The sequence below is a fragment of the Oceanicola granulosus HTCC2516 genome (assembly GCF_000153305.1).
Lineage (GTDB): Bacteria > Pseudomonadota > Alphaproteobacteria > Rhodobacterales > Rhodobacteraceae > Oceanicola > Oceanicola granulosus.
Map to the genome: position 1 here is coordinate 1,277,375 of NZ_CH724107.1, position 54,605 is coordinate 1,331,979.

A 54,605-nucleotide genomic window follows, 5' to 3' on the forward strand; every position below is an offset into this window, starting at 1 on the left:
GACAGGCGGGGCGGGCCGGTAGGCTCTGGGCATCGCCGCGTGAGGGAATCATGAGCAAGGTCGTCAATCTTCGCCAGGCCCGGAAACTGCAGGATCGTGCCACCCGAAAGAAGCTCGCCGACGAGAACGCCCTGCGCCACGGGCGCAGCAAGGCGCAGCGGCTGCTCGAGGCGGCGGAGTCGCAGAAGATGAAGCTACGGCTCGACGCGCAGAAGTTCGACGAGGGCTGAGGTGGCCGACGGCCGCCCCGTCAAGCGCTCGCTCACGCTGCGCGGTCACCGGACGAGCGTGTCGCTCGAGGACGCGTTCTGGACCGCCTTCCGCGACATGGCGAAGGCGCGCGGGCAGACGCTGAACGGGCTGGCATCGGAGATCGACGAGGGGAGGGAGTCGGACATCGGGCTCGCCTCGGCGATCCGTGTCGCGGTGCTGCGCCACGCCCAGGGGCGTGGCGGCTGACTCACTTGGAGCTGTAGAGCGCGGCGCGGATGCGCGCGAGCGCCTCGGCCTCCTGCTCCTCGGTCTGCACCCGCACCGCGCGCACGGGCGTCGGCTCGGCGCGGCGGACCTGCGAGGGGTCGCGCGAGAGGTCGGACTTGAAGAGGTCGAGCAGCTCGTTAACCTCGACCTTCTCCTGCGGCGGGCTCGTCTCGCTCTCGCGGGACTGGCGCACGACCGTCATGATCGTCTCGAGCGTCTTGAGCAGGCCGGGCGTCGGCCGCGGCTTGCCTTCCATTTCTTCAACAAGAGCCATGGGCAGCACTCCTATTGCACGTCAATTGTTCGCGGCCCCCGCCGCTTGAGCCCTTTATCCGCCATATTCTCGGCCCGGGGAATGCCCCAATTCGGCCCCAATCCTCTGCGGGATGCGGCGGGGGAAGGATGTAAGTCATTGACAATGCTCTGTGAATGAATGGATCGAGGGCAGCCCCCGGCCGCCGTGCGGGCGCCCGATTGTTCTGCGGCGCAGCGGCGGGCGTCGCCGGCGCGGAACCAGTGCCCGGGGCGCGCCGGAACTGTTTCGGGCAATTGCGGCGGGGCGAGAGAATCATGGCTGCCTCGGGGCCAGACGCAGCCAGATGCCGTCGGCGGAGCGCACGGTGAGGTGGGCGACGGGCACCGGCGTGCGGTCTTCGACCGGGGTGACGCGGTAGGCGCGCAGGATCAGCGCGAGCAGCAGCACGCCTTCGATCATCGCGAACCCCGCCCCGGTGCAGACGCGCGGGCCGGCCGAGAACGGGATGTAGGCCTCGCGCGCGCAGGCGCGGCCGTTGTCGCTGGCCCAGCGGGCGGGGTCGAACTCGTCGGGCCGCTCCCAGAGGCGCGACTGGCGGTGCAGGTGCCAGGGGCTCAGCACGACCTGGGCGCCGGGCGAGACCGCGCGGTCGCGAAAGGTCTCGGGGCAGCGCGCCTCGCGCACCATCATAGGCACCGGCGGGTAGAGGCGCAGCGCCTCGCGGAAGACGTCGCGGGTGATGCGCAGGCGCGAGACGGACGCGAAGTCGTCGCTGGCCCCGGCGGCCTCGGCGGCGACCTTGTCCTGCCAGTCGGGGTAGAGGGCGAGCAGGTAGAGCGCCCAGGCCAGCGCGGAGGCCGAAGTTTCGTGGCCCGCGAGGAAGAAGATCGCGACCTGGTCGACCATCTCCGCGTCGCTGAAGGTCTCGCCCGTTTCCGGATCGCGCGTGGTCATGATCTTGGTGGCGAGGTCGTCGGGCGCGCGGCCGGCCCTGATCTCCGCGCCACGCTCCGTCGTCAGCCGGGCGATCAGTGCGCGGATACGGTGCGCGCTGGCCCGGGTCTCGCGGCGGAAGAAGCGCGGCAGCCAGCGGGCGGGGATGAAGGCGGCGAGGTTCAGGATCGGCTGGCTTCGCTGGTAGGTGCGGAACTCGGCAAACACCTCGCGGGCGAGCGCGTGCTCGATCGGGATCGAGAACAGCGTGCGGAAGATCACGTCGGCGGCGGCGTGGCTGGTCTCGGCCTCGATCTCGACCGGCCTGCCGTCGGCCAGCGGCCCGAGCCGGGCCACGGCCGCCTGCCCCGCCGCCCACATCGCCGGGTAGGTATCGCGCAGCCGCCCGCCCTCGAAGGCCGGATCGATGATGCGCCGCTGGCGCTTCCATTGCGCGCCGTTGGTGAGGAACACCGACTGGCCCAGCAGGGGCCGCAGCCCCGCGCCGATGCGGTCGGACTTCGGAAAATCGTCGGGCCGCTCCTGCAGCACGCGCTTCACCAGCGACGGGTCGTTGACGAGGTAGGAGCGGAAGAACGGCGTGCGGAACTCGGCCATCCACGCGCGATAGAGCTTCTCGGGCTGGGCCGAGAGGATGTCGCGGCGAAACAGCCGCAGATAGCGCCAGAGCGAGACCCGCTCGGGCCGGGAGGCCGGCTTGGGCGGGATCATGCGGCCTGGCTCGTGTACTTGGACGCCGGGCGGTCGATCAGGCTCTTCGAGGGCGCGCGCCCGGCGAAGCGGTCGGCCAGCGTGAGGGGGCCCGCGGTGATGCGGAAGTAGTCGTAGTCGCCCGGCCGGTCGAAGGCGCAGAGGTACTGGAAGTGCAGCCGGAAGAAGCGCCAGCGCAGTTCCTTCCAGCGCGCGGGGCTGAGGGTCTGGGTGAAGGCGGCGGAGATCACCAGCGGCCAGCGTTTGTCCGCGGGCGCGACGCCGCTGACGGCGACCGGATCGCACAGCGCGAAGGCGCAGCCGTCGCCGGGCGCGGTCACGTCGACCCATGTCAGCTCGTGGCGCGCGGAGAGGTGGGCGAGATCGGCCCGCAGCCGCTCGGCGCGCGGCAGGAAGGAGACCATGGGCACCACCTGCCCGAGCGACAGGAAGGCGAGCGCCGGACCGTTGGCGCCCACCCTGCCCTGCCGGATCAGGTCGGCGAGGATCGACACGCCCAGATGCGCGCCCGACGAGTGGCCGACGACGAGCACCTCGTCCACATCCTCGGCCAGCGCCGCGCCGATACGCTCGGCGAACTCGGCCATGCGCGCCTCGAGCTCGGGCGGATTGGCGCCCTTCCAGCGGGCCGAATAGGCGTAGTCGTGCATGAGGTAGTGGGCGAAGAACTTGCCGTCCTTCCTCTTGAACCAGCGCAGCACGGCGGCGGCGACGAGCGCGAGCACCGCGAGGCGCAGCGCGGCGACCGGCCAGCCGGCGAGCCCCGCGACCGCCGCCGCCCCGGCCAGCAGCGCCCCGGCGGCGAGGCCGAGGCCGATGGCGAGCGCCAGTTGCAGCAGCAGCATGCCGACGGGATAGAGTGCCGCAATCACCGGACCCTTCCTGAGCCACATCAGCCGCCGCAGCGCGCCGCTGGCGATGTAGGTCCAGGCGCAGCGGACGAGCTGGGCGTAGGTGGCGGGGATCGACGTCGCCATCGAGCCGCGCACGATGTCGGACCAGACCAGCACCTCGACGTCCGCCGCGACCTCGGCGCCGTCCATCCGGCCGGTGACGTGCCAGCCGTAGGGGCCGCCGCCGCGCTTGGGCGCGAGCGCGATCTCGTAGCCCGAGATCGCCGCCTGCGCCGCGCCCTCCTTGCGGTAGAGCTCGCGGTAGCGGCGGGGGTGGATCGGGTCGTAGCCCGGGATGTAGAACACCCGCCGCCTGCTGACCTTGTCCTGACTCATCGCGCACGCTCCTCTGGATTGTCTCAACCTAGAGGGCAAGTGCGGCCAGAATAAGAAGATTGTCCGGCATATGGCGCAGACGGAAAGGCTTGGTCTGCGCGGCGGGCTCTTCTAGGCTGACCCGAGGACAACAGGGGACAGGGCCATGGCGAAGCAGTTGATGATCTACGAGCGGGCGGTGCCGATCAGTTCCGAGCGCCACCGCGACTGGTCGGTCGAGACGGGCGGCAATTACGGCTTCGCGCGCGAGGTGAACTCGGTGCCGCTGCTGGCGGCGGAGTTCATCCCGGCGGCGACCGACCACGCGATCGTCTTCGCCGGCAGCGAGGAGGCGGTGTTTCCCTCGGTGATCCTCGGCATCCGCGACAACGAGAACAGCCATGTCGGACCCGACGGCAGCTGGACGGGCGGCTACATCCCCGCCTTCCTGCGGCGCTACCCGTTCGTGTTCTCGCGCTCCGACGACGGCGAGACATTCACGCTGTGCATGGACGAGGAGTACGAGGGCTTCAACCAGGACGGGCGCGGCGAGCGGCTGTTCGACAGCACCGGCCAGCGGACCCAGTACCTCGAGTCGATACTCAACTTCACGCGCGAGTATCAGACCCTGTTCGACCGCACCCAGCAATTCTGCGCCCGTCTCGTGGAGCACGACCTGCTGCGGCCCGGCCAGGCGAACTTCAACCTCGGCGATCTGGGCCAGGCGCAGCTCGGCGGCTTCTTCACGCTCGACCGCCAGAAGCTCAAGGAGCTGCCGCAGGAGGTGTTGTCGCAGATGCTCGCGACCGACGAGCTGGAGCTGTGCTACGTGCACCTGCAGTCGCTCAACAACCTCACCCCGATGGCGCAGCGCATCGCCGCGGCCGGCGGGGCGGCGGCGCCCGACGGCGACGGTGATGGTGGCGCGGGAGCGCGCGAGTCCGAGGAGGCCTAGCCGAGCCGGCCGAGGACCGGCACGGTCTCGAGGAGCCAGTAGGAAAAATCAGAGAACTGGCCGGTCACCATCATCAGGCCGACGGTCCAGAGCAGCAGCCCCGAGACCCGCTCGATGCGGCCCATGTGGCGCTTCATCCACGCCATCGCGCCCTTCATGCGCGGGAAGAACGCCGCGACGAGCAGGAACGGGATGCCGAGCCCGAGGGCGTAGAAGACGAGCAGCGCGGTGCCGCGCCCCATGTCGGCTTCGGAGGCGGCGAGGCCGAGGATCGCCCCGAGGATCGGCCCGAGGCACGGGGTCCAGCCGAAGGCGAAGGCGAGGCCGAGGACGAAGGCGCCGAAGGCCGAGCCGCCCCGCTCGCCTGCGTCGAGCCGGGCCTCGCGGTCCATGAAGCCGATGCGGAAGATGCCGAGGAAATGCGCGCCGAAGATCATGATGACGATCCCCGCGCCCCAGACGAACCAGTCCTGGAACTGCAGGAACATCCGCCCGAGCGCCGAGAAGGCGAAGCCGAGCAGCAGGAACACCGTCGACAGCCCCAGCACGAAGAACGCCGCCGCCACCGTCACCTTGCGCCGCGACGCGGCCTCGCCGTCGAGCTCGTTGACGCTGACCCCGCCCATGTAGGCCAGGTAGGGCGGCACGATCGGCAGCACGCAGGGCGACAGGAACGACAGCAGCCCCGCGACGAGCGCGATCAGCAAGGCCGGCAGCAGCGTGGCGTCGAGAAGAAGAGCGGCATCCATGCCAGGGTGTTAGCCCCTCCCGGGAGCGCCGTCACCCGAACAACGCTCACGTTGTGGTGGACGGACTGCAACATCCGCCCTACCAGAGCCGCCATGATGGATGACGTTGACGCCGAACTCGACGCCCGCGGCCTGCTCTGCCCGCTTCCCGTGCTGAAGGCCCGCAAGCGGCTCAAGCCGCTGGCCTCCGGAGCGGTGCTGCGGATGCTCGCCGACGACCCCGCCGCGATCATCGACGTGCCGCACTTCTGCGCCGAGGCGGGCCACACCCACCTGGGCTGCGAGGACGGGGGCGGCCACCAGGTTCACCTGATCCGCAAGGGCTGAGGCCGGCAACGCAAAAGGCCGCGCCCGGGGGCGCGGCCTTTCGTCGTCGGTGGTGAAGGGCGTCAGCCCCGGCCGATGGACCACCAGCCGCGCCGCTTCGGCTTCGGCTCGTCGTCGGCCTCGGCCGCGACGGGCTCCGGCTGCGGCTCGGGCTCGGCGGCAGGTTCCGGCGCGGGCTTGGGGGCCGGCTCGGGCGTGGGCTCGACGGCGACGGGTTCCGGCGTCGGGTCGGGCAGGCTCGCGGCCTCCTCGGCCTCGGGCGTCGGAGCAGGCTCGGACGCAGGCTCCTCGGCGGCGGGCGCCGGCGCTTCGGGCGCCGGCTCGGCCGGCAGGGGCGCCGCCTCGTCGGACGTCGGCGCGGCCACCTCGGGAGCGGCGGCCTCCGACTCGGCGGGCGCGGCCTTGCGGGCGCGCGCGCCGCCGCGGGTGCGGGTGCGCTTCTTCGGCTTGGCCTCCTCGGCCTCCCCCTCGCCCTCGGGCGCGGGCTCGGCGGGAGCCGTCTCGGCCTCCGGCTTGGCTTCGGCATTCTCGGCGGACGCGGCCTGGGCCTCGTCACCCTCGCCATTGCCCTCGCCGTTCCCGCCCTTGCGGCGGCGCCGGCGACGACGGCGCTTCTTGGGCTTCTCGTCGCCCGACTCGCCCGTATCCGGCGTCTCCTGGGCTTCCTGAGCCTCGTCCTCTTCCGCAGCCGTCTCCTCGACCACGGCCTCTTCCTCGTCCATCGACGCGGTCTCGGAGGACACGACGACAGGCGCCGCCTCGGCCACGACGCGGGTCGCGGTCTTGAACTTCTCGAGCGCGAAGTCGGGCGAGATCATCGTCACGTCGCCCTCGACACGCACGGACAGGCCGTAGCGCGCCTCGATACCGGCGATGTGCTCGCGCTTCTGGTTGATGAGGAAGTTGGCGATGCTCACCGGGGCACGCACCAGCACCTCCTTGGAGCGGCCGCGCACGCCCTCTTCCTCGATCTGGCGCAGGATCGAGAGCGCCACGTTGTCGTCGGAGCGCAGCAGGCCCGTGCCGTGGCAGTGCGAGCAGGGCTGGGTCGTCGCCTCGAGCATGCCGGGGCGCAGGCGCTGACGGCTCATCTCGAGCAGGCCGAAGCCCGAGATCCGGCCGACCTGGATGCGGGCGCGGTCGGTCTTGAGCTTCTCCTTCATCCGCTTCTCGACGGCGGCGTTGTTCTTGCGCTCGTCCATGTCGATGAAGTCGATGACGATGAGCCCGGCGAGATCCCGCAGACGCAGCTGGCGGGCGACCTCGTCGGCGGCCTCGAGGTTGGTCTTGAGCGCAGTCTGCTCGATCGAGCCTTCCTTGGTGGCGCGGCCCGAGTTGACGTCGATGGCGACGAGCGCCTCAGTCACGCCGATCACGATGTAGCCGCCCGAGGGGAGCTGCACGGTCGGGTTGAACATGGAGTTCAGGTAGCTCTCGACCTGGTGGCGCGCGAAGAGCGGCATCGAGTCCTGGTAGTTCTTCACGTTCTTCGCGTGGGACGGCATGATCATCTTCATGAAGTCCTTGGCCGTGCGGTAGCCGGCCTCGCCCTCGACGATGACCTCGTCGATCTCCTTGGAATAGAGATCGCGGATCGAGCGCTTGATGAGGTTGCCTTCCTCGTAGATCGGCGCGGGCGCGATCGACTTCAGCGTCAGCTCGCGGATCTGCTCCCAGAGGCGCTGGAGGTACTCGTAGTCGCGCTTGATCTCGGTCTTGGTGCGCTGGCTGCCGGCGGTGCGGATGATGAGGCCCGCGCCCTCGGGCACGTCCATCGCGCCGGCGATCTCCTTGAGCTTCTTGCGGTCGGCGGCGTTGGTGATCTTGCGGGAGATGCCGCCGCCGCGGGCGGTGTTGGGCATCAGCACGCAGTAGCGGCCGGCGAGGCTCAGGTAGGTGGTGAGCGCCGCGCCCTTGTTGCCGCGCTCTTCCTTGACGACCTGCACCAGCATGATCTGGCGGACCTTGACGACCTCCTGGATCTTGTAGCGGCGCGGACGCGGCTTGCGCACGGGGCGCACGTCGTCGGTGTCGTCCTCGTCGGCGACCGACTCGATGTCGGCGGACGGATCGGGCTCGTCGCCCGAGGCGTCCTCGTCGGCGGCGGGCGTCTCGACGGGCGTCTCGGGGACGGTCTCCATCGGGCTCAGGCCCTCGTCGCCCTCGCCCTCGCCCAGGTCGATGGTCTCCATGCCCTTGATCTCGGACGCGGATTCGTCAGACGCCGCATCGCCGCCCTCGACCTCGCCGGTCGCGACGGGATCGGCCGTCTCGGTATCGGCGGCCTTGGGCTTGGCGCGCGAGCGCGAGCGGCGCTTCTTGGGCGCGGGCTTTTCCTCGGCCTCGTCCTCGGCGCGCTGGCTCTCGGCGTAGGCCTTCTCCTCCGCCAGCAGCGCTTCGCGGTCGGCGACGGGGATCTGGTAGTAGTCGGGGTGGATTTCCGAGAAGGCGAGGAAGCCGTGGCGGTTGCCGCCGTAATCCACGAAGGCGGCCTGCAGCGACGGCTCCACGCGCGTCACCTTGGCCAGGTAGATGTTGCCCGCTAGCTGGCGCTTGGCCTGGGCTTCGAAGTCGAACTCCTCGACCTTGTTTCCGTCAACCACCACGACGCGGGTCTCTTCCGCGTGGGTGGCATCGATGAGCATTTTCTTTGCCATGTTATCCGTATGCATGTCAGCGCCGGGACCGCCCCGGGGGGCGGCGCGCAGGGTCTGCCATGTCTGATTGTGGCGACGGGCATGGCGCGGTCGGCGGGGCCCCTCGGGGCCGCCATTCTGCCGACTTGTCGCGCCTCGCGCCGCATCGCGTTTCTTCTCCGGCGCCGGCTTGGGGGGCGGCGCCTGTTCTGGCCCTGGCGACTCGTGACAAGGGCCGGGGCTGCACGGGTGGCCCGAAGGCCCGATCGGTCTGTCAGAGGCGGCAGGATCGGAGATCCGCAAATGCCTGAAACAGCGAAACTTATCGGCCGCTGACGCGCTACTCCGCGCGGACGGCCGTAAGTCTACATAGAGGAAGTGGCGCTGGCTTTACAATGGCGAATTGCTGGCGCAACGCGTCGCGGAGGCTGACCGACGGGACACGGTCGCCCCTGCCCCGACGGCAATGCCAGCGAGTTCCGCGCCTTGGCGCGCGAAGCTCGCCCGGCGCTTCAGCCCTGCAGGTAGTCGGACCGCTGCAGGTTGTACTTGGCCATCTTCTCGTTGAGCGTCCGGCGCGGCAGGCAAAGCTCCTCCATCACCGCCACGATCGAGCCCTTGTGGCGGCGCATGGTGTTGTCGATGAGCATCCGCTCGAAGGCCTCGACGAACTCCTTGAGCGGCTTGCCCTCGGTGGTCATCGCGGGCTCGCTCTCCTCGTTGTCGGCCATCAGCAGCGAGGCGATGGTGCCGGTGCCGCGGCGGTTCTGCAGCACCGCGCGCTCGGCGACGTTGATGAGTTGGCGCACGTTGCCGGGCCAAGGAGCCTGCAGGAGCTGCGCCGCCTCCTGCGCCGAGACCTGCGGCGCGTCGCAGCCGTATTCGTCGGCGAACTGCTCGGACAGGCGCGTGAACAGCGTCAGGATGTCCTCGCCGCGCTGGCGCAGCGGCGGCACCGTGACGCGCAGGGCGGCGAGGCGGTAGAACAGGTCGGCGCGCAGCACGCTCTCGCAGGTCTTGCCCTCGTCCTGCAGGTTGCAGATGGCGATGATCCGGGTCTCGGCCGGGGTGCCCTGCTCGTTGAGCGCGGTGAGCAGCCGGGCCTGCAGCGCCGGCGACAGCGCCTCGACGTCCTCGAGCACCAGGGTGCCGCCGCGGGCCTCCTCCATCGCCGGGATCGGATCGTCCTGCTCGACAGGGCCGAACAGCCGGCGCGACAGCGCCTCCTCGTCGTAGGCCGAGCAGGCGATCAGCACGAAGCGCTTGTTGGCGCGCGCCCCCACCGCGTGCAGCGCGTGCGCCACCAGCGTCTTGCCGGTGCCGGTCTCGCCCTCGATCAGCACGTGGCCGTCGGCCTGGCCGAGATCGAGGATATCCTCCTTGAGCCGCTCCATCACCGGCGAGGCGCCGATCAGCTTGGACATGATCGCCGAGCCGTCCGACAGCTCCTTGCGCAGCGCCCGGTTGTCGAGCGTCAGGCGCCGCGCCTGCGTCGCCTTCTTGGCGAGCTCGGTCATCCGCTCCGGGTTGAACGGCTTCTCGAGGAAGTCGTACGCGCCGATCCGCATCGCCTCCACGGCCATCGGCACGTCGCCGTGGCCGGTGATCATGATCACCGGAAGGGTGCTGTCCACGCCCTTGAGCTTCTTCAGGAACTGCATCCCGTCCATCCCCGGCATCTTGATGTCGGAGACGACGATGCCCGGGTAGTCGGGCGTGAGCCCCTTCAGCGCGTCCTCGGCGGAGGCGTAGGTTTCGGTATCGTAGCCCGACAGCGCCAGCCACTGGCTGATGGACTGCCTCATGTCCTTCTCGTCGTCCACGATGGCGATCTTCATAGCCTGGGCCATGCAATCCTCACTCTGCTGCGTCCAGTTCTTCCTGGTCCTTGTAGATAGGCAGCCGAACCTCGAAGACCGCCCCTCCGTCGACGGCGTTACGTGCAGTCAGGCGCCCGCCGAAGTCGGTCACGATGCCCGAGGAGATGGCGAGGCCCAGCCCGACGCCGTCGCCGGGCTGCTTGGTGGTGTAGAACGGCTCGAACAGCGCATCGAGGTCCTCGATGCCCGGCCCGTTGTCGCGCACCGTCAGCCGCACGGTCTCGCCCGCCGCGAGCAGGATGTCGATCTGCGGGTCCTCGGCCGATTTCGTCGCATCGAGCGCATTCCTGAGCAAATTGATGATGACCTGCTCCAGTCGGAGCCGGTCTCCGAGTATCAACACCGGATCGCTCGGAAGGGTCCGTGTGATATCCACAGTCCGCTGCTTGAGCTGCGGCTCCATCATCGACAGCGCCGACAACACCGCGGCGCGGGCGTCCACCGGCTCGAACTGCTCGGCGCCCTTCCTGGCGTAGCTCTTGAGCTGCTTGGTGATCGCGCCCATCCGCTCGATCAGGTCGTCGATGCGCTGGAACGAGGCCAGCGCCTCCTCGGTGCGGCGGCGATTGAGCAGCAGCCGGGCGCCGGCGAGGTAGGTCCTCATCGCCGCCAGCGGCTGGTTCAGCTCGTGGCTCACCGCCGCCGACATCTCGCCGAGCGCGGCGAGCTTGGAGCTCTGCGCCAGCGTCTGCTCGGCGACCTCGAGCGACTTCTCCATCTTCTCGCGCTCGGCGATGGCGCGCTGCAGGCGCTGGTTCAGCTGGCGCAGCTCGGCCGACTCGCGCTGGAAAAACACAATCCGCGACGCCGCCTTGCGGCTCAGCAGCCAGAAGATGCCGGCGAGCAGGATCGCGAAGGCCATGATCTCGAGCGCCAGCACCCCGTTCACCCGCTCGCGCACGCTGGCATAGGTGGTGAAGGTCACCATCTTCCAGCCGCGGAACGGCACCCGGGTCTCGACCCGCATCACCGCCTCGCCGCGCAGGTAGGCGTCGATCGGCAGGCTGGTCCAGTCCTGGGTGACGCGGATCGCCCGCTCGATGGCCGAGGGCGCCGATTGCAGCTCCAGCGCCTCGCTCTCCTGCAGCCCCCGCCAGCGCGGCTCGGTCGACAGGATGATCTCGCCCTCGCTGTCGGCCACGAACACCGCGTCGGCGATCCCCGCCCAGGACCGTTCGAGCCGCGACAGATCGACCGTGACGACGATCACGCCGATGGCGCTGCCGCCGTCCTCGATCTTGCGCGCGTAGGCGAACTGGTAGCCGCCCGTCGTCTGCTCGGAGACGGTGAACACCGTGCCGCTCGCGCGCAGGGCGTCTACGAAGTAGGGCGAGTGGCGGTGCCCCTCGCCCAGCCGGTTGCGGTCGGACGCCGCGACGACGCGGCCCATGCGGTCGAGCAGCAGCAGCGACGCGGCGTCGATCTCCTCGAGGAACGACATCAGGCGCTGGGTCGACTGGGTGTAGTCCGACGAGTTCAGCGCCCCGATCAGCGCCGGGTCGCGGGCGAGGAGCTGGGGCACGATGGAGGCCCGCTGCAGCTCGCTCATCAGGTTGCCCACGTAGAGCGTCGAGCGGACCTCGGCGCGGTTGCGCGTGTTGGCCGTGAAGCGCTGGGTGAGGAACTGGTTGGTGATGTAGACGACGACGATGGCGAGGACGACGAGCACCGCGAACGCGGTGCGCATGGGCCAGCGGAGACTGGCCCGCGTCACGGGTCTGGCCTTCTCGGACATGGCGGCAATCTACGGCCCGGCCGGAGCCGCGGCAAGGCGAGCGGGCTCAGGCGGCCACCAGCGCGCCGGCCAGCGAGCGGAAAAGCGCCTGCCCGTCGGTGCCGCCGTGGCCCTCGTCCACCGCCCGCTCCGGGTGCGGCATGAGCCCGAGCACGCGGCGGTTCTCCGACAGGATCCCGGCGATGCCGTTCTGCGAGCCGTTCGGGTTCTCGGCGTAGCGGAAGGCGATGCGATCTTCGCCGGCGAGCCGGTCGAGGATGTCGCGGTCGGCGAAGTAGTTGCCGTCGTGGTGCGCCACCGGGTAGCGGACCACCTGCCCCGCGCGGTAGCCCGAGGTGAAAGCGCTGTCGGCGGTTTCCACCGTCAGATCAAGGGTCTTGCAGACGAACTTCAACCGCGCATTGCGCATCAGCGCGCCGGGGAGAAGGCCGGTCTCGGCGAGCACCTGAAAGCCGTTGCACACGCCGATGACGAAGCCGCCCCGCCTCGCGTGGTCGACCACCGCGCGGCAGATTGGCGACTGAGCCGCGATGGCGCCGCAGCGCAGGTAGTCGCCGAACGAGAAGCCGCCGGGCACCGCCACGAGGTCGACGCCGTCGGGCAGCCCCCGGTCCTTGTGCCAGACCATCGCGACCTCCGCTCCGGCGGCTCGCAGCGCGACGGCCATGTCACGGTCGCAGTTCGACCCGGGAAAGACGATGACGGCAGCTTTCATGACGGCTCCTTGCGCCAGAAGATCCAGTTGAGCAGGGCCCAGACGAGCAGCGCCACGGCGAGCGCCGCCACCCCGAACCCGGCGAGCACGAGCGGCACGAACCACATCCCGACCCACGTGTCCATGCGCACGTTGCCGCGCTCGCCGGGGATGACCCGGATCGGGGCCGTGTCGCCCAGGTCGAGATTGAAGGAGGAATGGCCCGACCCGACGCTTCCGCGGGTGCTGTCGCCGTTCACCTCGTACGCGAAGACCGGCTCGTAGTTGATTGTGCCCCGGTCGAAAATCGTCTCTCCGTGCCACTCGTAGCTCTCGATCACCGTGCCCGTCACCCGCTCCGAGCGCAGCTGGTAGAGCAGTGCCTCGCCCGCGAACAGCAGCGCGGCGGCGAAGCAGAGCAACGGGAAGAAGACGACGACCCGGAGCCGCCCGCGCCCGCTCATGCCGCGCAGCCGGCGCGAGGTCAGCAGGCGGCGGCTGATCCGGTGCAGGTCCATGGCGCGCACGCTACCGCGCCGCCGGTTCGCCGGTCAATCGAGGGGTGCCGGGCTGAAGCCCGGCCTACAGGGGCCCGGCGCACCCTCACATCTCGATGCGGTAGCTCTCGATCACCGTGTTGGCGAGCAGCTTCTCGCACATCTCGCCGACCTGCGCCTCGGTGGTGCCCTCGGCGAGGTCGAGCTCGATGACCTTGCCCTGCCGGACGCTCTCGACCCCGTCGAAGCCGAGCGCGCCGAGCGCGTGGTGCACCGCCTCGCCCTGGGGGTCGAGCACCCCGTTCTTGAGCATCACGTAGACCCGGGCCTTCATCGGCGCCCCCTTCAGTTGATCAGCGTCGGTTTCGGCATGTGCGTCGCGTTCGAGGGCATCACCCCGAGCCGCCGCGCCACTTCGGTATAGGCGTCGGTGAGGCTGCCGAGGTCGCGGCGGAACACGTCCTTGTCGAGCTTCTGGCCCGTCTCCATGTCCCACAGGCGGCAGGAATCGGGGCTGATCTCGTCGGCGACGACGAGGCGCTGGTAGTCGTTGTCCCAGATCCGGCCGATCTCGATCTTGAAGTCGACGAGCTTGATGCCGACGCCGAACATCACGCCCGACATGAAGTCGTTGACCCGCAGCGCCAGCGCGACGATGTCGTCGAGGTCCTGCTGCGTCGCCCAGCCGAAGGCGATCACGTATTCCTCGGGCACCAGCGGATCGCCGAGCTTGTCGTCCTTGTAGGAGAACTCGATGATCGGGCGCGGCAGCGCGGTGCCTTCCTCGAGCCCGAGGCGCTTGGCCATCGAGCCGGCGGCGAAGTTGCGCACGATGACCTCGAGCGGGATGATCTCGACCTGCCGCACCAGCTGCTCGCGCATGTTGAGCCGGCGGATGAAGTGGGTCGGGATGCCGACGTTGCCGAGGCCGGTCATGAAGAACTCGCTCAGGCGGTTGTTCAGCACGCCCTTGCCCTCGATCACCGCCTGCTTCTCGGCGTTGTTGGCGGTGGCGTCGTCCTTGAAGTACTGCACGAGCGTGCCCGGCTCGGGGCCTTCATAGAGGATCTTCGCCTTGCCTTCGTAGATTTTCTTGCGGCGCGCCATGGGGGTCCTCGAATAGAACTGGGTCCGCAGCCTGCGCGGCGCGGACATGGTGGCTCCTCTTATGGCAACCCCCTTCAGACGGCAAGCGTCCGGCGTGCCGGAGCGGTTGCATGGAGGCCGCCGGCGCGCCATATCAATCTTGTCACCACGACCAGGGAGCAGGCCCATGACCACCTTCGATGATCGCGAGCACGCGTTCGAGGCGAAGTTCGCCCACGATGCGGAGATGCAGTTCAAGGCCGAGGCCCGGCGCAACCGTCTGCTCGGCCTCTGGGCCGCCGAGAAGCTCGGCAAGAGCGGCGGGGCGGCCAGCGCCTACGCCATGGAGGTCGTGAAGGCCGACTTCGAGGAGGCGGGCGACCACGACGTGTTCCGCAAGCTGTCGAACGACCTCGGAAGCAAGGCCGACGAGGCCGAGATCCGCGCCAAGATGGCGGAGCTGATGGTCGAGGCGAAGGCCCAGCTGCTGAAAGAGATCTGAGGTCGCCGCGGCATTAACCTCTTGATGCGATGAGGGGGCGGTCTTAAGCCGCCCTTCATCAATCGCTGCGACAAGCGGCCCTGCCCCGACGCGCGGGCGCAGCCCGGAGATCCCACTCACATGACAGACTTGCGCCCCGGCGCGCTGCACCTGGTCGGCCTGACGGTCGGGGCGCTGCTGATCTGGCTGCTCGTGCAGCGCCTCGAGGGGGTGGACCTCGCCGCCGTCGCCGACGCCGTGCGCGCCGTCAGCCCCGGCCGCCTCGCCCTCGCCGGCCTCGCCGCCGCGGCGAGCTTCGCCGCGCTCGGTGCCTACGACGCCACCGTCCACGGCGCGCTCGGCACCGGCGTCGGCACCGGCCGCGCGCGCCGCGCCGGCATCCGCGCCGTCGCCGTGGGGCAGGTCACGGGCATGGGCGCGATCGTGGGCGCGCTGGTGCGCTGGCGCAGCCTGCCAGAGCTGACGCTGGCGCAGGCGATCCACGTCTCGGCCCTCGTCAGCCTCAGCTTCATGGCCGCCCTGCTGCCGCTCGCCGCGCTGGCGGCCTGGCTGTTCCTCCCCGCGATGCCCGGCCAGTCGGCGCTGCCGCTGCTCGCGCTGGTGGCGCTGGCCGTCATCCTGCTCCTGCCCCGCCTGTCGGCCCGCCTGCCCCGCCTCGCCGCGCTGACCGGGCGGCTCGGCGGCCGGCCGATGCTGCGCCTTTGCCTCTGGGCGGCGCTCGACACCGGCCTCGCCGCGCTCGCGCTCTGGCTCTGCCTGCCGGCGGGGGCCGTGCCGTTCGGCCCGCTGCTCGCCGCCTACCTCGTCGGCCTCGGCGCCGGGCTGATGACGAACGCGCCCGGCGGCCTCGGCGCGTTCGAGCTGACCCTGCTCGCGCTGCTGCCCGTCGTCCCCGAGGGCGAGCTGCTGGCGGCGGTGCTGCTGTTCCGCCTCGTCTACTTCGCCATCCCCGCCCTCCTCGCGCTGCCCGGCCTGATCGCGCCGCGCCCGCCGGCGAGCGGCCTGCGCCGCGCCGACGGACGGCAGGCGGCCGCTCTGCTCGCCGACGCGCCCTGCCCCGAATGGGCGCTCGCGCGCCAGCAGGGCGAGCTGCGCCACGGCCCCGGCGGCGCCCTCTTCCTCTCCCGCGCGCCCCTCGTCCTCGCCACCATCGGCCGGACCCTCGGCACGGCACCGCTCGACGATCTCGCCGCCCTCGCCCGCGACGAGGCCCGCCTGCCCGCCCTCTACAAGTGCGATGCCCGCACCGCCGCCCGCGCCCGCGCGCAGGGTTGGGCGGTGCTGGGCATCGCGCGCGACGGCCGCATCGCGCCCCACGGCTGGACCACCGCCGGCGCGCGTCACCGCCAGCTGCGCCGCAAGCTGAACCAGGCCGCCGGCGCGGGCCTTGCCGTCCAGGCCGCCACCGCGCCGCTGCCGCTCGACGCGATGACCGGCGTCGCCGCCGCCTGGGCCGCCGCGCACGGCGGCGAGCGCGGCTTCTCCATGGGCACCTTCTCGCCCGCCAACCTGCGCCACCAGCGCACCTTCCTCGCCTGGCACGACGGCGCGCTCGCCGGCTTCGTCACCTTCCACGCCGCCCCCTGCGGCTGGGCGCTCGACCTGATGCGCCAGCGCCCCGACGCGCCGACCGGCACGATGCACGCCCTCCTCGCCGCCGCCCTCGACACCGCCCGCGCCGAAGGCGTGGGGCGCGTCTCGCTCGCCGCCGCGCCGGATGTCGCCGGCCGCTTCGCCGCCCTGTCGCGCTACCTTCCCACCGGCCTCGTCCAGTTCAAGGAGAGCTTCGCGCCGCGCTGGCAGCCGCTCTACCTCGCCGTGCCGCACCCCCTCGCGCTGCCGGTCGTGCTCGCCGCGCTGATCTGGCAGATCCGGCGCGGCCACAGCCGCCGCCCGGCCGCCGCTCCGGTGCAGGAGAATGATGAGGATTTTGCATTTGCACCCCCCGCCCCCGCGTGGCAGGGCGCATCCATCAGCAGATGCGAGCCCCCGACATGACCGACGCCCTCACCCGCCTCCTCGCCGACCGCGACTGGATCCTCGCCGACGGCGCCACCGGGACGACCCTGTTCAACATGGGGCTCCAGTCGGGCGACTCGCCCGAGTTCTGGAACGTCGACCACCCCGAGCGGATCAAGGCGCTCTACAGCGGCGCGGTCGAGGCCGGCTCCGACCTGTTCCTGACCAACTCCTTCGGCGGCAACGCCGCCCGCCTCAAGCTCCATGACGGCCAGGACCGCGTCGGCGAGCTCAACCGCCGCGCCGCCGAGATCGGCCGCGAGGTCGCCGACGCCGCCGGCCGGCCGGTGGTCGTCGCCGGCTCCGTCGGCCCCACGGGCGAGATCATGGCGCCGATGGGCGTGCTGACCCACGAGCTCGCCGTCGAGATGTTCCACGAGCAGGCCGAGGCCCTGAAGGCCGGCGGCGCCGATGTCCTCTGGGTCGAGACGATCTCCGCCGCCGAGGAATACAAGGCCGCCGCCGAGGCGTTCGCCCTCGCCGACATGCCCTGGTGCGGCACGATGAGCTTCGACACCGCCGGGCGCACGATGATGGGCTTCACCGCCGCGCAGATGGTCAAGATGGTCTCCCGGCTGCCGAACCCGCCGATCGCCTTCGGCGCCAATTGCGGCGTCGGCGCCTCCGACCTGCTGCGCACCGTGCTCGGCTTCTCCGCCGCCGGCCCCGAGAACCCGATCATCGCCAAGGGCAACGCCGGCATCCCGCGCTACGTCGACGGCCACATCCACTACAACGGCACGCCCGAGCTGATGGCCGAGTACGCGCTCATGGCCCGCGATTCCGGCGCCACCATCATCGGCGGCTGCTGCGGCACCACGCCCGACCACCTGCGCGCCATGCGCGCCGCCCTCGAGACCAAACCCAAGGGCGACGCGCCCACACTCGACACCATCGTCGCCACGCTCGGCGAGTTCTCCTCCGCCTCCGACGGCTCCGACGGCAACAGCCCCGCCCCGGCCGAGCGCCGCGGCCGCCGCCGCGCCCGCACGTCGCGCGACTGAGTCAGAACAGCGACAGCTGGTCGCCCGGCCGCGGCGGCACGTGGAACAGGTCGGTGCGCAGGGGCCGCAGGTCGTTCGACAGGCCGAACCGCCGGCGCGCCACCTCGTAGCGCGCCCGGATCAGGTCGGCCCACGGCCCCTGCCCCGTCATCCGCCGCCCGAAGGCCGGGTCGTAGTCGCGCCCGCCATGCAGCTCGCGCACCCGGTTCATGATCCGCGCCGCGCGGTCCGGATAGGCCTCGGCCACCCAGTCCCGGAACAGCCCCGCCACCTCGCGCGGCAGCCGCAGCACGATGGCGCTCGCCGCCACCGCCCCCGCCGCGGCGCCCGCCTCGAGGATCGCCTCGAGCTCGTGGTCGGTCAGCGCCGGCACCACCGGCGAGGCCATCACCCGCACCGGCACCCCGGCCTCCGCCAGCACCCGGATCGCCCGGAGCCGCCGCTTCGGCCCCGGCACCCGCGGCTCCATCGCCCGCGCCGTCGCGTCGTCGAGCGTGGTGACGGAGATGCCGACCCGCGCCAGCCCCTGCGCCGCCATGTCGGCGAGGATGTCCACGTCGCGCTCGATCAGCGCGCCCTTGGTGACGATCGAGACCGGGTGGCGGAAATCGCGCAGCACCTCGAGCACCGCCCGCATGATCCCCCGGTCCTTCTCGATCGGCTGGTAGGGGTCGGTGTTGGTCCCGATCGCCAGCACCGCCGGCCGGTAGCCCTTCGCCGACAGCTCGCGCACCAGCACCCGCGGCATCTCGGGCCGCGCCACGAGCCGCGTCTCGAAGTCGAGCCCCGGCGACAGGCCCAGGTAGGCGTGGCTCGGGCGGGCGAAGCAGTAGATGCAGCCGTGCTCGCAGCCCCGGTAGGGGTTGAGCGAGCGCTCGAAGGCCACGTCGGGCGAGGTGTTGCGGGTGATCGCCTTGCGCGGCCGCTCCACCGACACCTCGGTGCGCAACGGCGGCAGCGCCTCGTCGCGGCCCCAGGCGTCGTCGACGGCCTCGGTGGCGTAGCGCTCGAACCGGTTGGTCTCGTTGCTCGACGCGGCACGGCCACGGCGACGCTCGGCGGGTATGGGGGGCGGCGTGTCCATCGAGTCGGCAGACTAGAACAAAAGAAGAACGCACAAAAGAGGCTCATCATGCTGATGTCCACAATTCATTTGTATCCGAGTCGCAGGCGGGGCAGGTGATGTCGGAAATCGCCGCGCCACCGGCGTCCTGCCGTGCAACTGCGGCAGAAGGACCTTCGGAGAACTGCCATGGCTGACGAAGACGACGAGATCATCCTCTCCGAACTCAGCGACGAAGACCTCGTCGCCCAGATGTTCGACGACCTCTACGACGGCCTCAAGGAGGAGATCGAGGAGGGCGTCAACATCCTCCTCGAGCGCGGCTGGCCGCCCTACAAGATCCTGACGGAAGCGCTCGTCGGCGGCATGAAGATCGTCGGCGACGATTTCCGCGACGGGATCCTGTTCGTGCCCGAGGTGCTGCTCGCCGCCGGCGCGATGAAGGGCGGCATGGGCATCCTCAAGCCGCTCCTCGCCGAGACCGGCGCGCCCCGGATGGGCAAGATGGTGATCGGCACCGTCAAGGGCGACATCCACGACATCGGCAAGAACCTCGTCAGCATGATGATGGAAGGCGCCGGCTTCGAGGTGGTCGACCTCGGGATCAACAACCCCGTCGAGAAGTACCTCGAGGCGCTCGCCGCCGAGGAGGCCGACATCCTCGGGATGTCGGCGCTGCTGACGACGACGATGCCCTACATGAAGGTGGTGATCGACGCGATGAAGGAGCAGGGCATCCGCGACGACTACATCGTGCTCGTCGGCGGCGCGCCCCTCAACGAGGAGTTCGGCCGCGCCATCGGGGCCGACGCCTATTGCCGCGACGCCGCCGTCGCGGTCGAGACGGCCAAGCAGTTCGTGGCGCGCAAGCACAACCAGATGGCCGGCAGCGCCTGAGCCGGTGGAAACCCCGAGCGACCGCGACCTGACCCGCACCGGCCTCGCCCCCGCCGGGGGCGGCCGCGTGCTGGTCCTCGCCTGCGGCGCGCTGGCGCGCGAGATCCTCGCGCTGATCCGGCTCAACGGCTGGACCCACGTCGACCTGCAGTGCCTGCCCGCGATCCTGCACAACCACCCCGAGCGCATTGCCCCCGCCGCCGAGCGCGCGCTCGACGCGGCGGCGGGCTACGAGCGCGTCTTCCTCGCCTACGCCGATTGCGGCACCGGCGGCGCGCTGGCCGAACTCTGCCGCCGGCGCGGCATCGAGATGATCGCGGGCCCGCACTGCTACGCCTTCTTCGACGGCCTCGCCGCCTTCGAGGCGGCGGGCGAGGTCACCGCCTTCTACCTCACCGACTTCCTCGCGCGGCAGTTCGACACCTTCGTCTGGCGGCCCCTCGGCCTCGACCGCCACCCGGAGCTGCGCGAGCTGTACTTCGGCAACTACGAGAAGGTCGTCTACCTCGCCCAGACCGACGACGCGGCCCTGACCGAGCAGGCCCGCGCCAGCGCCGCCCGCCTCGGCCTCGCCTTCGAGCGCCGCTTCACCGGCTACGGCGACCTCGCCGCCGCGCTCGAGCGCGCCGCCGCCTGACGTCCCGCCGCCCCCCCTTCATCTGGCCGCAAACATGCCGGGGGTCCGGGGGCAGCGCCCCCGGCGGGCTCAGCCCGCCGCCGCCCGGGCCGCGAGCGCGCGGACGCGCTCCACCATCGCGCGCAGCCCGTTGCTGCGCTGCGCCGACAGGTGGTCGTTGAGCCCGAGCCGCGCGAAGGCCGCGCGCGCGTCGACGGCGCCGACCTCGCGCACCGGCAGCCCGTCGTAGAGCGCGCCGAGCACCGCGATCAGCCCGTTGACGATCATCGCGTCGCTCTCGCCGGCGAAGTGGAACACCGCCTCCGGCCCCTCGCCGTCGATGCGCGGCACCAGCCAGACCTGGCTCGCGCAGCCCTCGACCTTCGTGGCCGGCACCCGCAGCGCCGGGTCGAGCGGCGGCATCGCCTTGCCGAGCTCGATCACGTGGCGGTAGCGCTCTTCCCAGTCGTCCAGGAACTCGAACGTCTCCGCGATGTCCTCGAATGCCGGCTGCGCCATGGTCGCTCCCTTGCCTGAAGGTCACGCAGATAATCCCGCCGGCGCGCTCCGTCCAGTGCGTGCTTTCCCCGCCCGCGCGATTGGGCTACCCGTTGGGGGATCAAGACGAGGCCCCGCCACATGCGCCCCACCCTGCCGATCCTCTGCGCCGTCCTCGCCCTGTCGGGCTGCGCGCAGCTCGCCAATTCGCCGCTGAACCCGATGAACCTCATCGACCGGCTCGCCGCCCCGCGCCCGATCGACCCGGCCAACCGCCCGCCCTTGGTCACCGCCGCGCAGCGCACGACGGTGGTCGAGGGGCGGCCGCTGGTCGCCGCGGTGCGCGAGGTGGCGCTCGAGCCCACGGGCAGCGGCGCGATCCTGCGCGCCACCGGCGAGGCGGCGGCGCTCGGGGCCTACAATGTCCAGCTGACCCGCGAGGGCGTCGAGGGCTCCACCCTCGTCTACGCCTTCCGCGCCGAGCCCGCGCCGGGCTTCCAGCCCGAGGGCACCCCGGCGACGCGCCGGCTCACCGCCGCCGTCGCGCTCGATGCCGCCGACCTGCGCGGCGTCACCGCGCTGCGCGTCGTGGCGCAGGGCAACTCCCGCGCCGTCACCCGCTGAGGCCGACAGCGCCCGGCGGCGTCAGAGCCGCACGATCACCACGTCGCTGCCCTTGGCGGCAAGCGCGATGCGCCCCTCGCACAGGCTGAGCGCGTCGGTGCCGAACACCTCCTTGCGCCAGCCCCGCAGCGCCGCCACGTCGCGGCGGCCGGCGGCGATCTCGTCGAGGTCGGAGGCGGTGGCGATCAGCTTCTGCGCGACGTTCTCCTGCTCGGCCTTCGCCTTGAGCAGCACCCGCAGCAGGTCGGCGAGGGCCGGATTCACCACCATCTTCTCGCGGTTGCGGTCGGGCTTGGGGAGGTCGTCGGCGGGCGCGTTCAGCCCGCGCTGCACGGCGGCGAGGATGCCCTCGGCGATGTCGCCCTTGCGCGCCTCGCGCAGCAGCAGGCGCGAGCGGCCGAGATCCTGCGCCGAGGCCGGCTTGGTCGAGGCGATCTCGACCAGCGCGTCGTCCTTGAACACCCGGCTGCGCGGCACGTTGCGCTCCTGGGCGTAGCTTTCGCGGAAGCGCGCCAGCTCGCGCACGATGCCGAGGAAGCGCGCCGAGTTGGTGCGAGTCTTGACCCGCTGCCACGCCTCGTCGGGCTGCACCACGTAGGTGGCCGGGTCCTTCAGGATCGCCATCTCCTCGGCGAGCCACTTGATCCGGCCCGACTTGTCGAGCTCCGCCTTCAGCTCCTCGTAGATCACCCGCAGGTGGGTCACGTCGGCGAGGGCGTAGCGCTTCTGCGCCTCCGACAGCGGCCGGCGCGACCAGTCGGTGAAGCGCGAGGACTTGTCGAGATTCTCGCGGGCGATCTTGCGCACCAGCGTCTCGTAGCCGACCTGCTCGCCGAAGCCGCAGACCATCGCCGCCACCTGGGTGTCGAACAGCGGCTCGGGGATCACCTGGCCGCCGTGCCAGAAGATCTCGAGGTCCTGGCGCGCCGCGTGGAAGACCTTGACCACCCCGTGATCCTGGAACAGCGCGTAGAGCGGCGCGAGGTCGAGCCCGCCCTCGAGCGGGTCGACGAGCACCGCATCGGTCTTGCCGTCGCCCGGATAGGCGAGCTGGACCAGGCAGAGATGGGGATAGTAGGTGCGCTCGCGCAGGAACTCGGTATCGACGGTGACGTAGGGCGCTTTCGCGGCCTCGGCGCAGAAGGTGGCGAGGTCTTCGGTCGTCGTGATCGTGCGCATGTGGGTCCCGTGGTGGTGCGGCGCGGTGGCGACGGTCTTAGGGGAGCGGCACGGGAATGGAAAGGGCAGCCGCCCGCCGGCGGGCGCGCCGTCAGCCCTCGAGCAGCACCGGCTCGCGCTCGCCGGCCACGAACCGGCGCAGCGCCGCCGGGTAGAGCTGGTGCTCGAGCCCGTGCACCCGCGCGGCGAGGAGGTCGGGCGTGTCGCCGGGCAGCACGGCGCAGCGCGCCTGCCCCACCATCGGCCCTGCGTCGAGCTCGGGCGTCACCTCGTGGACCGTGCAGCCATGCACCACGTCGCCCGCGGCGAGGGCGCGGGCGTGGGTGTCGAGGCCGGGGTACTTCGGCAGCAGCGAAGGGTGGATGTTGAGCATCCGCCCGGCGCGCGCGGTGACGAAATCGGCCCCGAGGATGCGCATGAAGCCGGCGAGGCAGACGATCTCCGCCCCCGCCCGCGTCAGCTCGGCGTCGATGGCGGCGTCGAAGCCGGCGCGGTCGCCGCGGAAGTCGCGGTGATCCACCACCGCCGTCGCCACCCCGCGCGCCGCCGCCTTGGCGAGGCCGGCCGCGTCGGGGCGGTTGGACAGCACGAGCACCGGCCGCGCGAAGCCGTCGGCGGCCATCGCGTCGAGCAGCGCGAGCATGTTGCTCCCGGTGCCCGAGATCAGCACCGCGACGGCGGCGCTCACAGCAGCGCGCCCTCGTAGGCGACCCCCTGCCCCGCCGTGACGGTGCCGATCCGGTGGACCCGCTCGCCCTCGTCCTCGAGCAGCGCGGCCAGCGCGTCGGCCCGCTCGGCGGCGACGGCGACGACCATGCCGATCCCGGCGTTGAAGGTCTTGAGCAGCTCCGCCTCGTCGAGCCCGCCGCGCTCGGCGAGCCAGCGGAACACCGGCGGCAGGCGCCAGCTGCCCAGATCGACCGTCGCGCCGAGCCCCTCGGGCAGGATGCGCGGCAGGTTCTCGGTCAGCCCGCCGCCGGTGATGTGGGCGAGCCCGTGCACGCCGCCGGCGCGGATTGCCGCGAGCGCGGGGCGCACGTAGAGCCGCGTCGGCGCGAGCAGCGCCTGCCCGAGCGCGGCGTCGGCGAAGGGCGCGGCGTCGTCCCAGCCGAGCCCCTCGCGCTCCACCACCCGGCGGACCAGCGAGTAGCCGTTGGAGTGCACGCCGTCGGAGGCGAGGCCGAGCAGCACGTCGCCCTCCGCCACCCCGGCCGGCAGCGCCGCGCCGCGCTCCATCGCGCCGACGGCGAAGCCCGCGAGATCGAAGTCGCCGGCGGGATACATCCCCGGCATCTCCGCCGTCTCGCCGCCGATCAGCGCGCAGCCCGACGCCTTGCAGCCCGCGGCGATGCCCTCCACCACCGTCGCGGCGGCGTCGACCGAGAGCTTGCCGGTGGCGAAATAGTCGAGGAAGAACAGCGGCTCGGCCCCCTGGCAGACCAGGTCGTTGACGCACATCGCCACGAGGTCGATGCCGACGCCGCCGGTGATGCCGGTGTCGATGGCGATCCTGAGCTTGGTGCCGACGCCGTCGGTCGCGGCGACCAGGACCGGGTCGTCGTAGCCGGCGGCCCTGAGATCGAACAGCGCGCCGAAGCCGCCGAGCCCGGACATCGTCCCGGGCCGCGCCGTCGCGGCGGCGGCCGGCTTGATGCGCTCGACCAACGCGTTGCCGGCGTCGATGTCGACGCCCGCCTCGGCATAGCTCAGCCCGCTCTTGTCCGCCATCGCGCCCACTCCGCTCGTCGAGATTGACGGCGCGATACCCCATCACCCCAAGAGGCGCAACGCGCAGGACACAGCGCCGGGAAATGCGCGCGCGGGGGAGAAGAATCGGAACCGCTCCGGCCGGCGCCCGGTTATCCACATGACGAAAGGGACCCGCCGATGCTCTACCTCCTGCCGCTGATGATCCTCCCCGCGCTCCCGGTCGCCCCCGCCGCGACCGACCTGCCGCCCGCGGCTCCCGCCGCCGAAGCCGCGCTCGGCGGCCCCTACCCGGACGCGCCCTGGTCCGACACCGCCCTGCCGCCGCTCGGCCCCGACGAGCTGCGCGCGATGGTGGAGATGGACGGCGACCCGGACACCCTCACCGCCGAGGAGGCCGCGATGCTCGCCCTCCTCGGCCAGGTCCTCGCCAGCCCCGTCGCCGCCGACTGAGCCCGCGCCGGCTTGACCGCCGGCCCTCCTCTGCTAACGAAGGAGCCGGCTGGGCCTGTAGCTCAACGGTTAGAGCAGAGCGCTCATAACGCTTAGGTTGGGGGTTCGAATCCCTCCGGGCCTACCAGCCTGACCGGCTTCGCCGCGCCTGCGGCGCGTCGACCCGCCGGGGGGCCAGCCCCCCGGACCCCCCGGGATATTTCCAGGACAGAGACGGGGGCGGGCGCGCACGTTCATGCCGATTGCGTCCGTGCGGGCGCGCGCGTATGAGGGCCGCCGACGATTTGAGGGACGTGGGCGATGCCGATCCTGGTGATGAAATTCGGCGGCACGAGCGTGGCGACGCTCGACCGCATCCGCCGCGCCGCCAAGCGCGTGGGGCGCGAGGTGGCGAACGGCTACGACGTGATCGTCATCGTCTCCGCCATGTCGGGCAAGACCAACGAGCTGGTCGGGTGGGTCAGCGAGACCTCGCCGCTCTACGACGCGCGCGAGTACGACGCCGTGGTGTCGTCGGGCGAGAACGTGACCGCGGGGCTGATGGCGCTGACGCTGCAGGAGATGGACGTGCCCGCGCGCTCCTGGCAGGGTTGGCAGGTGCCGCTCAGGACGTCCTCGGCGCACGGCTCGGCGCGGATCGAGGAGATCCCCCCCGCCAACATCCTGCGCAAGTTCGACGAGGGGATGAAGGTCGCCGTGGTCGCGGGCTTCCAGGGCATCAGCCCCGAGGGCCGCATCACCACGCTGGGCCGGGGCGGCTCGGACACCACCGCCGTCGCCTTCGCCGCCGCCTTCGGGGCCGAGCGCTGCGACATCTACACCGACGTCGACGGGGTCTATACCACCGACCCGCGGATCTGCGACAAGGCGCGCAAGCTCGACCGGATCGCCTTCGAGGAAATGCTGGAGCTCGCCTCGCTGGGCGCCAAGGTGCTGCAGACCCGCTCCGTGGAGCTGGCGATGCGCTACGGGGTGCGGCTGCGGGTGCTGTCGAGCTTCGAGGACAATGACGCCGATGCGGGCACGCTGGTCTGTGCCGAGGAGGATATCGTGGAAAGCAACGTGGTCGCCGGGGTCGCCTACAGCCGCGACGAGGCCAAGATGACGCTCATTTCGGTCGCCGACCGCCCCGGCATCGCCGCGGCGATCTTCGGCCCCCTCGCGGAGGCCGGGGTGAACGTCGACATGATCGTGCAGAACATCTCCGAGGATGGCCGCACCGACATGACCTTCTCCTGCCCGGTCGACCAGGTGAAGCGCGCCGAGGCGGCGATGGAGGCCGCCAAGGAGAGCGGCGCGATCAACTACCACGACCTCGTCGCCGACACCGGCGTCTGCAAGGTCTCGGTGGTCGGGATCGGGATGCGCTCCCACGCCGGCGTCGCGGCGCAGATGTTCCAGGCGCTCAAGGACGAGAACATCAACATCAAGGTCATCACCACCTCCGAGATCAAGATCTCGGTGCTGATCGACCGCAAGTACATGGAACTTGCCGTGCAGGCGCTCCACGACACGTTCGGGCTCGAGAAGGCCGCCTGACCCGACGGCACGGAGCCCGGCGGCGGAAACCGCCGGCGGGGGCTCGGGGTTTCACCGGTGAACGGGGGCGCGCCGGCGCGTGCCCGACCAGCCCGAGAGGACCGATCATGCGCTCCATCCTGACCCTCCCCCTCGCCGCCCTGCTCGCGCTCGGCCTGCCCGGCACGGCGCCCGCGCAGGAGATCGACGTCGAGACCGAGACCAACGACGGCGTCTTCACCGGCGCGCAGAGCGCGTTCACCAGCTTTGGCGGCGTCGTGTCGTGGCTGCGCTCGCCCGATCTCGTGGCCGGCGACGTGGTCTTCGAGGACGTGGACGCCGACAGCGAGTTCACCATCCTGCGCCTGTCGGAGCTGCGCGATTTGCCGCCCGAGGCGGCGACCGAGCTCGACGAGGCGCTCGCGGAAGCCGAGCTGGACCTCGCCGAGTACCGCGATTGGATCGCCGAGCAGGATCTGCTCGTCGCCGCGCTGGAGGCCGAGGGCTTCACCCCCGACCAGGTGCTCGCCTGGGAGACGCATTTCGCCGGCGACGTGACCTTCGTGGTCGACGATCGCTCGTAAGAAGGGTCCGGTCCGCCCCTTCCGCACCAGCTCGCGCGGGACGCGAATCTCGTCTCCCCATCCGGCGCGCCATCTCCTATACAGGCCAGCGGGTCAGGCGGAGGGACGTGCCGATGGAGGATGGGTTCGAAACGGACAGCCGCAAGCTGCTCGGCCGTCTGCGCGACACGATGGCCGAGGACAGCGGCGGCCAGACGCGGCTCGACAAGATCGTCGAGCTGATCGCCCATTCCATGCAGACGGAAGTCTGCTCGATCTACCTGTTCCGAGATGCCGAAACACTTGAACTTTGCGCCACCGAAGGGCTCGAGCCCGGAGCCGTGCACCAGACCCGGATGCGCCTCGGCGAGGGTCTGGTGGGCCGCGTCGCGCGCAAGCGGCGCACCATCAACACCGCCAACGCGCCCGCCGAGCGGGGCTTTCGCTACATGCCGGAGACCGGCGAGGAGCGCTATTCCAGTTTCTGCGGCGTGCCGATCCAGCGGCTCGGGGAGTCGCTCGGCGTGCTCGTCGTGCAGTCGAAGGACGCGCGCGAATACACTGCCGACGAGATCTACGCGCTCGAGGTGGTCGCGATGGTGCTCGCCGAAATGACCGAGCTCGGCGCCTTCGTCGGCGAGGGCGCGGCCCTGTCGGCGCGCCACCAGCAGCCCGTGCTGATCCGCGGCACCGTCGGCCAGGAGGGCGTGGTCGAGGGCCGCGTGTTCCTGCACGAGCCGCGGGTGGTGGTGACCAACCCGATCGCCGACGATCCGGCGGCCGAGAAGGTCCGGCTCAACGACGCGATCGAGCGGCTGCGGGTGACGGTGGACGACCTGCTCGAGAATTCCGGCTCCGTCGAGGCCGAGCAGGTGCAGGTCTTCGAGGCCTACCGGATGTTCGCCAACTCGCGCTCGTGGCTGAGGCGCATGGAGGAGGACATCGACAACGGCCTCACCGCCGAGGCGGCCGTCGAGAAGGAGCAGTCGCTCGCCAGGAACCGCCTGAACGCCGCCGCCGATCCCTACCTGCGCGAGCGCCTGCACGACCTCGACGACCTCTCCAACCGGCTGCTGCGCATCCTCACCGGGCAGGGCCGAGAGACCGGGGCGGAGATGCCCGAGAACCCGGTGCTCGTCGCGCGCAACATTGGCCCCGGCGAGCTCCTGGAATACGGCAAGACGATCCGCGGCATCGTGCTCGAGGAAGGCAGCGTGGGCAGCCACGCCGCCGTGGTGGCGCGGGCCTGGGCGATCCCGCTGATGGTGCGCTGCGCGCGCATCACCCAGGAGGCGCTGAACGGCGACCCGATCCTCGTCGACGCCGAGCAGGGCGTCGTCCACCTGCGGCCCGACGAGGTGGTCCACAACGCCTTCCGCGACAAGCTGGCGATGAAGAACCGCGCGCAGGAGCGCTACGCCTCGATCCGCGACCTGCCCGCGGAGTCGCGCTGCGGCGCGGTCGTGTCGCTGCACATGAACGCCGGGCTGATGGCCGACCTGCCCTCGCTGCCGAGCTCGGGCGCCGAGGGCGTCGGGCTGTTCCGCACCGAGCTGCAGTTCCTGATCCGCAACAAGATGCCCCGCCGGGCCGAGCTCTCGGCGCTCTACGCCCGCGTAATGGACGCCGCCGGGGGCAAGCGCGTCGCCTTCCGCACCCTGGACATCGGCTCCGACAAGGTGCTGCCCTACATGAAGCCCAACGACGAGCCCAACCCGGCGCTCGGCTGGCGGGCAATCCGGGTCGGGCTCGACAAGCCGGGCATCCTGCGGATGCAGCTGCAGGCGCTGATCCGCGCCGCCAACGGCCGGCCGCTGACGGTGATGTTCCCGTTCATCGCCCAGCTCGAGGAGTTCCGCGCCGCCCGCGCCGAGTTCGACAAGGCGATGGAGCGCGAGCGCATCCTCGGCCATCCGCTACCCGCCACCGTCGAGGTGGGGGCGATGCTCGAGACGCCGTCGCTCGGCTACGCGCCCGACGTCTTCTACGACGAGGTCGATTTCCTCTCCATCGGTGGCAACGACCTCAAGCAGTTCTTCTTCGCCGCCGACCGCGAGAACGAGCTGGTCCGGCGGCGGTACGACACGCTCAACGTGTCGTTCCTGAGCTTCGTGCAGCAGGTGATCGAGCGCTGCATCGCCCACGGCACGCCGCTCAGCTTCTGCGGCGAGGATGCCGGGCGGCCGATCGAGGCGGTCTGCTTCGCGGCGATGGGCCTGCGGACGCTGTCGATGCGCCCCGCCTCCATCGGGCCGGTCAAGCACCTGCTGCGCCGGGTCAACCTCGCCGACGTGCGCGCGGTGATCGACGAGGCGCGCGCGCGGGGCGACCAGTCGGTGCGGCAGGCGGTGATGGACCACCTGCGCGACGGCGGCTTCGCGGCGGGCTAGCCGCGCGCGGCGACGCCCTCGGCGGCCTCCACGAGCTCGTCGACGAGCGTGGCGGCCATGGAGCGGAAGACCATGATCTCGAGGCCCTGCGCGGTGCGGGTGACGCTGGCCGTCATGTGGCCGACCAGCGTGCGGACCGTGTGGCCCTCCTCGAGCGCGCGCGGGCGCAGGTCGACGGGGACGAGCCGGGCGAGCACCGTCTCGGCGGCGGGGCCGCCGGCACGCAGCGCAGCGAGGCCGTCGCCCTGTTCGCTCACCGCCGCGCCCGGCAGGTCGGGCAGCCATTGCGCCAGCACCAGCGCCTGCCCCGGCCCCGTCCAGACCGCCCGCGCGCCGCCCGCCGCCTCGGTGGCGCGGTTGGGCGCGGGGAGCGGCAGGCCCAGCGCCGCCTCCAGCGCCTCCGACACCTCCTGCGCCCGCCCCCGGTAGGGCGCGACCGAGAAGGCCGGCCCGAGGTCGAGCGCGGTGAGGGTGACGCCGCCGATCTCGCGCGGCAGCAGGCCGTCGAACGGGCCGAGGGCGGTGAGCTTAACCACGGGCGCGGCCTCCGTCGGGATCGAAGAACACCGGGTCGCACACCTCGCAGAGCACGCTCAGCCCGCGCAGGTGGTCGACCATCTTCACCGTCTCCCCATGCCGCGCCCGCCCGTCGCGCAGGAAACCGAGCGCGAGGCCGGTGCCGAGGGTCGGGGAGAAGCAGGCGGAGGTGGTGTAGCCCTGCGCGTGGACCCGCTCGGGCGGCGCGTCGGGCGCGAACAGGAAGCCGCCGGCGGTGAGCTGCTTCACCGCCCCCGCCGGGCGCAGGCCCACGAGCTCCTCGCGATCCTCGCACAGCCCCGGCCGGCCGGCGGCGGCGCGGCCGACGAAGTCCTTGCCCGTCGCCATCATCCGCCCCAGCCCGAGATCGTGCGCAGTGGTGCGGCCGTGCAGCTCGGCGTGGGTCAGGAAGCCCTTCTCGATGCGCAGCACGTTGAGCGCCTCCATCCCGTAGGCGCCGCCCCCCTGCCCCTCGGCGAGCGTCACGAGCAGCCGGAACAGCGCCGCGCCGAAACGCGCGGGCACGGCGATCTCGTAGCCGAGCTCGCCCGAGAACGAGATCCGGAACAGCCGCCCGCGCACCCCGGCCACCTCGATCTCGGCCGCGCCCATTAACGGCAGCTCCACCGGATCGTCGAGCAGGTCGGCCAGCAGCGCCCCCGCGCGCGGCCCGGCGACGGCGAACTGCGCCCACTGCTCGGTCGCGCTGGCGATCCCCACGTCGAGATCCGGCCGCAGCACCTGCCGCGCGAAGTCGAGGTGGCGCATCACCTGTCCGGCGGCGGCGGTGGTGGTGGTGACGAGGTAATGCGCGGGGCCGAGACGCGCGCAGGTGCCGTCGTCCATGACGAACCCGTCCTCGCGCAGCATGATCCCGTAGCGCACGCGCCCCTCCGCCAGGGTCGACATCCGGTTCGCGTAGACGAAGTCGAGGAAGGCGGCGGCGTCGGGGCCCTGCACGTCGATCTTGCCGAGCGTCGAGACGTCGGTGACGCCGACCGCCTCGCGCACCATCCCCACCTCGCGGTCGCACGATTGCCGCCAGGTGGTCTCGCCCAGGCGCGGGAAGTAGGCGGGCCGGTACCAGAGCCCGGCCTCCAGCATCGGCGCGCCGCGCTCGAGGCTGGCGGCGTGGCTGGTGGTGAGGCGGCGCGGCGCGAAGCCCTCGCCCTGCCCGCCCGCGCCCATCGCGGCGATCGAGACGGGGCTGAAGGGCGGGCGGAAGGTCGTCGTCCCGGTTTCGGCGACGCCGCGACCGGTGGCCTCGGCGAGCACCGCGAGGGCGGCGACGTTGGAGATCTTGCCCTGGTCCGTCGCCATGCCCTGCGTCGTGTAGCGCTTCATGTGCTCGACGGAGCGGAAGTTCTCCCGGGCGGCGAGCTCGACGTCCTTCACCGTGACGTCGTTCTGCAGGTCGAGCCACTTGCGCCCGTCCCCGGGCACCTGCCAGAGCGCCTTGATCCGGTAGGGCGCGTCCTCGGCCTCGGGGGCGGCGATGTCGGGGGCGGCGATGTCGAGATCGGCGAGGGTGCGCCGCGCGGCCTGGATACCCTCGGCGAGGCAGCCGGCCGTCGAGAAGGTGCCGCGCGCCGCGCCCGCCACCCGCAGCCCCGGCACCGCGCCCTTCGCGGGCAGGAACGCCGCGCGCCCCGGCGCCCATTCGGGCCGCGCGCCGAGGTGCGAGGTCAGGTGCAGCGTCGGGTTCCAGCCGCCCGAGACGGCGAGGCAATCGGTGCGGATCGTCCGGCCGCCGCTCTTGTGGGCGATGGTGATCTCCTCGAGCCCGTGCCGCCCCGCCGTGCCGGTGACGCGGCCGCGCAGGAACGTCTCGTAGTCGGGCGAGACCGGTGCCTCGTCGCGGCTGTCGATCACCCCGACGACCTTCACCCCCGCGTCGAGCAGGTCGGTCGCGGTGCGGTGGGCGTCGTCGTTGTTGGCGAACAGCGTCACCGCCTGCCCCGGCGCCACGCCCCAGCGATTGAGGTAGGCACGCACCGCCGAGGCGGCCATGATCCCGGGGCGGTCGTTGTCGGGAAAGGCGACGTGGCGCTCGATGGCGCCGGCGCACAGGATCGCGCGGCGCGCCACGATGCGCCAGAAGCCCTCGCGCGGCAGCGCGCCGCCGGGCGGGCGGTGCAGCCCGACCCGCTCGAGCGCCCCGTACGTGCCCTGGTCGTAGGCGCCGGTGATCGTGGTGCGCGGCATCAGCCGGACGTTCTCCATCCCCGCCAGCTCGTCGAGCACCTCGCCGGCCCAGACATGGCCCGGCGCGCCGTCGATCTGGTGGGTCTCGGCCAGGGTGCGGCCGCCCATCCGCTGGTCCTCGTCGGCGAGGATCACGTCGGCCCCCGCCCGCGCGGCGGTGAGCGCGGCCATCAGCCCCGCCGGCCCCGCGCCGATGACGAGGACGTCGCAGAAGGCAAAGGCCTTCTCGTAGCGGTCCTCGTTGGCCGCGCCGCTCAGCGCGCCGAGGCCGGCGGCGCGGCGGATGATCGGCTCGTAGAGCTTCTCCCAGAAGCCGCGCGGCCACATGAAGGTCTTGTAGTAGAAGCCCGCCCCGAGGAACGGCGAGAGCGCGTCGTTGATCGCGAGCGCGTCGTGCTTGAGCGAGGGCCAAGCGTTCTGGCTGCGGGTGTCGAGGCCGTCGTACACCTCCTGCACCGTGGCGCGCACGTTGGGCACCTGCGCCGCGCCGCGCCCGACGGTGACCAGCGCGTTGGGCTCCTCCGAGCCGGCGGTGAAGACGCCGCGCGGCCGGTGGTACTTGAACGAGCGCGCCACCAGCCGGACGTCGTTGGCGAGCAGCGCCGAGGCCAGCGTGTCGCCCGCGCGGCCGCGGTAGGTGGTGCCGTCGAAGCGGAAGGCGATGTCGTCGCCGCCCTCGAGCAAGCCCTTGCCGGCGACTCTCATGCGCCGCCCTCCGCCGCCGGGGCGGCGCCGTGGACCGCGTGGCTCACCGTGTCGCGGGTGACGACGAGCCAGGTGCCGCAGGGGTCGTGGTACCAGAGGTCGCGGGTCTCGCCGGCGGGGTTGTCGCGGTTGTGCAGGTAGTCGTCCCAGGCCTCGCCCCAGTCGGGGCTGTCGGGCCGCGCGAGCGCCGCGCCCTGGTAGGTGAACTCGCGCCGGTCGCGGACGCCGCAATGGGGGCAAGGCAGTCGCATCGGCTCAGGCGCAGGAGGTGAGGGTGACGTCGGCGAAGAGGAACGAGTCGAGCCCGTAGACCCGCACCCGCAGATCGTTGCCCAGCGCGAAGAACGCCTCGGCGGCGGGCTCCTCGCAAACCCGCGCCCGGGCGACCTCGCGGGCCAGCGCGGTCACTGCCGGGCGGTCGGCGGGGGCGAGGTCGGGCTCGGTGTAGGGCACCCGCAGGTCGGCGACGACGGTGGGCCCGGCCGCGGCCGCGCCGAGCAGCTCGACCTCGCCGTAATCCCCCGCACGGGCGTCGATCAGCGCCGCGGTCTCGGCCGCCACCTCGCAGCCGAGCGCGCTGAGGCAGCCGCCGGGCGCCACCGGGCCCGCCGGCGCCCCGAGCAGCAGCTCGGGCGCCCGGTCGCGCAGGTCGGGCGCGCCGCATCCCGAGAGCGCGAGGGCCAGCGCCGCCGCCAGCGCCCTAGTGCAGGTTGTGTTGAGCACCCGTGCCCTCCTCGTCCATCAGTCCCCGCCCGGTGCGGAACCGGTCGAGCCGGAACGCCGCCGCGCTCTCGTGCGGGCGGTCCTGCGCCACCAGGTGCGCCAGCGCGAAGCCCGACGCGGGCACCGCCTTGAAGCCGCCGTAGCACCAGCCGCAATCGAGGTAGAGGCCCTCGATCCCGGTCTTGTCGATGATCGGCGAGCCGTCCGGCGTCATGTCCATGATCCCGCCCCAGGAGCGCAGCACCTTCGCCTTGCCGATCGCCGGCATCAGCGTCATCGCCGCCTCCATCACATGCTCGACCATGGGCAGGTTGCCGCGCGCGGCGTAGGAGGCGTAGAAATCGAGGTCGCCGCCGAAGACCAGCCCGCCCTTGTCGGACTGGCTGATGTAGAAGTGGCCCATGCCGAAGCTCACCACGTGGTCGATCACCGGCTTCAGCCCCTCCGTCACGAAAGCCTGCAGCACGTGGCTCTCCACCGGCAGCCTGAGCCCCGCCATCGCGGCAACCTGGCTCGAGCGGCCGGCGGCGACGATGGCGACCTTCTTGGCCCGGATCGCGCCGCGCGTGGTCTGCACCCCGGTGACCCGGCCCCCTTCGACGTCGATCCCCGTCACCTCGCAATTCTGCACCAGGTCGACGCCGCGCCGGTCGGCGGCGCGGGCATAGCCCCAGGCCACCGCGTCGTGCCGCGCGGTGCCGCCGCGGGGGTGGTAGAGGCCACCGTGTATCGGGAAGCGAGCGTTGTCGAAGGCGAGGTACGGCAGGTGCCGCCGCACGCCCTCGCGGTCGAGCAGGATCGCGTCGTCGCCCTGGTTGATCATCGCGTTGCCGCGCCGGACGAAGGCGTCGCGCTGGCCGTCGGAGTGGAACAGGTTGATGAGCCCGCGCTGGGAATGCATCACGTTGTAGTTCAGCTCGCGCTCGAGCCCTTCCCACAGCTTCAGCGAGTGCGAGTAGAACTCGGAATTGCCGGGCAGGAAGTAATTGGCGCGCACGATGGTGGTGTTGCGCCCCACATTGCCGCCGCCGAGGTAGCCCTTCTCCAGCACCGCGACGTTGGTGAGCCCGTGCTCGCGGGCGAGGTAATAGGCGGTGGCGAGGCCGTGACCGCCGCCGCCGATGATGACGATATCGTAGGCCGGTTTCGGATCGGGATCGCGCCAGACCGGGGCCCACCCGGTGTTGCCGGTGAGCGCCTCTCGAATGATCCGCCAGCCGGAATAGGCCATTGCCCCACCCTCTTCTCGCGCCGCCAGACTAGCGATGCGGCAAGGCGGGGCAATGGCTTTCGCTCAGACCGGCGTCTTGCCGTCGCCGGGCGCCTTGGCGGCGTCGGGCGTGGGGTCGGCGCCGGGCTTCGGGGCCGGGTCGAGCGAGGCGCGGGTGGCGTGGGCGATGCCGGCGCTCTCGCCGGCGGCGGCCTTGTCGACCGCCTCGGTCTGCTCGCGCAGGCCCTCGGCGATGCGCTCGGCGAACGGGTCGCGGCCCGCGCCGGCCGGCGCGGCGCCTCTCGCCTCGTCCTCGCGGCGCGCCTGCTGCTGGCGCGCGACTTCCTTGATGGCCCGGCCCGCGCCGTAGCGGGATTGCTGCTCGTCGTTCATGGGGTCTCTCCTGGGATGGGACGTGACGTCCGAGCTGCCAATCCCGCCACCCCGGCGGGGGTTCCCGCCGGTCAGACGAGGCCGAGCCGCATCGCCACCATCAGCGCGAGGATCAGCAGCACCGCCGGCACGAACACCGCCGCATCGCGCCGTGCCAGCGCGGGCGCCTCGCGGGAGAAGGCGTCGGGGTCGGCGGCGAGGCGGCCGAGCCTGGCGCGGATCGGGCCGCCGTTGCCCTCCGCAACGAAGACGAGCAGCAGCGCCGCGAGCACCGCGAGCCCGTAGCCCGACCAGAGCGCGCCGAAGCTGTCGATCCGCGGCTCCGCCCAGAGCCGCAGCAGCCCGCTCAGCAGCACCAGCCCGCCCGCGGCGCCCATCAGCGGCGCGGCGCGGCGGGCGAGCTGGCCGTAGAGCGGCGCGGCGGCCGGGCCGCGCGCGATGAGCGTGGGCACGACCGCCAGCGCGTAGAAGATGCCTCCGCCGGCCCAGACGACGTGGACATAATGCAGAACGGCCAGCCCGATCATCGCGGACTCCCTCAAGCCCCGCGCTCATCGTGGCGACGCCGCCCGGCCCGCGTCAATCCCGCCCGTCAGAGCCCCTTGGCGCGGTAGCTCGCGGCGACCCGCTCGATTGAGACGAGGTAGGCGGCGGTGCGCAGGTCGTGGACGTCGTTGCGCCCGTGCCAGGTCTCCGACATGGCCTGGTAGGCGGTGCGCATCGTGTCGTCGAGGCCGGAGCGGACCAGCTCGAGCTCGCCGGCGCCCTTGAGGTAGCGGTCCTTGAAGTTCGGCGACAGCTCCCAGCCGAGGTCGCGGTCGGCCGACAGCCGCTCGAGCTCGCGCACGATCAGCTCGTGGCGCGCTTCCTCCTGGCGGCGCTGCATCCGGCCGAAGCGGATGTGGGAGAGGTTCTTGACCCACTCGAAGTACGACACCGTCACACCGCCGGCGTTGGCGAACATGTCGGGGATGATGACGCAGCCCTTCTCGCGCAGGATCTCGTCGCCCCCGGCGGTGATCGGGCCGTTCGCGGCCTCGATGATCAGCGGCGCCTGGATGCGGGCGGCGTTGTCCTTGTGGATCACCCCCTCGAGCGCGGCGGGGATCAGGATGTCGCACGTCGCCTCGAGCACCGCGTCGCCCTCGGGCGTGTAGGTGGCGCGGGGGTAGCCGGTGACGCCGCCGTGCTCGCCGATCCAGGCGTGCACGTCGTCCACGTCGAGCCCGTCGGGCGCGGTCAGGGCGCCGTCGCGCTCGATGATGCCGACGATGCGGCAGCCGTCCTCCTCCTGCAGGAACTTCGCGGCGTGGTAGCCCACGTTGCCGAGGCCCTGCACGATGACCCGCTTGCCCTCGAGCGTGCCGCTCAGGCCGGCGGCGTTGATGTCGTCGGGGTGCCGGAAGAACTCGCGCAGGGCGAACTGCACGCCGCGCCCCGTCGCCTCGACGCGCCCGGCGATGCCGCCGGAATTGAGCGGCTTGCCGGTGACGCAGGCGTTGGCGTTGATGTCGGTGGTGTTCATCCGCCGGTACTGGTCGGCGATCCAGGCCATCTCGCGCTCGCCGGTGCCCATGTCGGGGGCGGGCACGTTCTGGGCGGGGTGGATCAGGTCGCGCTTGGCGAGCTCGTAGGCGAAGCGGCGGGTGATGCGTTCGAGTTCGTCTTCCTCCCATTCGCGCGGGTCGATCCTGAGGCCGCCCTTGGAGCCGCCGAAGGGTGTTTCGACGAGGGCGCACTTGTAGGTCATCAGCGCGGCGAGGGCCTCGACCTCGTCCTGGTTGACGCTCATCGCGTAGCGGATGCCGCCCTTGACCGGCTCCATGTGCTCGGAATGGACGGAGCGGTAGCCGGTGAAGGTGTGGATGCCGCCGCGCAGCCGCACGCCGAAGCGGACGGTGTAAGTGGCGTTGCAGACGCGGATTTTCTCCTCGAGCCCCGGCGGGAGGTCCATCAGCGCCACGGCGCGGTTGAACATGATGTCGACGCTCTGGCGGAACGACGGCTCTCCGTGGGGTCGGTGCGGCTGCGACATGTGGACGATCCTCCTAGACCACGGGCGCGGGTGCGCCCTCATCGCGGGGAGATAAACATGATTCGGTGAAGGATGCCTCACCGAGGTGCATGACGCCGCGCAAGCGCGATGCACCGCCCGTGCACGGCGCGTGCACCGCGCATGCACCCATTTCCGCCCAATTGGCACCGCATTCGTAGGCCATAGAAGCCGGCAAGGATATTGAACGAGGACGTCATTATGCCTGCATTGATGCGACGGATCACGACGCGCGCCGCGGCGCTGAGGCGCGACGAGCGCGGCGGAATGATCATCTTCGGCCTGTTCGTCTTCCTGCTGCTGCTCCTCGCCGGGGGCATGGCCGTCGACTTCATGCGCACGGAGACGGCACGCGGCCGGCTGCAGGCGACGCTCGACGGCGCGGTGCTCGCCGCCGCCGACCTCGACCAGGACAAGGACCCGGTCGAGGTGGTGCGCGACTACGTGGCGAAGGCCGGCCTCGATCCGTTCCTGATCGACGTCGACGTCACCGAGATCGCCGGGCAACGCATCGTCACGGCGAGCGCCAAGAGCGACGTGACGATGCACTTCATGAAGATGGTCGGGATCGACTTCCTCCCCGCCCCCGCCCGCTCGACCGCCTCGGAAGCCGTCTCCAACCTCGACGTGTCGCTCGTGCTCGACATGTCCGGCTCGATGGAGGGCGACAAGCTCGACCAGCTCCAGGCGGCCGCGAAGAATTTCGTCGGCATCGTCTACGACACCATGGGCGCCGAGAAGATCCTGCTCAACGTCGTGCCCTACGCGACGCAGGTCGCGGCGCCGGCCGGACTGCTCGACATGCTGGGCGCTTTCCTGCGCGAGCACAGCTACTCGAACTGCGTCAGCTTCTCCGCCGCCGATTTCACCGAGACCTCGATCCTCGAGGCGGCGGCCCTTCCGCAGGGCGGACACTTCGACCCCTTCTACACGTGGGGACCGCTGCGCTACGACGACGTCACCTTCGTCTGCAATCCCGACCCGTCCACGGAGGTGCTGACGCTGGCCTCGACGCAACGGGAGATCGAGGACTACATCGACGGGCTCGTGGCGGAGGGCAACACCTCCATCGACGTCGGCATGAAGTGGGGCGCGGCGCTGATCGACCCGGATCTCGGCAGCACCCTCAACGAGTTCGCCAACGGCCCGAGCGCGGCCGGCATCAACCCCGTCGCGCTCTGGGGCGACCGCTCGACCGACAAGGTCATCGTGCTGATGACCGACGGCAAGAACACCACCGAGTACCGCCTGCCCGCGACACTTGGCACCTGGTCGGACGTCTACATCGACGACGCCCGCGACGAGTTCTGGGTGCGCCAGACCGACGACCGCGACGCCGACGACGACAACCGCTATTCCAACGACACGTGGTTCTGGGTCGACGGGCGGGTCGCTGGCCGGAACAACTTCTGGCGGCGCGACAACCGCTTTCCACACGGCGGCGGCAGGATCGAAGACAACGTGCGCCGGCTGACCTACGAGGAGCTCTTCAGCCGGGTCTCGGTCTACTACAACGCCTATTACCACCACTACCTGCAGAACTTCGATCGCACCGAACTCGATACCTGGTACTGGGACTTCCTCGACATGTCGCTCAGCACCAGCGCCAAGAACGCCCGCCTCGAGGCGATCTGCACCGCCGCCAAGAACCAGGGCGTGCAGGTCTTCACCGTCGGCTTCGAGGTGGAGGACGACGAGGCGATCATCATGGAGGACTGCGCCTCGTCGCGGGCCCACTTCTTCCGGGTCTCGGGCGGGGGTGACCTGACGACGGCGTTCGAGTCCATCGCGCGCCAGATCACCGAGCTGAGGCTGACGGAATGACCCGCCAGGCGCGATCCGCCCTGCGCCGGCTGTGGCGCGACGAGGACGGCAACCCGACGGTGGAGTTCGTCCTCGTCTTCCCGCTGTTCCTGACGCTGATGATCTCGGCCTTCGAGTCGGGCATCCTGATGACGCGGCACATGATGCTCGAGCGCGGGCTCGACATCTCGGTGCGCGCGATTCGCCTCGGCACCACCGAGCCGGTGACGGCGCCGCGGCTGCGGGACTGGGTCTGCGGCAATGCCGCGATCATCCCCGACTGCCAGAACCAGCTGAAGGTCGAGATGATCCGCATGGACCCGCAGGACTGGAGCACGCCGCCCGCGGGGGCCGACTGCGTCGACCGCAACGATCCCGCCGCGCCGAACCGGACCTTCCAGACCGGGGGCAACCACCAGCTGATGGTGCTGCGTGTCTGCGCGCTGTTCGATCCGGTGTTTCCGAACTTCGGCCTCGGCAAGCAGATCACCGAGGGCGACAAGACGTTCTACGCGCTGGTCTCCACCTCCGTCTTCGTGATGGAGCCGAGCTGAGGGCGCGCGTGGTCCGCGCGCGCCCTGCCCGGGCCGCGCTAGTGGCGCGGCGTCTCGAGCGGCAGGCCCGTCGGCTGGCGGTGCCGGCCGGGCTCGGGGGCGGCGGTGTCCTCGGGCAGATGCTCGGGCAGCACGAGGTTGAGCACGATGGCGAGGAACGCCGCCGGCAGCAGCCCCGACACCATCAGCACCGACGCCCAGTCGGGCAGGTACTGCACCGCCTGCGGCTCGAGCTGGAGGCCGAGGCCGACCGACAGCGACACCGCGAAGATCACCATGTTGCGCCGGTTCCAGTCGACGTCGGACAGCATCGACACGCCCGCCGCGACGACCATGCCGAACATCACGATCACCCCGCCGCCGAGCACCTCGATGGGCACCGTGCGGATTACGCCGCCGACCTTCGGGATCAGCCCGCAGACGATCAGGAAGATCGCGCCGCAGGTCACGACGTGGCGGCTCATCACCCCGGTCATCGCGATCAGCCCGACATTCTGGCTGAAGGAGGTGTTGGGGAAGCTGCCGAACACGCCCGCGACGGCGGTGCCGAGGCCGTCGGCGTAGGTCGCGCCGGTGATCTCGCGGTCGGTCGCCTCGCGTCCGGCGCCGCCCTTGGTGACGCCGGAGACGTCGCCCACCGTCTCGACCGCCGAGACCACGGCCATCAGGCAGAAGCCGACGATGGCGGCGACGGAGAACTCGAAGCCGTAGCGGAACGGGTCGGGCAGCGCGAAGGCGGCGGCGCTGTTCCAGGAGCCGGTGATCGAGGCGACCGGCAGGATGCCGACGAGGATGGCGTAGACGTAGCCGGCCACCAGCCCGATCAGCACCGCCGACACGGCGAGCATCCCGCGGGTGAAGAACTTCAGCGCCAGCGTCACCACGATGACCAGGACCGCCGCCGACCAGTTGAGCGCGGAGCCGTATTCCTCGGTGCCGATCGCCGGCACGCCGCCGGCGGCGTACTGGATGCCGACGCGCACCAGCGCCAGGCCGATCATCGTCACCACGAGCCCCGTGACCAGCGGCGGCAGCGCGAAGCGGATGCGGCCGATGAAGGTGCCGAGCAGCGCGTGGAACAGGCCGCCGATCACCACCCCGCCGAACAGCGCGGCGAGCCCGTCGACGCCCTTGCCCGCGACGAGCGGGATCATGATCGGCAGGAACGCGAAGGAGGTGCCCTGCACGATGGGCAGCCCCGCGCCGACGGGGCCGAGGGTGATGGTCTGCAGCAGCGTCGCGATGCCGGCGAAGAGCATCGCCATCTGGATCAGGTAGAGCAGCTCGGGGAAGTCGGGGCTGTTCGAGCCGAAGCCGAACCCGGCCGCGCCGGCGACGATGATCGCGGGCGTGACGTTGCTGACGAACATGGCCAGCACGTGCTGGATGCCGAGCGGGATCGCCTTGTGCAGGGGCGGTGTGTAGTCCGGGTCGCGTAGCTGTTCGGGCGTGCCGATCGATGTGTCTGCCAAGGTGCTGTCCTCTCCTGCTGACGGTCGATGCGGCTGCCCGCACCCGTTAGGGCTCGACGATGCTCCAGGGGGTGTCGAACCAGACTTCCTCGAGATTGGCCGATTTCGCCTCGCCCGCGGGGGCGATGCGGTCGACGACGGCGAACAGGCCCGGCGCGGCGAGCGGGGTCAGGACCCCGTGCCAGGTGCCGCGGGCGAAGTTGATCCCCTGCCCCGGCGCGGCGCGGAACGCGATGGGCGTGCCGGGGCGGCCGGCCTCGTCGGAGGCGACGATCACGAGCCAGGGGTTCTGGTGCATCGGCAGGAAGGCCTGGGAGCCGAGCGGGTGGCGCTCGACCATCGCGAGCTCGTAGGGCAGCGCGCGGGGGGTGGCGTCGAAGAGGCTGATGCCGAGGCGGCCGCCCTGCTGGTCGAGCCGGGCGCGGTCGTGGTGGCGGCCGCAGAGGTCCTGGTTGATCAGCAGGTCGGGCGGGCCGGAGACCTCGAGCACCTCGCCGAAGGGGGCGAAGGCGGCGGCGTCGAGGGGGCGGAGGGGGATGTCCCGGGTCACGGCAGCTGGTCCTTCAGCCGCAGCAGCGCGATGCGCTCGACCTGCCGGCAGGCCTCGGCGAACTCGGTGGCGCGGTCGTTGGCGATGCGGCGCTCGAAGGCGGCGAGGATGCCGGCCTTGTCGTGGTCGCGCACCGCGATGATGAAGGGGAAGCCGTGCTTGGCGACGTAGGCGTCGTTGAGCTCGGTGAAGCGGGCGCGCTCGGCGTCGGTGAGCGCGTCGAGCCCGGCGGAGGCCTGCTCGCTGGTGCTCTCGGCGGTGAGCTTCCTCGCCGCCGCGAGCTTGCCCGCGAGGTCGGGGTGGGCCTTGAGGACGCCGAGCCGCTCGGCCTCGGTGGCGCTGCGGAACATGCGCGCGAGCGCGTTGTGCAGGCCGACGGCGGTGTCGTGGGCGGGGCCGAGCTCGAGGCCGTAGGCCTGCTCGGCGATCCAGGGCGAGTGCTCGAAGATCGAGCCGTAGCGGGCAACGAAGGTGTCGTGGTTCATCTCGCTGGGCCGTTCGCGCCGCACCGGCGGGTGGGTCGCGGCCCAGTGCTCGGCGATCTCGAGGCGGGTGGCGAACCAGACGCCCTCGTGGGCCTGCGCGTGCTCGATGAAACGGCGCAGCGCCTCGATGCGGCCGGGCCGCCCGACGAGGCGGCAATGGAGCCCCACCGACATCATCTTCGCCGCCCCCGCCGCGCCCTCGGCGTAGAGGGTGTCGAAGCTGGCGCGCAGGTAGTCGAAGAACTGCCCGGGCGCGTTGAAGCCCTGCGGCGTGGCGAAGCGCATGTCGTTGGCGTCGAGCGTGTAGGGCACGATCAGCTGGTCGCGCGCGCCGAAGCGCGCCCAGTAGGGCAGATCGTCGGCGTAGCTGTCGGCGACGTAGTCGAAGACCCCGGTCTCGGCGGCGAGGCGCAGCGTGTTCTCCGACGAGCGGCCCGTGTACCAGCCGCGCGGCGGCGCGCCGACGACCTCGGTGTGCAGCCGGATCGCCTCGGCGATGGCGGCGCGCTCGTCGGCCTCGGCCATGTCCTTGTGCTCGATCCACTTCAGCCCATGGCTCGCGATCTCCCAGCCCGCCGCCTGCATCGCGGCGACCTGCTCGGGCGCGCGGGCCAGCGCGCTGGCGACGCCGTAGACCGTCACCGGCAGGTCTTCGAGCAGCCGGTGCAGCCGCCAGAAGCCGGCCCGCGCGCCGTACTCGTAGATCGATTCCATGTTGGCGTGGCGCTGGCCCGGCCACGCGGCGGCGCCGACGATCTCGGAGAGGAACGCCTCGGAGGCGGCGTCGCCGTGCAGGACGTTGTTCTCGCCGCCCTCCTCGTAGTTGAGCACGAGCTGCACCGCGATGCGCGCGCCGCCCGGCCAGCGGGGGTCGGGCGGGGTCGCGCCGTAGCCGATCATGTCGCGCGGGTAGCGGGTGGTCATCGCTGTCTCCTCGTTGACAGGTTTGATAGGGGACGAAGCGCCGCGGCATTATCAAGAAAAACCGATATCAGCGTCGTGATTTACTTCCTGTTGCCTAAGCCGTAAACATGTCACCCTGTATACAGGCAGCGGAAGAGTGGGTGCGAACATGGCTGGCTACCTGACGACACACGTTCTCGACACCGCCCGGGGCCGCCCCGCGGCCGGCCTCAGGATCGAGCTCTACCGGATCGAGGGCGACGGCCGCACCAAGCTGGCGGAGGCGACCACCAACGACGACGGCCGCACCGATGGCCCGATCCTGCCCGAGGCCGACTTCGCCACCGGCAGCTACGAGCTGGTGTTCCATGCCGGCTCCTATCTCGACGTCAGCGGCGTGCCCGGCGAGAGCCCGCGCTTCCTCTCCGAGATCCCGATCCGCTTCGGCATGTCGGAGGAGACGCATTACCACGTGCCGCTGCTGCTCTCGCCCTTCGGCTACGCCACCTACCGCGGCAGCTAGGCGGGCTCGAGCGCCTTCAGCTCGGCGCTGATGCGGGCGATCATGAAGTCCATGAACAGCCGCGTCTTCGGGTCCTGGTGGCGGCGGTGGGTGAACAGGCAGGCGAGCTGCACCGGCACCGGCGGCGTCGCCTCGGCGACCTGCACCAGCCGGCCCGCCGCGAGGTGCGCGCCGACCTCGAAGGCCGGTTTCATCACCACCCCCTGCCCCGCCAGCGCCCAGTCCGTCAGCACGTCGCCGTCGTCGCTCTCGAGCCGCCCGCGCACCGCGAAGCGGCGCGGGCCGTCGGGGGTGACGAGCTCCCACTGGAACTCGGCGGCGCCGGGGAAGCGCAGGTTGAGGCAGTCGTGCCCCTCGGCGACCAGTGCCTCGCCGTCGGCCGGGTGGCCGCGCGCGGCGATGTAGCCCGGCGCGGCGCAAAGCACGCGCGGGCATTCGGCGATCATGCGGATGCGCATGTCGCTGTCGGCGGGGCGGCCGAGGAAGAAGGCGATGTCGAGCCCCTCGGCGGTGAGGTCGATCTTGCGGTCGCTGAGCCGCAGCCGCACGGTGATGAGCGGGTACTTCTCGGCGAAGGCCGGGATGTGCGGCGCGATCAGCCGCCGCCCGAGCCCAAGCGGCGCGGCGACGTAGAGCGTGCCGCGCGGGTTCTCCGTCGCCTCGATGACCGCGGCCTCGGCGGCGTCGACCGAGGCGAGGATGCGGCAGGCGCCCTCGTAGAACATGTGGCCGTGCTCGGTCGGCGTCAGGCTGCGGGTGGTGCGCTGGAACAGCCGCACCCTGAGATGCCCCTCGAGCTGCGAGATCCGCGCCGACGCCACCGCCGGCGACACCCGCTGGTCGCGCGCCGCCGCGGACATGCCGCCGAGCTCGAAGACGCGCACGAAGGTTCTGACGTTGTCGAGGTAGGACATTGTTCGGTCTTTTTTGACAGAGCTGGGCTTCGTGTCAGGCTATCGTGAAAATTCTGCCGCAGGTAGAGTGACCGCAAAAATGTCGAGGAGCCGGTTGCATGTATGACGTCGCCATCCTGTGGGACTGGTTCGCCTTCGCGGTGCGCTGGCTGCATGTCGTCACCGCCATCGCGTGGATCGGCTCGTCGTTCTACTTCGTCGCCCTCGACCTCGGCCTCAACCGCAACATCCCCGGCCCCGCCGACGGCGAGGAGTGGCAGGTGCATGGCGGCGGCTTCTACCACATCCAGAAGTACCTCGTGGCCCCCGACGCGATGCCCGAGCACCTGACCTGGTTCAAGTGGGAGAGCTACGCTACGTGGCTGTCGGGCGCGGCGCTGCTGGCGGTGGTCTACTGGGTGGGCGCGGAGCTGTTCCTGATCGACCCGGAGAAGGCCGACCTCGCCGTCTGGCAGGCGATCGCGATCTCCGCCGCCTCGCTCGCGGTCGGCTGGCTCGCCTACGACGCGCTCTGCAAGTCGCCGCTGGGCGAGCGGCCGACGGCGCTGATGCTGGTGCTGTTCGCGATCCTCGTGGCGATGAGCTGGGGCTACGACCAGGTGTTCACGGGCCGCGCCGCGCTGCTCCATCTCGGCGCCTTCACGGCGACGATCATGACGGCGAACGTGTTCCTGATCATCATGCCCAACCAGCGCGTCGTCGTCGCCGACCTGAAGGCGGGACGGAAGCCCGATCCGAAGTACGGCAAGATCGCCAAGCTGCGCTCGACCCACAACAACTACCTGACGCTGCCCGTCGTGTTCCTGATGCTGTCCAACCACTACCCGCTCGCCTTCGCGACCGAGTACAGCTGGATCATCGCGGCGCTGGTGTTCCTGATCGGGGTGCTGGTGCGGCACTACTTCAACACCATGCACGCGCGCGGCAAGGCGCCGACCTGGACCTGGGCCGCCGCCGCCGCGCTGTTCGTGGTGCTGGCGTGGCTGTCGACGGCGAACGGCTGGGACGGCGATTACGGCGCGCTCGAGTCGCGGCCGCTGACGCCGGCGGAGGCGCGCTACGCCGAGGCGGCCGGGTTCGAGGAGGTCGAGCGGATCGTGATCGGGCGCTGCTCCATGTGCCACGCGCGCGAGCCGGTCTGGGACGGCATCCGCTGGGCGCCGGGCGGGGTGCATCTGGAGACGGCGGGCGATATCGCGCGCGCGGCCCGGGAGGTCTACCTGCAGGCCGGGGTCAGCCACGCGATGCCGCCGGCCAACGTGACCGGCATCGCCGAGGCCGAGCGGCGCGCCATCGTGGACTGGTACCGCGGCGCGGGGATCGAGGTGGCGGCGCGGCACCCGTAGGCCGGGCTTCGGCCCGGCTCTCGGGCCGGTGGGGTGGCCCTGACCGGAGGGGTGGTCCTCGCCGGAGGCGGGGGCCGGGCTGAAGCCCGGCCTACGGGGGCGTGACGGGCTCTACCGGGTGGGGTTGCGGTAGATCATGCGGCGGACGGAGCCGGTCTTGGAGCGCATGAGGATCGTCTCAGCGGTGACGTGGGCGGGCTCGCGCTTGATGCCGGGCAGCAGCGAGCCGTCGGTGACGCCGGTGGCGGCGAAGATGACATCGCCGGTGACCATGTCGTCGCGGGTGTAGACGCGGTCGAGGTTGGTGATGCCGGCCTTGGTGGCGCGGCCGCGCTCGTCGTCGTTGCGAAACAGCAGCTTGCCGTAGATCTGCCCGCCCATGCACTTGAGCGCCGCCGCCGCGAGCACGCCCTCGGGGGCGCCGCCCGAGCCCATGTACATGTCGACCCCGGTCAGTTCGGGCTCGGCGCAGTGCATGACCCCGGCGACGTCGCCGTCGGTGATCAGCCGGATCGCCGCGCCGGTGCTGCGGATCTCCTCGATCAGGTCCTGGTGGCGGGGCCGTTCGAGGACGCAGACGGTGATCGCCTCGGTGGAGCAGCCCTTGGCCGAGGCGAGCGCCGAGACGCGCTCGCGCGGGGTCATGTCCATGGTCACGACGCCGCTGCGGTAGCCGGGGCCGACGGCGAGCTTGTCCATGTAGACGTCGGGCGCGTGCAGCATCGTGCCGCGCGGCCCCATCGCGATCACGGCGAGGGCGTTGGGCATGTCCTTGGCCGTCAGCGTCGTGCCCTCGAGCGGGTCGAGGGCGATGTCCACGTCGGGCCCGGAGCCCGAGCCGACCTCCTCGCCGATGTACAGCATCGGGGCCTCGTCGCGCTCGCCCTCGCCGATGACGACGACGCCCTTGATGTCGAGCGAGTTCAACTGGGTGCGCATCGCGTCGACGGCGGCCTGGTCGGCGGCCTTCTCGTCCCCCCGCCCGATCAGGTTCGCACAGGCGATCGCCGCCGCCTCGGAGACGCGGGCGAGGCCCAGCGAGAGCATGCGGTCGTGGAACTCGGGCGTGTTGGCGGCCATCGGGGGTCCTTTCGCTGTGAGGATGTTCCGCTACCTAGGCGGGTGCGCGCGACGGACACAAGGGTGGGGGCGCTAACGGCGGGGTGTTTTCTCCAGCGCGCGCGGCCTTGGGCGCGGCGGGTTGCGAAGGCGCGTGGGGGCACGGGTGCTTAGCTCGAGCCGTTGCGCCCGGCGGTACGCCGGGCAGCGCCGTCCCGCCCCCTCGGGGCGGCGCTTCTGGCGATGAGGGCTCGGAGCTCGGAACGGCGGGGCTTTTGGGAGCGGCGCGCTCAGCTCTGGCCCGCCCCGCGGGACGGCGCTGCCCTTCGCGCTGGGGTGCTTCGACAGAGCCGTCGGGCTTGGCGGCAGGCCGGGCATGGGTGGTTCGCTCGAGCCGTTGCGCCCGGCGGCAGGCCGGGCAGCGCCGTCCCGCCCCCACGGGGCGGCGCTTCTGGCGATGAGGTTCGGAGCGCGGAACGGCGGGGCTTTGAGGTGCGGCACGCCGGGCAGCGCCGTCCCGCCCGCCACGGGGCGGCGCTGCCCTTCGCGCTGGGGTGCTTCGCCTGAGCCGTCGGGCTTGGCGGCAGGCCGGGCATGGGTGGTTCGCCCGAGCCGTTGCGCCCGGCGGCACGCCGGGCAGCGCCGTCCCGCCCCCACGGGGCGGCGCTTCTGGCGATGAGGTTCGGAGCGCGGAACGGCGGGGCTTTGAGGAGCGGCGCGCTCAGCCCGGGCCCGCCCCGCGGGACGGCGCTGCCCTTCGCGCGGGGAGCGCGCCGGTCGGGCCGGTGGGCGGGAGGCTCAGACCTCCTCGATCCGCAGCACCACCGGGTCGCCCTGGACGACGCCTGTCTCGGCCATGCCGGCGACGGCTTCGTCGAGGGCCGAGCGGGTGGTGCGGTGGGTGACGATGAGCACGGGGGCGGTGGTCGCCGCGTGGTCGTACTGGCGCATCCGGTCGATGGAGATGCCGTTGTCGCCGAGCACCGTGGCGACCTTGGCGAGGGCGCCCGGCTTGTCGAGCAGCGACAGGCGCACGTAGTAGGGCGCGGGCACGGCGGCGCGGGCGGGGCGGGCCTTGCGCAGGTCGGCGGCGGGCTGGCCGAAGGTGGAGACGCGGAAGCCGCGGGCGATGTCGATCACGTCGCCGAGCACCGCGCTCGCCGTCGGCCCGGCCCCGGCGCCGGCACCGCGCAGCACGATCTGGCCGACCGCGTCGCCCTCGATGACGACCATGTTGGTGCCGCCCTCGAGTTGGCCGAGCGGCGAGGCGGCGGGGACGAGGCAGGGCTGCATCCGCTGCTCGAGCCCGCGCCCCGACATCTGCGCCACGCCGAGCAGCTTGATCCGGTAGCCCATGTCGGCGGCCTGGCGGATGTCCTCGAGCGTGACCGCCTGGATGCCCTCCAGCTCGACGTTGTCGAAATCGACCCGGGTGCCGTAGGCGATGGCGGCGAGCAGCGACAGCTTGTGGCCGGCGTCGATGCCGCCGACGTCGAGATTGGGGTCGGCCTCGAGGTAGCCGAGCTTGGCGGCCTCGTCGAAGAGCGCGTTGTAGCCCTGCTCCGTCGCCTGCATCCGCGTCAGGATGTAGTTGCAGGTGCCGTTCATCACGCCCATCACCCGCTCGATGCGGTTGGCCGCGAGACCCTCGGTGAGCGCCTTGATGACGGGGATGCCGCCGGCCACCGCGGCCTCGAAGCGGATCACCCGGCCCGCCGCCTCGGCGGCCTCGGCGAGGGCGTGGCCGTTGTGGGCGAGCATGGCCTTGTTGGCGGTGACGACGTCCTTGCCGGCGGCGATGGCGGCCTCGGTGGCGGCCTTGGCGGGGCCGTCGGCGCCGCCCATCAGCTCGACGAACAGGTCGATGTCGTCGCGCGCGGCGAGCACGACGGGGTCGTCTTCCCAGTCGAAGCCGTCGATGGCGACGCCGCGGTCGGTGTCGCGGTTGCGCGCGGAGACGGCGGTGACGGTGACGGGGCGGCCGGCGCGGGCGGCGATGAGGTCGGCCTGGTCGCGCAGGATCTTCAGCACGCCGACGCCGACGGTGCCGAGACCGGCGATGCCGAGACGGAGCGGGTCGGTGGTCATGGCGGGGTCTCCTGTCGGGGTGCGGCTGGGCGGCTGGGGGCTCGGCGGCGCGGACGCGCCGGGGTGGCCCTTAGCGGGATTGTCCGCTCAGTTCAACGGCGCGTCCCGCGCGGCCGGATCGGCGGCGGGCAGGTCGGGGCCGAGGGACTGGCCGGCGACGGCGTCGAGCGCGCTGGTGTCGACGCCGGCCGCGAGGCGGGCCCGGGCGTCGGGGTCGACGACGGGGGGGCGCAGGGCGGCGGCGCGGGCGCGCAGCTCGGCGGCGCGGGTGTCGGCGGCGGCGCGGGCCGGGGCGGAGAGGTCGGGCGCGGCGCCCAGCGCGTCGGCGGCGGCGAGCAGCGGCGGCAGCGGCACGAGGTCGGGATAGGGCGCGGCCGCGGCGGCGGGCGTGACGCGGCCGTCGAGCTCGGGGAACTCGGCGCAGGCGGCGAGCGCGAGGGCGGCGGCCGGCAACAGCAGGGCGAGGCGGAACAGCGGGGTCATGTCGGGCGCGACCATAGCCCGGCGGGCGCGCGGCGGGAAGCTGCATGGATCTCGCCCCGCCGCCGCGCTACAGCCGCCTTTATGAGCACCGATCCCGTCATCGCCCGCCTCGAAGCCTCCCCCGCCCGCCGCCTGTTCGCGATCGGGGTGCTGTACGGGCTCGGCGGCCTGCTGGCGCTGCTGGCGCTGCTGCGCCCGCCCGGGCCGGGCTACGTCGTGATGCTGCTGGCGCTCGCGGCGCTGGTGCTGTGGGTGGGCGAGCGGCTGCGGCAGGGCAGCCGCACCGTGGTCGAGCTGACCGGGGACGGGCTGCGCGAGCGCGGCGGCGCGGTGATCGCGCCGCTCGGCGAGATCGTCCGGGTCGAGCGCGGGGCCTTCGCGTTCAAGCCGTCGAACGGCTTCCTCGTCACCCTGCGCACCCCGGCGGCGCGGGCGTGGGTGCCGGGGATGTGGTGGCGGATGGGCCGGCGGGTCGGGCTCGGCGGGGTGACGCCCGGGGGTCAGGCCAAGGCGATGGCCGATCAACTCGCGCTGCTGCTCGCGGCCCGGGAGCGCGACGGCTGAGCCGCTCTCAGCATTTGGCCTCGTTGACGTCGCCGCTGCCGGTGCGGTCGTAGCAGACCTGCGGCGCGTAGCGCGGGCGGATCACGGTCCAGCCGTCGAACTCGAACGAGCCGAGCCCGACGTTGAACAGCGGCTCGTAGGGCAGCCACGTCTCGACCAGGATCATCTTCTCGCCCGGCGACATCATCGGCATCCGCGCCGCCGCCTCGGAGCGGCGGTTGACGTCGCGATTGCGCAGCCTCGCGACGGTGCCGCGGCGGGTGTCGGACCAGCTCACGAAGTAGCGCCTGCGGTCGCCGTCCCAGTAGACCTGCGACACCCGCAGCTCTGCCTCGCCGCGCGCGTCGGTCATCAGGTCGTGCACGTTGAGCAGCGAGGTGAGGTACTGCGGCGAGATCATCTCGGTCTCGCGGCTGATCATGTCGGCGATGGCGAAGGTGGCCTTGTCGTTGAGGGCCTGCGCGCGGAAGGCGTCGAACCAGACGAAGCTGGCCATGTAGCACCAGGCCAGGATCGGGAAGATCACCACCGTCTCGACCGCGAGCGAACCGCGCTCGTCGCGCGGGAACGAACGGGCGCGGCGCGCGAGGCGGCTCATGGCCCGGAGGGGGATCTGAACTGGCGTCACGGCTTCGGCCTCGTCTCGCAAGGATGCTTCGGGTCCTGTGCTAGCAGGGATTTGCGGCATCAATGGGACCCGTCCGGGACGGGGACGGGACGCGAGACCGGCGATCAGGCGCGCCGTGGCAGGGCCGCGTGGCGGTTGACGTCCTTGTAGAGCAGGTAGCGGAACCGGCCCGGCCCGCCCGCGTAGCAGGCCTGCGGGCAGAAGGCGCGCAGCCACATGTAGTCGCCCGCCTCGACCTCGACCCAGTCGCCGTTGAGCCGGTAGACGGCCTTGCCCTCGAGCACGTAGAGCCCGTGCTCCATCACGTGGGTCTCGAGGAACGGGATCACCCCGCCGGGCTGGAAGGTGACGATGGTGACGTGCATGTCGTGGCGCAGGTCGGCCGGGTCGACGAAGCGGGTGGTGGCCCAGACGCCGTTGGTGCCGGGCATTTCGGTGGGGGCGATGTCGGCCTCGTTCAGGAACAGCGGCTCGGGCGCGTCGAGCCCGTCGACCGGCTCGTAGGCCTTGCGGATCCAGTGAAACCGCGCCACCTCCGCGCCCGCGTTCTCGAGCCGCCAGCCGCTGCCGGCGGGGAGGTAGGCGTAGCCGCCCTCGCCCAGCGCGTGCGCGGTGCCGTCGAGGTGGACGGTGACGCGGCCCCCGACCACGAACAGCACGCCCTCGGCGCCCGGGTCCGTCTCGGGCCGGTCGGAGCCGCCGCCGGGCTGCACTTCCATGATGTACTGCGAGAAGGTCTCGGCGAAGCCCGAGAGCGGCCGCGACAGCACCCAGAGCCGGGTGCCGCGCCAGAACGGCAGCGCGCTGGTGACGATGTCGCGCATCGTCCCCTTGGGGATCACCGCGTAGGCCTCGGTGAAGATCGCCCGGTCGGTCAGCAGGTCGGTCTGCGGCGGGTGGCCGCCGGTGGGGGCGTAGTAGCGCTCGGACATCGGGCGGCTCCGGTCATGGGTCGGGCAGAGAATGTGTCAGGGCGGCATTGCCCTGACATCCCGAAAAGCCGGATAGGTTCTTTCGGTGTTATTTGACAGCCGCCCGGTGCCGCCTCAGTAGGGCATCGGGTGCGCCTTGTGGGCGGCCTCGATCTCCTCGACCACCTCGGGCGCGAGGGTGAGGCCGTCGCCCGCGAGGATGTGCTCGAGCTGGGCCAGCGAGGTGGCGCCGAAGATCGCGGAGAGCGGGAACGGCCGGGTGCGCTGCCAGGCGAGCGCCATGTGGACCGGTTCGAGCCCGTGGCGCGCGGCAATGGCGAGGTAGGCGTCGATGGCGGCGAAGGCGCGGTCGGTCTTGCGCCCGCCGAGATCGCCGTTGCCCTCCATGCGGCTGCCGGCCGGGACCTGGCCGTTCTGGTACTTGCCGGTGAGCAGCCCCGCCCCGAGCGGCGAATAGGGCAGCAGCGTCACGTCCTCGTGGACGCTCATCTCGGCCATGTCGGTGTCCCACAGCCGGTTGAGCAGGGAGTACTCGTTCTGCACCGCCGCGACGCGCGGCAGGCCGTTCTCCTCGGCGAGCCGGATCCAGCGCATGGTGCCCCAGCAGGTCTCGTTGGAGAGGCCGAAGGCGCGCACCTTGCCGGCCTTGATGACGTCGTCCATCGCCGCGAGCACGTCGAGCATGTGCGCCTCGACCTCGGCGCTGTCCTGCCCCGACGGATCGTAGCCCCAGTTCTTGCGGAACGCGTAGGTGCCGCGCTCGGGCCAGTGCAGCTGGTAGAGGTCGATCCGGTCGGTCCGCAGGCGGCGCAGCGAGGCCTCGACCGTCTCGCGGATGGTGGCGCCGTCGTAGCCCTTGCCGCCGCGCACGAAGCCGCCGTTGGAGCCGCTGACCTTGGTGGCGACGATCCACTCGTCGCGCCGCTTCGACCTGGCGAACCAGTTGCCGAGCACCTCCTCCGAGCGGCCCACCGTCTCGGCGCGCACCGGGTTGACCGGGTACATCTCGGCGCAGTCCATGAAGTCGATCCCGGCCTCGCGCGCCCGCTCGATCTGGGCGTGGGCGTCCGCCTCGTCCGTCTGGTTGCCGTAGGTCATGGTGCCCAGGCACCAGTCCGTCACCTCGATCCCGCTGCGGCCGAGCTCCAACGTCTTCATATATCTTCCCCTTTTTCGCGGAGCCGGACCCTAAGCCTCCGGGCGCCGAGGGCAAGGGCGAACGCGCGGAGGGCAGCGCCGTCACGCGGGGCGGGGTCGGATTGGGCGCGGCGTGCCCGGAAGCATCGGCGGCGCGTGCATTGCACCCGCATCGCCAGAAGCGCCGCCCCGTGGAGGCGGGACGGCGCTGCCCGGCCGGGGGCCGGGCGGGGGGACGGGGGGTTGGCGCAAAGGGCAGCGCCGTCCCGACGGGGCGGGGTCGGGTTGCGCGCGGCGTGCCCGGAAGCATCGGCGGCGCGTGCCTTGCACCCGCATCGCCAGAAGCGCCGCCCCGTGGGGGCGGGACGGCGCTGCCCGGCGTGCCGCCGGGCGGGGCGGTCCGGGGGGCGCTGGCGCGAAGGGCAGTGCCGTCCCGACGGGGCGGGGTCGGGTTGCGCGCGGCGTGCCCGGAAGCATCGGCGGCGCGTGCCTTGCACCTGCTTCGCCAGAAGCGCCGCCCCGTGGGGGCGGGACGGCGCTGCCCGGCCGGGGGCCGGGCGGGGGCGCTGGAGTGGAGGGCCGCAGGGTCCCGACGGGGCGGCGCGGAAGGGGGCGTGCTTCGATGGCTGGCCCTCCCCGGCGCGAGGCGATACACCGCGCCCGCAAGCAAGCAGGACGAAGACAGCGATGGCGCGCCACCTCATCACCTCCGCGATCCCCTACATCAACGGGATCAAGCACCTCGGCAACCTCGTCGGCAGCCAGCTCCCGGCCGACCTGTTCGCCCGCTACCAGCGCGCGCGGGGCCACGAGGTGCTGTTCCTGTGCGCCACCGACGAGCACGGCACCCCCGCCGAGCTCGCCGCCGCCAAGGCGGGCAAGCCGGTGGCGGAGTATTGTGCCGAGATGTGGCAGGTGCAGGCCGACCTCGCCGAGGGGTTCGGGCTGTCGTTCGACCATTTCGGCCGCTCCTCCTCGCCGCAGAACCACGCGCTGACCCAGCATTTCGCCGGCGTCCTCGCCGAGCAGGGCCTGATCGAGGAGGTCAGCGAGACCCAGATGTACTCGCCCGCCGACGGCCGCTTCCTGCCCGACCGCTACATCGAGGGCACCTGCCCCAATTGCGGCTTCGAGAGCGCGCGGGGCGACCAGTGCGACAACTGCACCAAGCAGCTCGACCCGGTCGACCTGATCGACGCCTACTCCACCATCTCCGGCTCCCGGGAGCTCGAGATGCGCGCCACCAAGCACCTCTACCTGCGCCAGTCGGTGCTGAAGGACGAGCTCGCGGCGTGGATCGACACCAAGACCGACTGGCCGGTGCTCACCACCTCCATCGCGCGCAAGTGGCTCAACGATGGCGACGGCCTGCAGGACCGCGGCATCACCCGCGACCTCGACTGGGGCGTGCCGGTCAAGCGGGGCAGCGAGGACTGGCCGGGGATGGAGGGCAAGGTCTTCTACGTCTGGTTCGACGCGCCCATCGAGTACATCGCCTGCGCCCAGGAATGGGTCGAGGCGGGCAAGGGCGACGACTGGGCGCGCTGGTGGCGCACCGACAGGGGCGCCGACGACGTGCGCTACACCCAGTTCATGGGCAAGGACAACGTCCCCTTCCACACGCTCAGCTTCCCCGCGACGATCCTCGGCAGCCGCGAGCCGTGGAAGCTCGTCGACTACATCAAGTCGTTCAACTACCTCAATTACGACGGCGGCCAGTTCTCCACCTCGCGCGGGCGCGGGGTGTTCATGGACCAGGCGCTCGAGATCCTGCCGGCCGATTACTGGCGCTGGTGGCTGCTGAGCCACGCGCCCGAGAGCGCCGATGCCGAGTTCACCTGGGAGAACTTCCAGGCCTCGGTGAACAAGGACCTCGCCGACGTGCTGGGCAACTTCGTCAGCCGGGTGACCAAGTTCTGCAACGCCAAGTTCGGGCCGCAGGTGCCCGAGGCGGGCGCGCACGGGCCCGACGAGGCGGCGCTGATCGAGGAGCTCGAGGGGCGGGTGCGGGCCTACGAGCGGCACATGGACGCCATCGAGGTGCGCAAGGCCGCCGCCGAGCTGCGGGCGATCTGGGTCACCGGCAACGAGTACCTGCAGAAGGCCGCGCCCTGGACCGTCATCAAGACCGACGAGG

Annotated in this window: 54 protein-coding genes and 1 tRNA gene (1 of these 55 cut by a window edge); 21 read left to right on the top strand and 34 right to left on the bottom strand. The window is 71.6% G+C overall.

All coding sequences use genetic code 11. The features are described 5' to 3' along the window. The first annotated feature begins 50 nt into the window (after window positions 1-50). Both OG2516_RS06020 and OG2516_RS06025 read left to right on the top strand, forming a co-directional pair. On the top strand, window positions 51-230 hold the full coding sequence (locus tag OG2516_RS06020) for a DUF4169 family protein (RefSeq protein ID WP_007254743.1): 180 nt from the start codon (window positions 51-53) through the stop codon (window positions 228-230). Between the two features lies 1 nt (window position 231). Beyond that, on the top strand, window positions 232-459 hold the full coding sequence (locus OG2516_RS06025) for a ribbon-helix-helix domain-containing protein (RefSeq protein WP_007254744.1): 228 nt from the start codon (window positions 232-234) through the stop codon (window positions 457-459). 1 nt (window position 460) lies between these two features. Here the strand turns inward: OG2516_RS06025 and OG2516_RS06030 are convergent, their stop codons facing one another. From OG2516_RS06030 to OG2516_RS06040, 3 genes are all read right to left on the bottom strand, one after another. Beyond that, window positions 461-754 carry a hypothetical protein gene (locus OG2516_RS06030; protein WP_156799279.1) on the bottom strand — a complete coding sequence of 98 codons (294 nt, stop codon included), beginning with the start codon at window positions 752-754 and terminating at the stop codon, window positions 461-463. Between the two features lie 294 nt (window positions 755-1,048). Beyond that, the gene (locus OG2516_RS06035) at window positions 1,049-2,401 is read right to left on the bottom strand and encodes a cytochrome P450 (protein ID WP_007254746.1); all 1,353 of its coding nucleotides are present in this window, start codon (window positions 2,399-2,401) and stop codon (window positions 1,049-1,051) included. Further along, window positions 2,398-3,630: a hypothetical protein gene (locus tag OG2516_RS06040; RefSeq protein ID WP_007254747.1), complete on the bottom strand. Its 1,233-nt coding sequence runs from the start codon at window positions 3,628-3,630 to the stop codon at window positions 2,398-2,400. The genes OG2516_RS06035 and OG2516_RS06040 overlap by 4 nt, the downstream gene beginning before the upstream one ends. A 145-nt stretch (window positions 3,631-3,775) precedes the next feature. On the opposite strand from OG2516_RS06040, the gene OG2516_RS06045 reads away from it, so the two are divergent. Next, window positions 3,776-4,564: a SapC family protein gene (locus OG2516_RS06045; protein WP_007254748.1), complete on the top strand. Its 789-nt coding sequence runs from the start codon at window positions 3,776-3,778 to the stop codon at window positions 4,562-4,564. On the opposite strand, the gene OG2516_RS06050 is transcribed toward OG2516_RS06045, so the two are convergent. Beyond that, window positions 4,561-5,313, bottom strand: coding sequence for a cytochrome c biogenesis CcdA family protein (locus OG2516_RS06050; RefSeq protein ID WP_007254749.1), 753 nt, complete (start codon window positions 5,311-5,313; stop codon window positions 4,561-4,563). The genes OG2516_RS06045 and OG2516_RS06050 overlap by 4 nt on opposite strands. Before the next feature lie 96 nt (window positions 5,314-5,409). Here OG2516_RS06050 and OG2516_RS06055 point away from each other — a divergent pair, with 96 nt between their 5' ends. Continuing rightward, window positions 5,410-5,640, top strand: a complete 231-nt coding sequence (locus OG2516_RS06055; RefSeq protein WP_007254750.1) for a sulfurtransferase TusA family protein — start codon at window positions 5,410-5,412, stop codon at window positions 5,638-5,640. Window positions 5,641-5,702: 62 nt separating this feature from the next. Here OG2516_RS06055 and OG2516_RS06060 read toward each other — a convergent pair whose 3' ends face one another. The 7 genes from OG2516_RS06060 to purC all read right to left on the bottom strand — a co-directional run bounded on the left by OG2516_RS06060 (window position 5,703) and on the right by purC (window position 14,189). Continuing rightward, window positions 5,703-8,297, bottom strand: coding sequence for an Rne/Rng family ribonuclease (locus OG2516_RS06060; RefSeq protein ID WP_040614993.1), 2,595 nt, complete (start codon window positions 8,295-8,297; stop codon window positions 5,703-5,705). A gap of 491 nt (window positions 8,298-8,788) precedes the next feature. After that, window positions 8,789-10,126 carry a sigma-54-dependent transcriptional regulator gene (locus tag OG2516_RS06065; protein WP_040614994.1) on the bottom strand — a complete coding sequence of 446 codons (1,338 nt, stop codon included), beginning with the start codon at window positions 10,124-10,126 and terminating at the stop codon, window positions 8,789-8,791. A 7-nt stretch (window positions 10,127-10,133) separates the two neighbouring features. Then, window positions 10,134-11,843 carry a sensor histidine kinase gene (locus OG2516_RS06070; RefSeq protein ID WP_007254753.1) on the bottom strand — a complete coding sequence of 570 codons (1,710 nt, stop codon included), beginning with the start codon at window positions 11,841-11,843 and terminating at the stop codon, window positions 10,134-10,136. Between the two features lie 94 nt (window positions 11,844-11,937). Continuing rightward, complete coding sequence (gene purQ / locus OG2516_RS06075; protein WP_007254754.1) at window positions 11,938-12,606, bottom strand: phosphoribosylformylglycinamidine synthase subunit PurQ; 669 nt, start codon at window positions 12,604-12,606, stop codon at window positions 11,938-11,940. Next, window positions 12,603-13,103, bottom strand: a complete 501-nt coding sequence (locus OG2516_RS06080; RefSeq protein WP_007254755.1) for a DUF3592 domain-containing protein — start codon at window positions 13,101-13,103, stop codon at window positions 12,603-12,605. Before OG2516_RS06080 ends, purQ begins: the two co-directional genes overlap by 4 nt. An 85-nt stretch (window positions 13,104-13,188) precedes the next feature. Continuing rightward, on the bottom strand, window positions 13,189-13,416 hold the full coding sequence (purS, locus tag OG2516_RS06085) for a phosphoribosylformylglycinamidine synthase subunit PurS (RefSeq protein ID WP_007254756.1): 228 nt from the start codon (window positions 13,414-13,416) through the stop codon (window positions 13,189-13,191). Window positions 13,417-13,427: 11 nt separating this feature from the next. After that, window positions 13,428-14,189 (bottom strand): phosphoribosylaminoimidazolesuccinocarboxamide synthase, encoded by a 762-nt coding sequence (purC, locus tag OG2516_RS06090; protein ID WP_007254757.1) that lies wholly within the window; start codon window positions 14,187-14,189, stop codon window positions 13,428-13,430. Between the two features lie 166 nt (window positions 14,190-14,355). Between purC and OG2516_RS06095 the strand changes: the two genes are divergently transcribed. The 3 genes from OG2516_RS06095 to bmt all read left to right on the top strand — a co-directional run bounded on the left by OG2516_RS06095 (window position 14,356) and on the right by bmt (window position 17,693). Next, window positions 14,356-14,670, top strand: coding sequence for a DUF1476 domain-containing protein (locus tag OG2516_RS06095; RefSeq protein WP_007254758.1), 315 nt, complete (start codon window positions 14,356-14,358; stop codon window positions 14,668-14,670). A gap of 120 nt (window positions 14,671-14,790) precedes the next feature. Beyond that, window positions 14,791-16,668 carry a phosphatidylglycerol lysyltransferase domain-containing protein gene (locus tag OG2516_RS18910; protein WP_007254759.1) on the top strand — a complete coding sequence of 626 codons (1,878 nt, stop codon included), beginning with the start codon at window positions 14,791-14,793 and terminating at the stop codon, window positions 16,666-16,668. After that, window positions 16,665-17,693 carry a betaine--homocysteine S-methyltransferase gene (bmt, locus tag OG2516_RS06105; RefSeq protein ID WP_007254760.1) on the top strand — a complete coding sequence of 343 codons (1,029 nt, stop codon included), beginning with the start codon at window positions 16,665-16,667 and terminating at the stop codon, window positions 17,691-17,693. The genes OG2516_RS18910 and bmt overlap by 4 nt, the downstream gene beginning before the upstream one ends. Before the next feature lies 1 nt (window position 17,694). Here the strand turns inward: bmt and OG2516_RS06110 are convergent, their stop codons facing one another. Beyond that, window positions 17,695-18,777: a PA0069 family radical SAM protein gene (locus OG2516_RS06110; protein WP_007254761.1), complete on the bottom strand. Its 1,083-nt coding sequence runs from the start codon at window positions 18,775-18,777 to the stop codon at window positions 17,695-17,697. Window positions 18,778-18,945: 168 nt separating this feature from the next. On the opposite strand from OG2516_RS06110, the gene OG2516_RS06115 reads away from it, so the two are divergent. After that, entirely contained in the window at window positions 18,946-19,653 is a 708-nt protein-coding gene (locus OG2516_RS06115; protein WP_007254762.1) for a corrinoid protein, read from the top strand. A gap of 4 nt (window positions 19,654-19,657) precedes the next feature. Continuing rightward, window positions 19,658-20,290, top strand: coding sequence for a DUF1638 domain-containing protein (locus OG2516_RS06120; protein ID WP_007254763.1), 633 nt, complete (start codon window positions 19,658-19,660; stop codon window positions 20,288-20,290). Window positions 20,291-20,359: 69 nt separating this feature from the next. Here the strand turns inward: OG2516_RS06120 and OG2516_RS06125 are convergent, their stop codons facing one another. After that, window positions 20,360-20,788, bottom strand: coding sequence for a SufE family protein (locus OG2516_RS06125; RefSeq protein ID WP_007254764.1), 429 nt, complete (start codon window positions 20,786-20,788; stop codon window positions 20,360-20,362). Between the two features lie 120 nt (window positions 20,789-20,908). Here OG2516_RS06125 and OG2516_RS06130 point away from each other — a divergent pair, with 120 nt between their 5' ends. After that, complete coding sequence (locus OG2516_RS06130) at window positions 20,909-21,391, top strand: hypothetical protein (RefSeq protein ID WP_007254765.1); 483 nt, start codon at window positions 20,909-20,911, stop codon at window positions 21,389-21,391. A gap of 21 nt (window positions 21,392-21,412) precedes the next feature. On the opposite strand, the gene rnd is transcribed toward OG2516_RS06130, so the two are convergent. From rnd to purM, 3 genes are all read right to left on the bottom strand, one after another. Beyond that, window positions 21,413-22,570 carry a ribonuclease D gene (gene rnd, locus OG2516_RS06135; RefSeq protein ID WP_007254766.1) on the bottom strand — a complete coding sequence of 386 codons (1,158 nt, stop codon included), beginning with the start codon at window positions 22,568-22,570 and terminating at the stop codon, window positions 21,413-21,415. Window positions 22,571-22,661: 91 nt separating this feature from the next. Further along, the gene (gene purN, locus OG2516_RS06140) at window positions 22,662-23,258 is read right to left on the bottom strand and encodes a phosphoribosylglycinamide formyltransferase (protein ID WP_007254767.1); all 597 of its coding nucleotides are present in this window, start codon (window positions 23,256-23,258) and stop codon (window positions 22,662-22,664) included. After that, the gene (gene purM, locus OG2516_RS06145; RefSeq protein ID WP_007254768.1) at window positions 23,255-24,298 is read right to left on the bottom strand and encodes a phosphoribosylformylglycinamidine cyclo-ligase; all 1,044 of its coding nucleotides are present in this window, start codon (window positions 24,296-24,298) and stop codon (window positions 23,255-23,257) included. Before purM ends, purN begins: the two co-directional genes overlap by 4 nt. 159 nt (window positions 24,299-24,457) lie before the next feature. Here purM and OG2516_RS06150 point away from each other — a divergent pair, with 159 nt between their 5' ends. The 5 genes from OG2516_RS06150 to ptsP all read left to right on the top strand — a co-directional run bounded on the left by OG2516_RS06150 (window position 24,458) and on the right by ptsP (window position 29,201). Beyond that, on the top strand, window positions 24,458-24,730 hold the full coding sequence (locus tag OG2516_RS06150; protein WP_007254769.1) for a hypothetical protein: 273 nt from the start codon (window positions 24,458-24,460) through the stop codon (window positions 24,728-24,730). 51 nt (window positions 24,731-24,781) lie between these two features. After that, window positions 24,782-24,857, top strand: a tRNA-Ile gene (locus OG2516_RS06155). 173 nt (window positions 24,858-25,030) lie between these two features. Further along, window positions 25,031-26,269, top strand: coding sequence for an aspartate kinase (locus tag OG2516_RS06160; RefSeq protein WP_007254770.1), 1,239 nt, complete (start codon window positions 25,031-25,033; stop codon window positions 26,267-26,269). A gap of 107 nt (window positions 26,270-26,376) precedes the next feature. Beyond that, window positions 26,377-26,832, top strand: a complete 456-nt coding sequence (locus OG2516_RS06165) for a hypothetical protein (protein WP_007254771.1) — start codon at window positions 26,377-26,379, stop codon at window positions 26,830-26,832. A gap of 113 nt (window positions 26,833-26,945) precedes the next feature. After that, window positions 26,946-29,201, top strand: a complete 2,256-nt coding sequence (gene ptsP / locus OG2516_RS06170; protein ID WP_007254772.1) for a phosphoenolpyruvate--protein phosphotransferase — start codon at window positions 26,946-26,948, stop codon at window positions 29,199-29,201. On the opposite strand, the gene OG2516_RS06175 is transcribed toward ptsP, so the two are convergent. From OG2516_RS06175 to OG2516_RS06210, 8 genes are all read right to left on the bottom strand, one after another. Beyond that, window positions 29,198-29,737, bottom strand: coding sequence for a sarcosine oxidase subunit gamma (locus OG2516_RS06175; RefSeq protein ID WP_007254773.1), 540 nt, complete (start codon window positions 29,735-29,737; stop codon window positions 29,198-29,200). The genes ptsP and OG2516_RS06175 overlap by 4 nt on opposite strands. Further along, window positions 29,730-32,648 carry a sarcosine oxidase subunit alpha family protein gene (locus tag OG2516_RS06180; protein ID WP_007254774.1) on the bottom strand — a complete coding sequence of 973 codons (2,919 nt, stop codon included), beginning with the start codon at window positions 32,646-32,648 and terminating at the stop codon, window positions 29,730-29,732. Before OG2516_RS06180 ends, OG2516_RS06175 begins: the two co-directional genes overlap by 8 nt. Next, window positions 32,645-32,899, bottom strand: a complete 255-nt coding sequence (locus tag OG2516_RS06185; RefSeq protein WP_007254775.1) for a sarcosine oxidase subunit delta — start codon at window positions 32,897-32,899, stop codon at window positions 32,645-32,647. The genes OG2516_RS06180 and OG2516_RS06185 overlap by 4 nt, the downstream gene beginning before the upstream one ends. 4 nt (window positions 32,900-32,903) lie before the next feature. Beyond that, the gene (locus tag OG2516_RS06190; protein ID WP_007254776.1) at window positions 32,904-33,371 is read right to left on the bottom strand and encodes a hypothetical protein; all 468 of its coding nucleotides are present in this window, start codon (window positions 33,369-33,371) and stop codon (window positions 32,904-32,906) included. Next, window positions 33,349-34,602, bottom strand: coding sequence for a sarcosine oxidase subunit beta family protein (locus OG2516_RS06195; protein WP_007254777.1), 1,254 nt, complete (start codon window positions 34,600-34,602; stop codon window positions 33,349-33,351). The genes OG2516_RS06190 and OG2516_RS06195 overlap by 23 nt, the downstream gene beginning before the upstream one ends. Window positions 34,603-34,665: 63 nt before the next feature. Continuing rightward, window positions 34,666-34,974 carry a hypothetical protein gene (locus OG2516_RS06200; RefSeq protein ID WP_007254778.1) on the bottom strand — a complete coding sequence of 103 codons (309 nt, stop codon included), beginning with the start codon at window positions 34,972-34,974 and terminating at the stop codon, window positions 34,666-34,668. 71 nt (window positions 34,975-35,045) lie between these two features. Beyond that, entirely contained in the window at window positions 35,046-35,501 is a 456-nt protein-coding gene (locus tag OG2516_RS06205) for a hypothetical protein (RefSeq protein ID WP_007254779.1), read from the bottom strand. A gap of 65 nt (window positions 35,502-35,566) precedes the next feature. Continuing rightward, complete coding sequence (locus tag OG2516_RS06210; protein ID WP_007254780.1) at window positions 35,567-37,009, bottom strand: Glu/Leu/Phe/Val family dehydrogenase; 1,443 nt, start codon at window positions 37,007-37,009, stop codon at window positions 35,567-35,569. A 285-nt stretch (window positions 37,010-37,294) separates the two neighbouring features. On the opposite strand from OG2516_RS06210, the gene OG2516_RS06215 reads away from it, so the two are divergent. After that, window positions 37,295-38,851: a Tad domain-containing protein gene (locus tag OG2516_RS06215; protein ID WP_192808355.1), complete on the top strand. Its 1,557-nt coding sequence runs from the start codon at window positions 37,295-37,297 to the stop codon at window positions 38,849-38,851. Then, window positions 38,848-39,384, top strand: a complete 537-nt coding sequence (locus OG2516_RS06220) for a TadE/TadG family type IV pilus assembly protein (RefSeq protein ID WP_007254782.1) — start codon at window positions 38,848-38,850, stop codon at window positions 39,382-39,384. Before OG2516_RS06215 ends, OG2516_RS06220 begins: the two co-directional genes overlap by 4 nt. Before the next feature lie 38 nt (window positions 39,385-39,422). Here OG2516_RS06220 and OG2516_RS06225 read toward each other — a convergent pair whose 3' ends face one another. The 3 genes from OG2516_RS06225 to puuE are packed head-to-tail and all read right to left on the bottom strand — an operon-like array spanning window position 39,423 to window position 42,815. Next, window positions 39,423-40,856, bottom strand: a complete 1,434-nt coding sequence (locus OG2516_RS06225) for a uracil-xanthine permease family protein (protein WP_007254783.1) — start codon at window positions 40,854-40,856, stop codon at window positions 39,423-39,425. 46 nt (window positions 40,857-40,902) lie between these two features. Then, window positions 40,903-41,406: an ureidoglycolate lyase gene (locus OG2516_RS06230; RefSeq protein ID WP_007254784.1), complete on the bottom strand. Its 504-nt coding sequence runs from the start codon at window positions 41,404-41,406 to the stop codon at window positions 40,903-40,905. Further along, complete coding sequence (puuE, locus tag OG2516_RS06235) at window positions 41,403-42,815, bottom strand: allantoinase PuuE (protein ID WP_007254785.1); 1,413 nt, start codon at window positions 42,813-42,815, stop codon at window positions 41,403-41,405. Before puuE ends, OG2516_RS06230 begins: the two co-directional genes overlap by 4 nt. Window positions 42,816-42,963: 148 nt before the next feature. Between puuE and uraH the strand changes: the two genes are divergently transcribed. Continuing rightward, window positions 42,964-43,317: a hydroxyisourate hydrolase gene (gene uraH, locus OG2516_RS06240; protein ID WP_007254786.1), complete on the top strand. Its 354-nt coding sequence runs from the start codon at window positions 42,964-42,966 to the stop codon at window positions 43,315-43,317. Here uraH and OG2516_RS06245 read toward each other — a convergent pair. Then, window positions 43,314-44,231 (bottom strand): LysR family transcriptional regulator, encoded by a 918-nt coding sequence (locus tag OG2516_RS06245; RefSeq protein WP_007254787.1) that lies wholly within the window; start codon window positions 44,229-44,231, stop codon window positions 43,314-43,316. The two genes, uraH and OG2516_RS06245, sit on opposite strands and share 4 nt — an antisense overlap. 98 nt (window positions 44,232-44,329) lie before the next feature. On the opposite strand from OG2516_RS06245, the gene OG2516_RS06250 reads away from it, so the two are divergent. After that, entirely contained in the window at window positions 44,330-45,577 is a 1,248-nt protein-coding gene (locus OG2516_RS06250; protein ID WP_007254788.1) for a urate hydroxylase PuuD, read from the top strand. A gap of 111 nt (window positions 45,578-45,688) precedes the next feature. On the opposite strand, the gene glpX is transcribed toward OG2516_RS06250, so the two are convergent. The 3 genes from glpX to OG2516_RS20680 form a co-directional block, all read right to left on the bottom strand. Then, on the bottom strand, window positions 45,689-46,657 hold the full coding sequence (glpX, locus tag OG2516_RS06255) for a class II fructose-bisphosphatase (protein ID WP_007254789.1): 969 nt from the start codon (window positions 46,655-46,657) through the stop codon (window positions 45,689-45,691). A 777-nt stretch (window positions 46,658-47,434) separates the two neighbouring features. After that, window positions 47,435-48,724 (bottom strand): homoserine dehydrogenase, encoded by a 1,290-nt coding sequence (locus tag OG2516_RS06260; protein WP_007254790.1) that lies wholly within the window; start codon window positions 48,722-48,724, stop codon window positions 47,435-47,437. A gap of 87 nt (window positions 48,725-48,811) precedes the next feature. Beyond that, complete coding sequence (locus OG2516_RS20680; protein WP_156799280.1) at window positions 48,812-49,207, bottom strand: hypothetical protein; 396 nt, start codon at window positions 49,205-49,207, stop codon at window positions 48,812-48,814. 81 nt (window positions 49,208-49,288) lie between these two features. On the opposite strand from OG2516_RS20680, the gene OG2516_RS06270 reads away from it, so the two are divergent. Then, window positions 49,289-49,771, top strand: a complete 483-nt coding sequence (locus OG2516_RS06270) for a hypothetical protein (protein ID WP_007254792.1) — start codon at window positions 49,289-49,291, stop codon at window positions 49,769-49,771. A gap of 7 nt (window positions 49,772-49,778) precedes the next feature. Here the strand turns inward: OG2516_RS06270 and OG2516_RS06275 are convergent, their stop codons facing one another. The 3 genes from OG2516_RS06275 to OG2516_RS06285 form a co-directional block, all read right to left on the bottom strand. Then, window positions 49,779-50,369, bottom strand: a complete 591-nt coding sequence (locus OG2516_RS06275) for a TadE/TadG family type IV pilus assembly protein (RefSeq protein ID WP_007254793.1) — start codon at window positions 50,367-50,369, stop codon at window positions 49,779-49,781. A gap of 134 nt (window positions 50,370-50,503) precedes the next feature. Further along, complete coding sequence (locus OG2516_RS06280) at window positions 50,504-51,331, bottom strand: bifunctional allantoicase/(S)-ureidoglycine aminohydrolase (protein WP_007254794.1); 828 nt, start codon at window positions 51,329-51,331, stop codon at window positions 50,504-50,506. Between the two features lie 114 nt (window positions 51,332-51,445). Then, window positions 51,446-52,489, bottom strand: coding sequence for an aldo/keto reductase (locus tag OG2516_RS06285; RefSeq protein ID WP_007254795.1), 1,044 nt, complete (start codon window positions 52,487-52,489; stop codon window positions 51,446-51,448). A 465-nt stretch (window positions 52,490-52,954) separates the two neighbouring features. Between OG2516_RS06285 and metG the strand changes: the two genes are divergently transcribed. Beyond that, window positions 52,955-54,605, top strand: partial view of a methionine--tRNA ligase gene (metG, locus tag OG2516_RS06290; protein ID WP_281004384.1) — the 5' portion only. 269 nt of this gene lie beyond the right edge of the window; only the first 1,651 of its 1,920 coding nucleotides appear in the window; the start codon lies at window positions 52,955-52,957; its stop codon lies off the right edge, out of view.

Coding starts and splice junctions, on each gene's coding strand:
- OG2516_RS06245 (WP_007254787.1), bottom strand. CDS start 44,231: ATGTCCTACCTCGACAACGTCAGAACCTTCGTGCGCGTCTTCGAGCTC.
- OG2516_RS06095 (WP_007254758.1), top strand. CDS start 14,356: ATGACCACCTTCGATGATCGCGAGCACGCGTTCGAGGCGAAGTTCGCC.
- OG2516_RS06060 (WP_040614993.1), bottom strand. CDS start 8,297: ATGGCAAAGAAAATGCTCATCGATGCCACCCACGCGGAAGAGACCCGC.
- OG2516_RS06020 (WP_007254743.1), top strand. CDS start 51: ATGAGCAAGGTCGTCAATCTTCGCCAGGCCCGGAAACTGCAGGATCGT.
- OG2516_RS06035 (WP_007254746.1), bottom strand. CDS start 2,401: ATGATCCCGCCCAAGCCGGCCTCCCGGCCCGAGCGGGTCTCGCTCTGG.
- OG2516_RS06200 (WP_007254778.1), bottom strand. CDS start 34,974: ATGAACGACGAGCAGCAATCCCGCTACGGCGCGGGCCGGGCCATCAAG.
- OG2516_RS06220 (WP_007254782.1), top strand. CDS start 38,848: ATGACCCGCCAGGCGCGATCCGCCCTGCGCCGGCTGTGGCGCGACGAG.
- OG2516_RS06185 (WP_007254775.1), bottom strand. CDS start 32,899: ATGCGACTGCCTTGCCCCCATTGCGGCGTCCGCGACCGGCGCGAGTTC.
- OG2516_RS06055 (WP_007254750.1), top strand. CDS start 5,410: ATGGATGACGTTGACGCCGAACTCGACGCCCGCGGCCTGCTCTGCCCG.
- OG2516_RS06165 (WP_007254771.1), top strand. CDS start 26,377: ATGCGCTCCATCCTGACCCTCCCCCTCGCCGCCCTGCTCGCGCTCGGC.
- OG2516_RS06215 (WP_192808355.1), top strand. CDS start 37,295: ATGATCATCTTCGGCCTGTTCGTCTTCCTGCTGCTGCTCCTCGCCGGG.
- ptsP (WP_007254772.1), top strand. CDS start 26,946: ATGGAGGATGGGTTCGAAACGGACAGCCGCAAGCTGCTCGGCCGTCTG.
- OG2516_RS06195 (WP_007254777.1), bottom strand. CDS start 34,602: ATGGCCTATTCCGGCTGGCGGATCATTCGAGAGGCGCTCACCGGCAAC.
- OG2516_RS06070 (WP_007254753.1), bottom strand. CDS start 11,843: ATGCGCACCGCGTTCGCGGTGCTCGTCGTCCTCGCCATCGTCGTCGTC.
- rnd (WP_007254766.1), bottom strand. CDS start 22,570: ATGCGCACGATCACGACGACCGAAGACCTCGCCACCTTCTGCGCCGAG.
- purC (WP_007254757.1), bottom strand. CDS start 14,189: ATGGCGCGCCGCAAGAAAATCTACGAAGGCAAGGCGAAGATCCTCTAT.
- OG2516_RS06260 (WP_007254790.1), bottom strand. CDS start 48,724: ATGACCACCGACCCGCTCCGTCTCGGCATCGCCGGTCTCGGCACCGTC.
- OG2516_RS20680 (WP_156799280.1), bottom strand. CDS start 49,207: ATGACCCCGCTGTTCCGCCTCGCCCTGCTGTTGCCGGCCGCCGCCCTC.
- bmt (WP_007254760.1), top strand. CDS start 16,665: ATGACCGACGCCCTCACCCGCCTCCTCGCCGACCGCGACTGGATCCTC.
- OG2516_RS06250 (WP_007254788.1), top strand. CDS start 44,330: ATGTATGACGTCGCCATCCTGTGGGACTGGTTCGCCTTCGCGGTGCGC.
- OG2516_RS06125 (WP_007254764.1), bottom strand. CDS start 20,788: ATGGCGCAGCCGGCATTCGAGGACATCGCGGAGACGTTCGAGTTCCTG.
- OG2516_RS06285 (WP_007254795.1), bottom strand. CDS start 52,489: ATGAAGACGTTGGAGCTCGGCCGCAGCGGGATCGAGGTGACGGACTGG.
- OG2516_RS06065 (WP_040614994.1), bottom strand. CDS start 10,126: ATGGCCCAGGCTATGAAGATCGCCATCGTGGACGACGAGAAGGACATG.
- OG2516_RS06050 (WP_007254749.1), bottom strand. CDS start 5,313: ATGGATGCCGCTCTTCTTCTCGACGCCACGCTGCTGCCGGCCTTGCTG.
- OG2516_RS06180 (WP_007254774.1), bottom strand. CDS start 32,648: ATGAGAGTCGCCGGCAAGGGCTTGCTCGAGGGCGGCGACGACATCGCC.
- OG2516_RS06205 (WP_007254779.1), bottom strand. CDS start 35,501: ATGATCGGGCTGGCCGTTCTGCATTATGTCCACGTCGTCTGGGCCGGC.
- OG2516_RS06280 (WP_007254794.1), bottom strand. CDS start 51,331: ATGTCCGAGCGCTACTACGCCCCCACCGGCGGCCACCCGCCGCAGACC.
- uraH (WP_007254786.1), top strand. CDS start 42,964: ATGGCTGGCTACCTGACGACACACGTTCTCGACACCGCCCGGGGCCGC.
- purS (WP_007254756.1), bottom strand. CDS start 13,416: ATGAAGGCCCGGGTCTACGTGATGCTCAAGAACGGGGTGCTCGACCCC.
- purM (WP_007254768.1), bottom strand. CDS start 24,298: ATGGCGGACAAGAGCGGGCTGAGCTATGCCGAGGCGGGCGTCGACATC.
- OG2516_RS06130 (WP_007254765.1), top strand. CDS start 20,909: ATGCGCCCCACCCTGCCGATCCTCTGCGCCGTCCTCGCCCTGTCGGGC.
- OG2516_RS06275 (WP_007254793.1), bottom strand. CDS start 50,369: ATGAGCCGCCTCGCGCGCCGCGCCCGTTCGTTCCCGCGCGACGAGCGC.
- OG2516_RS06210 (WP_007254780.1), bottom strand. CDS start 37,009: ATGTCGCAGCCGCACCGACCCCACGGAGAGCCGTCGTTCCGCCAGAGC.
- OG2516_RS18910 (WP_007254759.1), top strand. CDS start 14,791: ATGACAGACTTGCGCCCCGGCGCGCTGCACCTGGTCGGCCTGACGGTC.
- OG2516_RS06040 (WP_007254747.1), bottom strand. CDS start 3,630: ATGAGTCAGGACAAGGTCAGCAGGCGGCGGGTGTTCTACATCCCGGGC.
- OG2516_RS06115 (WP_007254762.1), top strand. CDS start 18,946: ATGGCTGACGAAGACGACGAGATCATCCTCTCCGAACTCAGCGACGAA.
- OG2516_RS06110 (WP_007254761.1), bottom strand. CDS start 18,777: ATGGACACGCCGCCCCCCATACCCGCCGAGCGTCGCCGTGGCCGTGCC.
- OG2516_RS06160 (WP_007254770.1), top strand. CDS start 25,031: ATGCCGATCCTGGTGATGAAATTCGGCGGCACGAGCGTGGCGACGCTC.
- OG2516_RS06045 (WP_007254748.1), top strand. CDS start 3,776: ATGGCGAAGCAGTTGATGATCTACGAGCGGGCGGTGCCGATCAGTTCC.
- OG2516_RS06270 (WP_007254792.1), top strand. CDS start 49,289: ATGAGCACCGATCCCGTCATCGCCCGCCTCGAAGCCTCCCCCGCCCGC.
- OG2516_RS06030 (WP_156799279.1), bottom strand. CDS start 754: ATGGCTCTTGTTGAAGAAATGGAAGGCAAGCCGCGGCCGACGCCCGGC.
- puuE (WP_007254785.1), bottom strand. CDS start 42,815: ATGACCACCCGCTACCCGCGCGACATGATCGGCTACGGCGCGACCCCG.
- purQ (WP_007254754.1), bottom strand. CDS start 12,606: ATGAAAGCTGCCGTCATCGTCTTTCCCGGGTCGAACTGCGACCGTGAC.
- glpX (WP_007254789.1), bottom strand. CDS start 46,657: ATGGCCGCCAACACGCCCGAGTTCCACGACCGCATGCTCTCGCTGGGC.
- OG2516_RS06080 (WP_007254755.1), bottom strand. CDS start 13,103: ATGGACCTGCACCGGATCAGCCGCCGCCTGCTGACCTCGCGCCGGCTG.
- OG2516_RS06150 (WP_007254769.1), top strand. CDS start 24,458: ATGCTCTACCTCCTGCCGCTGATGATCCTCCCCGCGCTCCCGGTCGCC.